The following is a 47,473-nucleotide window of genomic DNA, read 5'->3' on the forward strand; positions in this document are numbered from 1 at the left end:
GGCGAGCTGTACTGCGACACCTGCGGACTCGCCCCGGCCGAACCGGCACCGGGGTCCACCCGGTCCGCCGGCGTGCCCGCACCGGATGCGGGCGAGCAGCCCGCGGGTGAGCGGAAGTGCGGTCGGCCCGGTTGCGAGGGGTCGTACGAGGACATGGGCGGCGGCGAGCTGTACTGCGACACCTGCGGACTCGCCCCGGCCGAACCGGCACCGGGATCCACCCGGTCCGCCGGCGTGCCCGCACCGGATGCGGGCGAGGCGGGTACGGCGTCGGCCGGCTCCTCCGCGCGCGGCACGGCCGGCTCCGACAGCAGCAGCGTGCGCGGTGGTTCCCCCGCCAGCTCGCGTACGTCGTCGCGCTCCTCGCAGTCGCGGCGCTCGGTCTCGGGCCGGCTGTCGCGGTCGCTGTCGGGCAGGTCGACGGGCCGTTCGGTGTCGGTGCGCAGCTCCGGTTCGACGGCGTCCTCCTCGGGGCGGGGCCGGCTCGGCGCCGGGCTCGTCGAGGTCCCGGAGGTGCCGCGGCCCGACCCGCGCGCGATGGTCCTGGAGAACCCGGAGGTGCCCGAGCGCAAACGGTTCTGTTCGCGCTCCGACTGCGGTGCCCCGGTGGGGCGTTCGCGCGGCGAGAGGCCCGGCCGCACCGAGGGGTTCTGCACGAAGTGCGGCCACCCGTACTCGTTCGTGCCCAAGCTGCACACCGGTGACGTCGTGCACGGCCAGTACGAGGTGATGGGCTGTCTGGCGCACGGCGGGCTCGGCTGGGTGTACCTCGCCGTCGACCGCGCGGTGTCCGACCGCTGGGTGGTCCTCAAGGGCCTGCTCGACACGGGCGACCAGGACGCGATGGCGGCGGCGATCTCCGAGCGGCGCTTCCTCGCGGAGATCGAGCACGCCAACATCGTGCGGATCTACAACTTCGTCGAGCACCTGGACCAGCGGACGGGTTCGCTGGACGGGTACATCGTCATGGAGTACGTGGGCGGCAAGTCGCTGAAGGAGCTCGCGAACGGGCGCCGCACGGCGGACGGCAAGCGCGACCCGCTGCCGGTGGAGCAGGCCTGCGCGTACGGCATCGAGGCCCTGGAGGCACTCGGCCATCTGCACAGCCGCAACCTGCTGTACTGCGACTTCAAGGTCGACAACGCCATCCAGACCGAGGACCAGCTCAAGCTGATCGACATGGGCGCGGTGCGCAGGATGGACGACGACGAGTCGGCCATCTACGGCACGGTGGGCTACCAGGCCCCCGAGGTGGCCGAGGTGGGCCCCTCGGTCGCCTCCGACCTCTACACCGTCGCCCGTACGCTCGCCGTCCTCTCCTTCGACTTCCAGGGCTACACGAACGTCTTCGTGGACTCCCTGCCCGACCCGGACAACATCGAGGTCTTCCGCCAGTACGAGTCGTTCTACCGGCTTCTCGTGCGGGCCACCGACCCCGACCCGGCCCGCCGGTTCGCCTCGGCGCAGGAGATGTCCGAACAGCTGACGGGCGTGCTGCGCGAGGTGGTCTCGCTCCAGACGGGGCGGGCGCGGCCGGCGCTGTCGACCCTGTTCGGACCCGAGACCAAGGTCACCGACACCGAGCTGTTCGGGAAGACGGCCGGGGACGTGTCGAAGCTGGGGGCCCGCGTGGTCCCCGTACGGGCGAGGAAGGGCGCGCCCGCGCTGCCCTCGGGGACGAACGGGGCCGGGCCGCTGCCGCCCGCTCCGCCGGCCTCCGCCACCCTGGTCAGGCCCGTCGCGGCGGCGGCCACCGCGCTCGCCCTGCCCGTGCCGCGGGTGGACCCGGGCGACCCGAACGCCGGCTTCCTCGCGGGGCTCATCGCGTCCGCGCCCGCGGAGCTGATCGCCGCGCTGCGGGTGGCACCGGCCCCTTCGCCGGAGCTGCGGCTGCGGGAGCTGCGGGCCCTTCTGGAGATGGGCGAGCCGGGCGGCGCCGGCACGGCCGTCGAGGCGCTGGAGGCGGATCACCCGGACGACTGGCGGGTGGTCTGGTACCGCGGTGTCACGGCGCTGGCGACCGGCGAGAACGAGATCGCGGCGCTGTCCTTCGACGCCGTCTACGACGCCTTCCCCGGCGAGCCCGCGCCCAAGCTGGCCCTCGGCGTGTGCGCGGAGGTGCTCGGCCAGCTGGACAACGCCGCCGAGTACTACCGCCTCGTGTGGACGACCGACCCCAGCTATGTGAGCGCGGCGTTCGGACTGGCCCGGGTGCAGCTCGCGGCGGGGGACCGCCAGGGCGCCGTACGCACCCTGGAGTCCGTGCCGGAGTCGTCGATCCACTACACGGCGGCCCGGGTCGCGGCCGTGCGGGCGCGGCTGCGGCAGCGGCCGGTCACGGAGACGGCGGCACCGTTCCTGGACGAACTGGCGGCGGCGGCCGGGCAGGTCGAGGCGCTCGACGGATTCGGACTGGACGCGGTGCGGCGCGAGCAGTTGTCGACGGAGGTCCTCGGCTGCGCGCTGGACTGGGTACTCTCCGGTAGCCAGGGTTCCGCTCCGGCTACCGGGGGCGGAACCGCGCTGCTCGGCAGCGAGTTGGACGAGCGTGGCCTCCGTTTCGGCCTCGAACGTTCGTACCGGACGCTGGCCCGGCTCGCGCGGGGCGGCGAGGAGAGGATCGACCTGGTGGAACGCGCAAACCGTTACCGCCCCCGGACGTGGGTGTGATTGATGTCCCAGATGCCCCAGCCGACGGCCCTTTCGCGGTGCCCCAGTTGCGAGGAGCCGCTGGACGCGGCCGACCGTTTCTGCGGTGCGTGCGGCTATGACCTGTCGACGGTGTCCGCACCGCCGCAGGACCATCCCACGATCGCCATGAACGGCGCCTCGGCCGGCCTCCCGCCGGCCGGCCCGTCCATGGACCGGCCCCTGACGCAGGACGTCGGCAGCACCGACACGCCCGCGCCGGTGCACCGCGCCGCCGACATCCGGGGCACCGATTCGGGTGGTTCCGAACTGCCGCACCCGGAACGTCCCGAGCACCCCGAGCACGCGCAGGGCGATCCGGCGGGCATCCTGCCGCCCGCCGCCAGGCGGCCCGCCGGCAAGCCCTCGGGCGTGCGTTTCGACAGGCCGTCGGAGCCCGACGAGTACCCGCTCGCTCCCCCGGCCGGCGGCCCGGACCGCGAGGTCCCCGCCGATCCCCGGACCGCCGACCTGCCGGCACCCGCCGCGGGCGCCAAGCTGTGCGTGGCCTGCCGTGCGGGCCAGGTGGACACCGACGGCTACTGCGAGAACTGCGGGCACGCGCAGCCACGGGAACGGGACCACATGGAGCAGGAGTTGGGCGCGGTCGCCGCGGTCAGCGACCGGGGGCTGCGCCACCACCGCAACGAGGACGCGTTCGCCGTCTCCTCGACCGCGCTGCCCGACGGCTCCCCCGTGGTCGTCGCGATCGTCTGCGACGGAGTCTCCTCCGCGACCCGCCCCGACGAGGCGTCGCTCGCCGCCTCCCACGCGGCGAACGAGGCGCTCCTCGCGGCGCTTCCGCTGGGCACGCATCCGCAGGCGGCCATGCACGAGGCGATCGTCGCGGCCTCGGAGGCCGTCAACGCGCTGGCCGGACCGGACACCGCGCAGGGTGAGCACGCGCCGCACGTGAACGCGCCCGCCTGCACCATCGTCGGCGCCCTCGTGACGTCCACGCTGCTGATCGTCGGCTGGGTCGGCGACAGCCGTGTCTACTGGGTCCCCGCCGACCGCACCTCGCTGCCGGCCCGGCTCACCGAGGACGACTCGTGGGCCGCGCAGATGGTCGCCGCGGGCCTGATGAACGAGGCGGAGGCGTACGCGGACGAGCGTGCCCACGCGATCACGGGCTGGCTCGGCGCCGACGCCTACGAACTGGAGCCGCACACCGTCTCGTTCAAGCCGGACCGGCCGGGTGTGGTCGTGGTGTGCACCGACGGACTGTGGAACTACGCGGAGACCGCGGAGGAGATGGCCGAGATCGTCCCCCTCGACGCCGCCGAGAGGCCGCTGCACACGGCCCGGGTTCTGGTCGGCCACGCCCTGGACGGCGGGGGCCACGACAACGTAACAGTGGCCGTCATGCCGTTCCCCGCACCCCAGCAGGGGGCAGTATCGGCCTGAGGCCGCGGACGAACGGGGGCGGCCGCGGACCGGAGGGGACCGGTCCGCATCCAGTCAGCACCTCCGCCGGGGGGCGGAGGCCCGAGGGGGACACAGAGGCATGGCCAATTTCTCGAAGTCGAACGTGCCGCAGTTCTCGGTCGACGTGTACCAGAACGAGTACCTGCCCGAGGGCGGCCGCGAGGTCAACGCGATCGTCACGGTGAGCGCGACCGGCGGCGGCACCGTCGGAAGCGCGGTCGCCGCGCCGCACCTGTACACCGCGGGCCAGGCGCCGGACGCCGCCGTGGCGATCATGGTCGACTGCTCGGGCTCGATGGACTACCCGCCGGCCAAGATGCGCAACGCCCGCGACGCCACGGCCGCCGCGATCGACACCGTGCGCGACGGGGTCCACTTCGCGGTGATCGGCGGCACGCACGTCGCCAAGGAGGTCTATCCGGGCAACGGACGGCTCGCCGTGGCGGACGCGACCACCCGCGACCAGGCCAAGCAGGCGCTGCGCAGGCTGAGCGCGGGCGGCGGTACGGCGATCGGCACCTGGCTGCGGCTCGCCGACCGGCTGCTGGCCTCGGCGGACGTGTCGATCCGGCACGGCATCGTGCTCACCGACGGCCGCAACGAGCACGAGTCGCCCGAGGACCTGAGGGCCGCGCTGGACTCCTGCGCCGGACGTTTCACCTGTGACGCGCGTGGCGTGGGCACCGACTGGGAGGTCAAGGAGGTCACCGGGATCGCCTCGGCGCTGCTCGGCACCGCGGACATCGTCGCCGACCCCGCCGCCCTCTCCGCCGACTTCACGCACATGATGGAGACGGCCATGGGCAAGGAGGTCGCCGACGTGGCCCTGCGGGTGTGGACGCCGGTCGGCACCGAGATCAAGTTCGTCAAGCAAGTGGCGCCCACCGTCGGGGAACTGACGGACCGCCGCACCGAGGCCGGACCCCGCGCGGGCGACTATCCGACGGGTTCCTGGGGGGACGAGTCCCGCGACTACCACGTGTGCGTCCGGGTCCCGACGGCCGGGGTCGGCCAGGAGATGCTCGCGGCCCGGGTCTCGCTGGTGATCCCGCAGAGCGACGGCTCCGTGCAGAACCTCGGCGCACAGGGGCTCGTACGGGCGGTGTGGACCGACGACATGGCCGCCTCGACGTCCATCAATCCGCAGGTCGCGCACTACACGGGCCAGGCCGAACTGGCGCAAGTCATCCAACAAGGTCTCGATCTTCGCAAAGCGGGAGATGTCGACGGAGCAACGGCCAAGCTGGGACGGGCCGTCCAACTCGCCGGAGCCTCCGGAAACGCCGATACTGCGAAACTGCTCGCGAAGGTGGTGGACGTGGTCGACGTCGCGGCAGGTACTGTGCGATTGAAAGCACGTGTCGCGGAGGCCGACGAGATGACCCTCGAGACACGGTCCACAAAGACTGTTCGTGTAAAGAAGTAGCGGGAAGTAGCGAGCCCGGTTCCCGCTGGGATCCGGAGAAACCCGGTCATGACGACCGGAAAAGGAAAGGGGGAAGGACCGACATGCCGACATGCCCGAACGGACACCAGTCGGGTTCCGACGATTGGTGCGAGGTCTGCGGTCACCGCATGGCCGGTGTCCCCCCGCTCCCACCGCCGCCGCCCGGCGGCGGGTACAGCTACCCGGCGCCCGGTTCGCCCCCGCCCGCCTCCGGCGGCCGGTCCGGCGTGCCGGACCCGGGCGCCGAGCTCTGCCCGCAGTGCCGCACGCCCCGCGAGGGCGCTGCGCCTTTCTGCGAGGAGTGCCGGTGGAACTTCCTGACCAACACCGCGACGTCGTACACACCGGCGGCGCCGCGCCCGCCGGCCGGCGGTCCGGGCGGTCCCGGCGGTCCCGGCGCGCAGTCGCCGTACGGCGGTCCTGGCGGTCCCGGCGGTCCCGGCGGTCCCGGCGGCCAGAATCCCCCGCAGCGGTTCCCGCAGTCCGGGCCCGGCGGTCCGGGAGCCGGTGGCCCCGGCCACGACCCGTTCGAGTACCAGAGCTCGCGGCCCTCGCAGATGAACCGTCCCGCCGAACCGATTCCGCCGGGCCCGGGGGCCCAGCCGTACGGCGGCCCCCAGGGTTTCGGCGACCCCCAGGGCTTCGGCGACCCCCAGGGCTTCGGTGGCGATCCCCAGGGTTTCGGTGGCGACCCCCAGGGTTTCGGTGGCGACCCCTCGCGCCGGGCGGCGCCCGGCGGCCCGGGTGCCCCGCAGCAGGCCTACACCCAGCAGCCCTCCCCGCCGCCCTTCACCCAGGGCGGACCGCCGCAACAGGGCGGCCCGCAGCAGGGCGGCCCGGCCTTCGGCGGCGGTGACGACGACTGGGTGATCCCCCCGCCGTCGTCCGGCGCGCCCGGCGGCCAGAGCGGCCCCGGTCGACCCGGTGGCCAGGGCGGTCCCGGCGGTCCCGGCCAGGCGGGCGGCTACGGCTACCCGGAGCCCGGGGTCACCCAGGCTCCGCCCGGTCCCGGCTACCAGCAGCAGCCGCCCCAGCAGCAGTCCCTGTCCTGGAACGCGACCATCGCCCCGGACCGTGAGTACTTCATGGCGATGATGCAGCGCTCCGGCCCCGAGGCCGCGGGCCTGAACCTGCCCGCGTACTCGCCGGAGCTGCAGCGCCCGCTCCTCGGCAACCAGATCACGATCGGCCGCCGCCGGCACTCCACCGGCGAATCCCCGGACATCGACCTGTCGGTGCCGCCGGAGGACCCGGGCGTCTCGCACCAGCACGCGGTCCTGGTCCAGCAGCCGGACAACACCTGGGCGGTCGTCGACCAGAACTCGACGAACGGGACCACGGTCAACGGCGGCGAGGAGCCCATCCAGCCGTTCGTTCCGGTGCCGCTGCAGGACGGCGACCGGGTGCACGTGGGCGCCTGGACGACGATCACGATCCGGCGGGGCTGAGCACGTTCCTGCCGGGCCCGGCACAGTGGCCCGGCAGGGGTTGGCAACTGCTCGCCGAGGAGGGTGCATAAGGTCGGTTTCGCTCGTTCGGGTGATGGTCGGCTTCCTGGCTTGCGATGCCCTGGTCCATCCGGGTTAGCGTTGCTGCGCGATCTGGGACGTCGGGTGTGGCGCCAGTGTGCGGGGCCCCTGCTCCACCGGAGTGATGGTTCAGGGCCTCCCCGTCACCTTGGCCGTGCCCGTATGGCCAGGTCGCACAGGGAACTGGCCTCCCGGGCCCGGACCACGCACAGGATGCGTGTCGCCGCCCCGGGGCTGAGTACGCCGGGGACCAGTGCGCTCAAGACCGTTCGGGGCGTGCGGCTGAATGGGCTCGCTCCTGCTCAGTCCTGAGGAACGGTTCCGTGCAGAGGTGTGTCCCGTGCCGCGCCGGAGCGGGACGTCCGCGGCGGCTCCTGTCGGCCCTCCGGCCGCAGGGGCCGTTCCCCGGCGGTTCCTGACCGTCTCCGGCCGCGCTCCCTGCCGTCTCCGGCCGCTCCGACCGTCTCCGGCCGCTCCGACCGGCTCCGGCTCGCGCAGAGCCCCTGGCTCGCGCAGAGCCCCTGCCTCCGCCTGCCCCGCCATGACGCGGCTCAGGGCAGCCGCCAGGTGTACGGCCCCTCGGGGTCGTCCAGCCAGGCCCAGACGTTCTCCTCGCCGACCGTGATCCCGTACCGCTCGCGCTGCGGCTGCCCCTCGCGCTCCCACAGCGCGTAGGCGTCCTGGGGATCGAGGCGGCCCGCCGTCAGCGCGAGCAGGAAACGGAACAGATCGTTGCCGCGGGCCCGGCGCGGCACCCCGCCGGTCCGGGCCGGCTCCGGCTCCGGCCCGGACCGGGTGGAACCCCGCAGCGGCACGAAGAAGGCCGACGTGTGCAGGAAGCGTCCCTCCGCATGCCCGGCGTCCTCGACGTCCAGCGTGATCAGTCCGGTGGCCAGCGGCGCCAGGACGCGGGCCCCGGGCGCGCACTGCGCCAGCCAGGCGCGCGGGATCGTGGTCAGCGTGCAGGTGGCGATGATCCGGTCGAAGGGAGCGCGTTCGGGGACCCCGCGGGCTCCGTCACCGGTGACGACGGTCGGGTGGTACCCGGCGACGGCCAGATGCGCTCGCGCGGCGTCGGTGATCTCCACATCGAGGTCGACGGTGGTCACCAGTTCGTCGCCCAGACGGTACGCGAGCAGGGCCGCGTTGTAGCCGGTCCCGGCGCCGATCTCCAGGACGGCGTCCCCGTCGCGCACCTCCAGGGCCACCAGCATCATCGCCATCAGCGACGGCTGGCTGCTGGAGGAGACCAGTTCCCCGTCACGGACCCGGGTCGCCAGCGGGGAGTCCGCGTACGCCCCGCGCAGCCAGCGGTCCCGGACCCGCGGGTCCGGGTCCTCGCCCCACAGCCGCTCGTAGCCGCCGGTGGCGCCGATGTAGTAGTACGGCACGAAGAGGTGGCGCGGGACGGCCTCGAAGGCCTCCCGCCAGACGGGATCGCCCGCCCAGGCCCCGCTCCGGTCGATCTGGCGCACCAGGGACGCCCGCGCCAGATCGGCGGGGTCCCCGGGCCCGGGGCCGGTTTCGAGAGCGTGCGCGCCCATACCTCCACTGTGCTGCCGAACGGGCCGCGAGGCGAGCGTCGCACCGGCCGGTCCGGAGCCGCCGCGTCCACTGCCGCGGTCGGACCTCGGGCGGGCCTCGCCCGTGCCACGCGTGTGCCTCGGGTGAGCTCGCGCGTGCCTCGGCTGCGTGGACCCAAGCCTTGAGTCCTCGGCCGCCCCGTCTGAGAACATGGGGGCGTGAAAGAGATTCGGCGCGGCACGCTTCAGGAGCAGACCTTCTACGAGCAGGTCGGCGGCGAGGAGACCTTCCGGCGCCTCGTGCACCGCTTCTACGAGGGTGTCGCCGGGGATCCGCTGCTGAAGCCCATGTATCCCGAGGAGGACCTCGGCCCGGCCGAGGAGCGCCTCGCACTGTTCCTGATCCAGTACTGGGGCGGCCCGACGACGTACAGCGAGAACCGCGGCCACCCCCGGCTGCGGATGCGGCACGCCCCGTTCAAGGTCGACCAGGCGGCGCACGACGCCTGGCTGAAGCACATGCGGGTCGCCGTCGACGAACTCGGTCTCTCCGAGGAGCACGAGCACACGCTGTGGAACTACCTGACGTACGCGGCCGCCTCGATGGTGAACACGGCGGGCTGACCGCCGGTTTCGGCGACGGACGCGGCGCCCCGCGCACCGGCCACCGGCGCGCGGACATCGGTGAACGGCGCGCCGGGATCGGCGAACCGCGCGGTGATCAGCGAACGCGGGGAGATCGGTGAACCGCGCGGGGATCAGCGAACGCGGGGGTCAGTGGACGCTGACGCCGAGCGAGCCGAGTCCTGCCCGGCGGACGGCGACCGATCCGAAGGGCGTCCGCAGCCGCAGCCAGGCCCCCGACGAGTACAGCGCCAGCGGACCGCCGGACGGGCGCCCGCCCGAGGGGACCTGTCCCTCGGCGGAGGAGGCCACGGGCGGCACGGGCCGCAGGAATCCCAGGGACTGCGCGGCGTGCGCGGCCCGCACGGGAAGTCCGGTGTCGCCGATGGGGCGGGACCATATCTCCCGCCCGACCCGGTCGAGTTCGGCACGGGTCCGCAGCTCGGGGGCCAACTCCTCGGTGCGCAACCGGAATTCGGCCACCGCCTCCGCGACCTTCGCCCGTACGGCGTCCGGGGCGGGCAGCCCCGGCTCCTGCCGCCAGCCGCCCTGGGGCGGCAGCACACCGGCCCACGGGGGCCCGGTGACGGCGGCCGGGACGGCGAGGGTCGCCGCCGACTCCTCGACGGACTCCAGGAGTTCACCCGCGGAGACGGTCGCGTCGAGGGTGACGTCGAGACCGTGCTCGTACGGCTTGGCGAGCCGTGCCGTACGGATCGCCAGAACCTCGAACGACGGCGGCCGGCCGAAGACCGCGAGCGTGGTGCCGTGCGCCTTGAGGCGCACGGCGGCCGCGCGGTCGTAGTGGACGAGCCGGGAGAGGAAGGCGGCCAGATCGGCCGCCTCCCCCGTGTCGGCGAGGTGCAGGACGGTCATGCCGCGACGGCCTCGTCCTCGTCGTCGCGGTACGACTCCAGGAAGTCGCGTTCCTCGGCCGTGATCCGGCGAGGGCGCTGCTGCTCGAAGTCGAACGGCACGATCACCGTCGAGGCGGTGACGTAGACCTGGTCGGGGTCCTTGACCTCGTAGGTGATCGTGAAGGACGCCGCCCGGATCTGCGTCACCCACATCTCGATGTCCACCGGCGCGTGCCGGTGGACCAACTGCCGCTTGTAGTCGATCTCGTGGCGCGCCACCACGGACCCCTGCTTGAAGTCCTTGTCCGGACGGAACAGGAAGTCGATACGGGCTTCCTCCAGGTAGCGGAGGAACACCACGTTGTTGACGTGGCCGTACGCGTCCATGTCCGCCCAGCGCAGTGGGCAGCGGTAGATGTGCCGCAAGATCGATCAGCCCCGGGTCAGCTTCTTGTAGGTGGCACGGTGCGGGCGTGCCGCCTCGGCGCCGAGGCGCTCGATCTTGTTCTTCTCGTACGACTCGAAGTTGCCCTCGAACCAGAACCACTTGGACTCGCCCTCGTAGGCGAGGATGTGGGTCGCGACCCGGTCCAGGAACCAGCGGTCGTGGGAGACGACCACGGCCGCACCCGGGAACTCCAGCAGCGCGTTCTCGAGCGAGGACAGCGTCTCGACGTCGAGGTCGTTGGTGGGCTCGTCGAGGAGCAGCAGGTTGCCGCCCTGCTTGAGGGTCAGCGCGAGGTTGAGGCGGTTGCGCTCACCACCGGAGAGGACACCGGCCGGCTTCTGCTGGTCGGGGCCCTTGAAGCCGAACGCGGAGACGTAGGCGCGGGAGGGCATCTCGACCTGGCCGACGTTGATGTAGTCGAGCTCGTCCGAGACGACGGCCCACAGCGTCTTCTTCGGGTCGATGTTCTCGCGGCTCTGGTCGACGTACGAGATCTTGACGGTCTCGCCGACCTTGATGGTGCCGGAGTCCGGGGTCTCCAGACCCTGGATCATCTTGAAGAGCGTGGTCTTGCCGGCGCCGTTCGGGCCGATGACGCCGACGATGCCGTTGCGCGGCAGGGTGAAGCTGAGGTCGTCGATGAGGACCTTGTCGCCGAAGGCCTTGGAGAGGTTGTTGACCTCGACGACGATGGAGCCCAGCCGCGGGCCCGGCGGGATCTGGATCTCCTCGAAGTCCAGCTTCCGCATCTTGTCGGCCTCGGCCGCCATCTCCTCGTAGCGGGACAGACGGGCCTTGGACTTGGCCTGACGCCCCTTGGCGTTGGACCGCACCCACTCCAGCTCTTCCTTGAGCCGCTTGGCGCGCTTGGCGTCCTTCTGGCCCTCGACCTTCAGGCGGGAGGCCTTGTTGTCGAGGTACGTGGAGTAGTTGCCCTCGTACGGAATGGCGCGGCCGCGGTCCAGCTCCAGGATCCACTGGGCGACGTTGTCGAGGAAGTACCGGTCGTGGGTGACGGCGACGACGGTGCCGGGGTACTTCGCGAGGTGCTGCTCCAGCCACTGCACGGACTCGGCGTCCAGGTGGTTGGTGGGCTCGTCGAGCAGCAGCAGGTCCGGGGCTTCGAGCAGCAGCTTGCACAGCGCGACGCGACGGCGCTCACCACCGGAGAGGTTGGTGACGGGCCAGTCGCCGGGCGGGCAGCCCAGGGCGTCCATGGCCTGCTCCAGCTGGGTGTCCAGGTCCCACGCGTTGGCGTGGTCCAGGTCGTCCTGGAGCTTGCCCATCTCCTCCATGAGCGCGTCCGAGTAGTCGGTCGCCATCAGCTCGGCGACCTCGTTGAACCGGTTCAGCTTGCCCATGATCTCGGCGGCGCCGTCCTGGACGTTCTGCAGGACGGTCTTGGACTCGTCGAGCGGCGGCTCCTGGAGCAGCATGCCGACGCTGTAGCCGGGCGACAGGAACGCGTCGCCGTTCGACGGCTGCTCGAGGCCCGCCATGATCTTGAGAACGGTGGACTTACCGGCACCGTTGGGGCCGACCACACCGATCTTGGCGCCAGGCAGGAAGCTCAAGGTGACGTCGTCGAGGATCACCTTGTCGCCGTGCGCCTTGCGCGTCTTGCGCATGGTGTAAATGAACTCAGCCAAGAGAAACCGTCCGGACGCTTGAAATCGGCAGTGGGCAGATACACCCCATCTTGCCTGACGGCTACCCCTCGGGGGAAACCCGTTCGGCCGGGGGGCCGTGACCTGGCGGTTCACCGCCCTCGCTCGTGGCTGATCCGTCACCGGCCGTCGCCGTGGGTCACCACCGAGCGCCCTCGCACGGCCCGGGGACGGCCCGGGGACGGCCCGGCGATCGGGCGTCGGCCCGCATCGGCGAGCAGCCGACCGACTCCATGCCTCCAGGGCATGGCCTGCACCGCTCCGCCTCGAGGGACTGAGCCGGTGACTGACGACGGGGTTGCCGAGGCGTTGCGGACCGTGGCCCGGGCGGGGACCTTGCCGCCGCATGCAGCACTGTTCGTGGGGTTCCCGGTGCACACGTCAGACGCGCCGGAGCGTGCGGGTCGAGGACGAGGGCGGTGAAAGCCGGTGGGCGGTCTGCGAGGAGCACCGTGCTTCGTCGACGGCTTCGAACACAGCCCTCGGTGACCGACGGTCCGCACAGCCACAACCGACGGGCCGGATCTCCGACCTGCGGCCGTGTAATCGGTCAACGCTGCGACCTGCGACTCAGCCGTCGACGGCCGTCAGCGTCGGTCGTCGTCGAGTGCCCTCGCACGGCCCGCCGACGGCCCGCCGATCGAGCCGGCCGTCACACGCGGCTGGTTCGGAAGTTCCGGGACCCGCCGCTGCACGTCGTAGGGGGCCTCTCGACGCCAGACCCGTCTCCACTCCCGGGCAAGAAGTGCGCCGGCCACGAGAAACAGGACCGATCCGGGCCAAATGATGTGGGGTACCTCTACGAGCGTGGAGACCGGGGCGGCCACCCAACCGCAGGACGCCAAGGCAAGCACGACAATGCGCCCTGCTCGCCCGGGAAACCTGGCCACATCCGCCATGCCGTCGTCCTCCGTGTCTGCTCCTCGCACTGCGAGCGGCAGTGTACGCACGGCCGGCGGAACGGCTCGGAGGTCTGACCTCATCCTTGTCAGGTCGATCAAGGGGAGCCGTCGACGCCCCCCGTCTGCGCCACCCGTCGGCGTCACCCTCGGCACGGTCTGTCGGCACCACCCGTCGGCGCGGCCCCACCACAAGGCGTGACCCGTCACGCCCTCGCCTCGTGCCCGGCCTGCCCGAGGAGGACACTCTTTCTAGGGGCTGGGGTCCGCCCGGTCCCTTCAGGGCTTCACCGGGGGGCAGCGGCTTCGGAGGTGATCGCGATGACACAGATGACAGCGACGCAGGCACGGACCACGGTCGGCTGGCACGTCGAGATGGAATTCCAGGAGGACGACCACCGCACCCGCGCGGCCGCCCTGCTGCGTCTCCCCGACGGAAACGAGGTACGCGCCCACGGATACGCCAGCCGCCACCCCTCCGACTCGAACCAGCCCAGGGTCGGCGAGGAGGTCGCGGGCGCGAGGGCGCTGAACGAACTCGCCATGCAACTGCTCACCAAGGCTCACGACGAGATCGACGCGGCATCGGGCAGGACCTCGCACGCGCTGAGGTGACCCGGGCACCATGTCGCGCCTCGCGTCATCGGTCGCCATCGGGTCACAGCCCCGAAGGGGAGCAGCCCCGAACGGAAGCAGCCCCGGGCGAGCGCTGTTCCCACGGTCCCGAAGCTGAGCCGCCCCGGGCGAGCGCCATTCGCCGAAGGCCCGCCCACCGCTCCGCCGGAGCTGTCGGGCGAGCACGAAGCAACACGAGCTGATTCACCGGAGACCCCTGGACCGGACAACGTCCGGGGGTCTGCGTCATGCCCCGGACCGGCCGAGGCGGGCACCCTAAACGCCCTTCCACGCATCCCGCACAGATTCCGCATAACCCCTAAAGAAATACTTTGTGGGCACTACAGTCCCCCGCGCACCGATCACCGCACACCCCCGAGCGTCGGGCAGCCGGGTGGAGGTGTCGGTACACCCGAGTCGCAGCGTTCTGGGGGGCTTCATGCGCGAAATGGTCAAAGGGTCGAACGTATCGCTCGCGGCTTTGAGCGAGAACACCGATTCGGTGATCGTCAGTCTGGGCTGGGCGAGCCCGACCGGCGAAGGGGACGCCGACGTGTCCGTCCTCCTGCTGGACACGAACGGCAAGGTCCGCAGTGACGGCGACTTCTACTTCTACAACAACCCGGTCGCCGCGGACGGGAGCGTGCAGCTGCTGGGCAAGACGCCGACGGCGGACGGCAACGAGGACCGGATCGGCTTCGACCTGAGCGCGATGCCCTCCGAGGTCGACCGCATCGTCCTGGCCGCCAGCCGCTACGAGGGCGCCCGCTTCGGGGAACTGGAGCGCGTGAGGCTGGCGTTGGCAGACGGAGGAGGCGAGGAACTCCTCCGCTTCGCCATCGACGACGCCGACGCGATGAGCGCGATCATCTTCGGCGAGTTGTACAGGCGTGCGGAGGATTGGAAGTTCCGCGCCGTCGGCCAGGGCTACGAGGCGGGCCTCGCGGGTCTGGCCACGGACTTCGGGGTCGACATCGACGACGACGCGGCGGCCGAGGAGGCACGGGACGAGGCCGCAGGCGACGGCCGGACGGACACGACGACAGCGGCGTCGGCCTACGACCCCGATCCGCGAGAAGGCCTGCCGGCGGTCCCCTCTCCTCGCCCCGCCCTTCATCCTGCCTCTCCCTCCCTTCGTTCCTCCCCTCCTCGGCCGGAAGGGGAGGACCGGCCGAGGAAGCCGGCCGCGCGGCCTCGTACGGCCAAGAAGAAAATCACCCTGCCCAGGGCGGCCAGAAAGACGCTGGCGGAGAACGAGTCGTGGAGGGACGCGCGCCTCTTCCCGGCGTCGGCGCTCAAGAGCGACCGCGAGCGCGAGACGCGCGCGACCTCGGTACTGCTGTCCGTGATGGCCCAGGTGCCCGAGTTCGGCCGGAGACTCACCGCCGCGTTCGGTGCCCCTGCCGGTCGCACGGAGACCTTCACCGAGGTCACCCTGCCGCACGGCGACACCCCGCGCCGCCCCGACGGGGTGATCCGGATCGAACGGGCCGGCAAGCTGTGGACGGCACTCGTCGAGACGAAGACCAACGGCAGCGCGCTCAGGGCCGAGCAGGTACAGGCGTACATGGACATCGCCGCGCGCCGCGGCTACGAGGCCGTGATCACCCTGTCGAACGACGTGGCGCTGGAGGGCAGCCCGCTCGTCGAGGTCAAGATCGACAGAAGACGCAAGCACAAGGTGGCCCTGTGGCACCTGTCCTGGGCGGAAGTCGCCCATCAGGCGCAGCTGTTGATCAGACACGAGGGCGTCGGCAATGCGGCGCACGCCTGGCTCCTCCAGGAACTGCTGCAGTACCTGCGCCACGAGAACTCCGGCTGCCACGGCTTCCAGAACATGGGACCGGCGTGGGTACCGGTGCGCAACGGAATCGACGACGAGACCCTGTGCCAGGGCGACCCGCGCGCGCTGGAGGTCGTGGAGAGCTGGGAGCGCCTCATCCGCCAGGTCTGTCTGCGGCTGGGCGGCGAACTGGGGCAGAAGGTACTGCCGGTCCACCGCGCCAGACGCGGAGCCGATCCGAAGGCGCTCCGCGGCCGCCTCGCGGATCAGCTCTGTCTCGACGGGCGGCTTCAGTCGGAGCTGCGCATCGAGGGGACGCCCGGCGTCCTGGCGATCGGCGCGGACCTGCGTACGGGCAGGCTCCGCACCTCCGTCGAGATCCCGGCGCCCGAGCAGGGCCAGCCCCTGTCATGGGCGAAGCGCCTGGTCCGGCGCCTGGCCGAGGCCCCGGCGGATCTCCACGTCGAAACCCTCGTCGAAGGGGAGACGGCCGGCCCCCGCGGAACGCTCGAACGCCTCCGCCCCGAGCCGGCCGACATGCTGCCCAAGGACTCCGCCGCCCGGATCTCCGGCTTCCGCCTGTCCCTCCTCAAGGGCATGGGAAGCACCCGCGGAAACGCGGAATCGGGCTTCATCCGAAGCGTCGACGACGCGGCCCACCGCTTCTACACCAACGTGGTGGTCCACCTGGACGACACGACACCACGCCGGCCGCCCGCCAAGGACGGGGCGAGCACGGGCCGGTGAACTCCTTGCCCCGACCGGCTCCAACGGGCAGGAACCGCGCCTCACGGGACCACAGGCGTCACAGGACCACAGGCGTCACAGGACCACAGGCGTCACAGGACCAGGGGTGTCACGGGGCCAGGGGTGTCACGGAACCGGGGACGCTAGGGAGACGAACACGGGCCGAACGACCGCTGCTTCCCGAAGGGTGCGCCGCCAGTCGCTCGCCGACCCGCGAGGCACTGTCGTACGGCCCGGCTGCGAGGACGAGGAAGTACATCCCGACTCCGCGGTGAAGACGACGGAGGACGTCGGCCGGGTGCTGCTGCGACTGCCCTCGGACCAACGCGCACGGCTCTTGCAGGTGATCGCGGACTCGGCCGGGGCGGAGCAAGACCCCGCGCGGCGTGGCGCCCTGAAATCGTTCCCCTTCTCCATCGGCCCGGCCGAGGAGCAGGAGGGTCGAGGACGTGGCCGACTGGGGGAACACCGGACCGGAAGCGCCCACCGGGTCCAGGGCCGGCGACGGTTGCCGCAGTGACCACGGCGTCTTCCGCCGGACGGCCACCACCCGATGCGCGTGGTCCGGTCCTCGAGCAGTGCCCAGCCGACCGTTCGCGGTCGTTGCACCTGATCTGATCGACCGGCGTACGGTTGGCGAGCGAGGGGCGCGCATGTCGGCAATCGGGTCGACGCACCGACCTGCCCCAGCCGATGGAGGGGGAACGGGTGGAGAACCAGCGGCGTCGCCCTGATCCGGCGGACCTCGTGGTGGCCGGATGCGGATTGCTCTTGATCGTGACCGTCGTCGCCCTTCCCGGTCTCGCTCTGAACGACGGGCCGCTGACGGCGTACCTGGTGACCGTGGGTGGCGTGATCGGGTTCCTCTGGGCCCGTAGGAAATTGCGGCACTGAGCCGTCCACCACGGGCAACACCCTGAACAGCCACGCTTCGCTTTCGCTCATCGCTGTGTCCAAGGACGTCGGCGTCGGCGTGTCCATGGGCGTCGCCGTGTCCGTGGGCGAGCCGGTTGCATCCGGCGGTCGCCTGCGGTCACGGAGGCCGCGCCCTTCGCCACTGTGCCGCGACGGTTCCGGAGCGCCCGTACGCCCCGGAGATCCCCGTACGCCCCGGACGTTCACGATGGCCGGTCGCCGTAAAGAGGCATGTCCAGGCCACCGACGCCGAGCACCGGAAACAGTCGTACCGGCTGAAGAGGGTCACCGCCCGCGCCGCCCGTCGCGGGCTGAGGTTCCCGCCGAAAACTTCGACACGTATCCGACAGGGCCACCCGCGAAACCCGGTGACAGCCGTACGGCCCCGGACCCATCCCTTGATCATCGGGAAGGTGTTCGGGGTCTCGCCGTATCGAGTGAGACATGGCCTGACCAGCAAAAAGCCCTCCCATAGGGGAGGGCGGAGACTGGCGCCCCCGGCAGGACTCGAACCTGCGGCCAAGCGCTTAGAAGGCGCCTGCCGCGTCGCGCGGAGCACCCCCTCTGACCTGCACCACTCCCCCACCCCGATGCTCCATCAGTCAGCCCTCGACACACATTCGACAGGGCCCGGGGTTCGCTACGGCCGATGGTAGGCCTCGGGGTCGACTCCCTCCCAGGGTTCCCTGGAGAAGCTCACATAGACGGGGGACTCAGGATCGCCCACCTGCATGTTGGCGAACAGATCCACATCGTGGTTGGCGAACCGGTGCAGATACTGGAGGAACAACTCCAACTCCGCTTTGGACAGTGCCTCGTCGTGCCGCTCATTGCGCATGCGGGCACGATACGAGCCGAGGTCGCACGGCCCGTGCGGAGCCGTCCCGCTAACGGTTGACTGGGATCTCGTAGACGATCTCGCAGTGCGCCGCAGGTACCACGATGTCCGCGGTCTCCACGGGCCGCCCTTGGTCGCTGTAATACGTCCGCCGAATGTGCGTGACGAGCGCGGCCTTCTGGATGCCCAGCAGCGACGCCTCCTCGGCGGTCGCCTGCCTCGGCTCCGGCTGCTCGACGGCATGGCTGACGGTGACACCGATGGCGGCCATCCGGTTCACGACGCCCGCCCCGGCGTGCGGCCCTCCTTCGGGGAGGACGACGAGGGAGCCTGCGGTGAGGTCGTAAGGCTCCCAACTCGTCGAGAGCTGAACCGGCTTGCCGTCGGCCAGAAACTCGTACGCCGTCCGGACACACAGTTCGCCCTCGGAGATCCCGAGCCGCGCCGCAATGTCGACAGGCGCTGGCACCTTGGCATCCGTCCGGCTTTCCCAGTCACCTTGCTTGCCCACGGCCCTCATATCCGTCCGGAAGGGCGACTCGCTGGGGTGCTCCCGAGCCGACGACCGTACGACCCGCACCCGCTGTCGAGGCTCGGCGACGTACGTACCCGACCCGGCGCGCCCCTCCAGCACTCCGTGGGAGATCAGCAGCTCCTGTGCCCGGCGGACCACGTTCTCGCCCACTCCGCACTCCTGACCGATCTGGGCGCGGGAGGGCAGGCGATCGCCCGGCTCCCACACGTGCTCCGCGATCCGGCGCCGGAGTTCGTCGGCGATGCGGAGATAGGGCGGCTGCTCAGGCATATGGAAAATCTAGTCCACTAGCTCTAATCTAGTTAACTAGCTTCACTGAAAGTGATCGCTGGTGACGGAGGCTGTCCTGTGCCCGCTTCGGGAGTTAGCGCGGCGGCCATCGCCGCCCGGCTGTCCACCCTCGGGCTTCCCACGCGAGTGGAGGAACACCGCCGTCACACGTCGGTCGAAGCGGAGGTGCCGGATGCACTCTCCGCCGAGTCATGGCGGGAGGTCCTGGACGTGGTGGCTGAAGCCGACCGGTTCGGGCTCCTCGCCACCAGCTTGAACGGCCGCACCCTCTGGGCGGTCGTACGCAGAACGGTCCCCACGACGGGCGATGTCGGGGGACCGGGCCATCAGCGATAGGAGCTGACCAGCGTGCTCAACCGTATCCGCCGCGCCGCATCCCTCACCAGGGCGCGTCACTCCGCAAAAGGCAGGCACCGCCACCCTTTAACGGCCGTCCACGTACCGACCGTTCCCGCTGTCCCCACGTCCGCTGACGCGTTGACGGCCGGCCTGAGGCGGACCTCTACCAACGGGGACCGCCGCCACTCGCTCGCGGCTGAAGACGTCGCACTCGTCCGCCCGTACGTCCTGGCCTGGGAGAAGCGAGCCCGCACGCGCCCGGTGGTCGTCGCTCCTCATCTGCCGATCCATGCATGGCCAGCTCTCACGGGGGTCCGCTGATGCCCTCGATGTCCTCAAGGCCGTCTCGCCGACATCTCCGCATCGCGGACGCCACGACCATCCCCTACCGCTCGACCGCCTGTCGCATTGGCACGCACCCCGCCTGCGCGGAGTTCTCCCCGGCCTCGGCCCCAGCTGGCCTTCCTGTGATCTACGAAGCGTGCGACTGCCCATGCCACCCGACAGCCGACCGAACCCCTCCCCCGGCGGTGGAGCGATGAGCACATGGGCTCCCGGCGGCGCGCTGGTCGGCAACGTCGAGGTCACCGCGGCCACCGTGCAGCGCGGCGATGTCATCCAACTCGGTGGTCGGGCCTGCCGGGTGAGAGACCTCTTCCAGCTCCCCCAGGGGGCCAAGCAATTGCTCTTCGAGTCGGGCGAGCTGCTGACCATCCACGCACGCACCCGGCTCCTCGCCGTGCGGTCGCTGAGAAGGCGGTGACCGAGTCCGTGCCCTCTCGCCATCACGACATCGCCGACGACCTCCGACAACAGATCACGACCGGCCGTATCCAGCCTGGTGAACGCCTTCCATCCGAAGCTGACTTGGCCGACCAGTACAAGGTCAGCACGCTGACTCTGCGGAGCGCCCTTGCCGCACTTCAAGGAGAAGGCCTCGTCGAGAAGATCCACGGCAAGGGCAACTTCGTCCGCCGCCCCCTTCGCAAGATCATGTACGTCGGCGGCTGGGGAACCCTGGACCCGTGGACCGCTGCCGAAGCGGCCCTGCGCGTCACCGTTCGCACCACCACGGTCCAGGCGCACGGACATCTCACGACCTTGCTCAACGTGCCCATGGGCAGTCCCGCCGTCGAGTTCTCGTGCCTCAGCTTCGAAGAAGCGTCACCGCACGGACTGGCCCGGATCTACATCCCGCGCGACCTAGTGCCGGCCGGAATGCTCGACGACGATTCCGCGCACGGGGAAGAGATCAAGAGATTCCCCGTTCTCGGTCCTGCGCCGACCGCTGTCCGGGAGACGGTGTGCGCCCGTCCACCGACGCCGGACGAAGCATCGGCCCTTCGGATCGGCTCCACGGTGCCCGTCCTCGCCATCACGCGCACCGCGACCGACTCCGCTGGACGTGTTGTCGAGGCCGCGCTGCTGGCCTTCCCGGGTGACCGCATCGACGCGGTCTTCACCACCCACCACGTGATCGACGAGAGGCAGACGCAAGGATGACGGCACAAGACGAACTGCGACTCCTCCCGTGGTCGGGCCCCGGCGGAAACCCCTGCTACCTGAGCACCGACGACCGAGACGGCTTCATGTCCCGCTTGGCGGACAACATCGAATCGGTCCAACTCGGCACGGCCGCCGAGCTGCTGGAGCGAGCCTCCGAAACGCTCGACGACCAGGACGCGGACCCGGAGGAAAAGCAACGGCTGGCGAAGGAATTAACCGGGGCCCTACGAGACGTCCTCCGCGTCGCGATCAGCCGCGGTCATCTGCTGGCGATGAACGAACCGCACGGCATCTGAAGACGCTTCCACACAACGGCGCTTGCCGATGACGCTCCTCCCTTCTGCACGGGGAGGGGAGCCCGAAGATCAACCCGGGCTCCCCTCCCCGTCGCGCTGTGCCGACCCGGTGCAGACGCATCGCACACCGAAGCAGAGACGAACCCTTCTGCACCCGCCTGAACCTCAACAACCGAAAATCAGCCACGACGGCGGGCGCGCCGACCGACCACGCACGCGTATGCCTCGCTCGGCCCCCACGGATCTTAGCCACGCCGTCGGTGCCGTCGACTAGAGCAAGCCGTGACAGCCGGCCCGCGACGACAGCGCCTGAGCCATCAACTTGGGAAGCCGCGATCGGCGTCACCGATCTGCCTCTGTGGGGGCGAGGTAAACCCACGCCTTCTCATGCCGCTCCCGCTCAGTACTTACGCCTCACAGATCTCACGCAAATGGCTGCTGGGTTCTCGCGTTCCTCTTGCCGGTACATGCTCAATGAGTCAGTAGATCCTGCCTGACAGCGCGCAGGTTCCATGATTCATACTTCTGATGATCATCAGACTTTATTCCACCCTGACATGCGGCTTTGTTGGGACAGTCCCCCGCGGGGAAGCTGCTCCACGCGTTTGGGATTTTCGACCCCACGGCAGTAACTCTGCGCCTCGCGCTGTCGTTGTCGATGCGGACGCGTGAAGTAAGAGGAGGGCGAGGGGGTGGAGCCCCTCGCCCTCCGATGGAGGCATTTGCTGCCTCACCAGCGAGCGCGACCCCCTCGCGATCGATGACTGTTTGCAAACGATCGGTCGCGAGGGCCCTACGTCGGCCCACACCCATGGGAGTGATCTTGCCCAATCGTGACCACACCGCCGGAGAGTCTTCAGTTGTACCTTCGCCGGGGATTTCCGCACTGTCTTCAAGTAGCGAACGACTGGCGGTCCTTGAGGAGAAGGGCAAAATCCTTCAGAGGGCATTGTCCCTACTGGCCGGAGGTGGCGTAGACCTCGCCCTCATGATCACCCAGCATGAAACTTGGGTACAAGGTGCTTGGCATGCCGCCGTTACCGTTGGGGTACTGAACACGGTGGTAATCGTCTCCGAGAAGGTTCGTGTCGTCGTGTCATAAATCTCCACGACTTGCACCTCTCCCTCTCGAGCTTCTGCGCCTGGCCTAATGAGCTAGGCGCAGAAGCTTCACTGCGCCCCGAAATGCCGACGTGGTGCTAACGACGTGCCCGGACCAGGGTTACTTATCTGGCCCTAGACTGCACGGTTACAGAGTCACGTCACCCAATCGGGTGATTCATTCATGGAAACATATTGACCGATTTGCCACTCTTGCGTATTTTGTCGAGTAATCTGTCGTGATGCCTTAACCAAGACTTGATGAAATGGCCTTTCATAGGGCGTCGGGACCGAAGTCTCGTTGGACACATACCCCTCCGTCATCCTCATCTCCTTTGACTGATCCAATAAAGGCGTTCATGATTTTGGAGCTGAGCACTCTTGAAGAGTTGCAAATAAACGCAAGTGGCGAACCTTACGATCCCTGGATGGCCGCACTCAAGCTTGGGCGCGGGTGCCGTTGCCGGTTGCTGACTGTCGCGGCTGCCCGTGGCCGTCGACTCCGGCTTTAAATGTCGCGGACCGCCTGCGGCCTGGACAGGCCTTCCGTACCCCGTTCTGCAGGTCGGCGCCATCAGCTTGGGAAGCTGAGGTGATCCGGGACTTGCCAGGGGACTGACCTGGGACGGAAGGGCGTCGACGCCTGGTGGCGTGTTCCTCGGTTCCCCGGTGTTCCCCGCGGCTCCCCGTACGATCTGGCACGCGTCTGGCACGACCTCTTCATCCCGAACTCTCGGCGGGTAGGTTCATCGACGGTTATTGGGCTGCTCAATCAGCTGTAGACGGCTCTTGAGATGCAACCTCGGTCATTGAGGTTGCTGTACTTCCGTGCTGTACAGCTTCGGATCTCTGGCGGGCGTTGGCGAGGTTGTTGCGGCTGGTCAGGGTGTGGGGGTGGGTGTCGCCCAGGACTTGTTCGCACTGGGCGAGGGTGGTCTCGTGCAGGGGGATGGCGCGTGCCAGATCCCCCGCCGCCTGGTAGGCGAGGGCGAGGTTGTTGCGGCTTCGCAGGGTGTCGGGGTGGGTGTCGCCCAGGACTTGTTCGCACTGGGCGAGGGTGGTCTCGTGCAGGGGGATGGCGCGTGCCAGATCCCCCGCCGCCCGGTAGGTGTAGGCGAGGTTGTTGCGGCTGTTCAGGGTGTCGGGGTGGGTGTCGCCCAGAACTTGTTCGCACTGGGCGAGGGTGGTCTCGTGCAGGGGGATGGCGCGTGCCAGATCCCCCGCCGCCCGGTAGGCGCCAGCAAGGTTGTTGCGGCTTCGCAGGGTGTCGGGGTGGGTGTCGCCCAGGACTTGTTCGCACTGGGCGAGGGTGGTCTCGTACAGGGGGATGGCGCGTGCCAGATCCCCCGCCGCCCGGTAGGCGTAGGCGAGGTTGTTGCGGCTGGTCAGGGTGGAGCGGTGGATGTCGCCCAGGACCTGTTCGCACTGGGCGAGGGTGGTCTCGTGCAGGGGGATGGCGCGTGCCAGATCGCCTACCGCTTGGTAGGCGATGGCGAGGTTGGAGCGGCTGGTCAGGGTGGAGCGGTGGATGTCGCCCAGGACCTGTTCGCACTGGGCGAGGGTGGTCTCGTACAGGGGGATGGCGCGTGCCAGATCCCCCGCCGCCTGGTAGGCGAGGGCGAGGTCGTTGCGGCTGATCAGGGTGTCGGGGTGGGTGTCGCCCAGGACCCGTTCGCACTGGGCGAGGGTGGTCTCATGCAGGGGGATGGCGCGTGCCAGATCCCCCGCCGCCCGGTAGGCGTTGGCGAGGTTGTTGCGGCTGATCAGGGTGTCGGGGTGGGTGTCGCCCAGGACCCGTTCGCACTGGGCGAGGGTGGTCTCGTGCAGGGGGATGGCGCGTGCCAGATCGCCTACCGCTTGGTAGGCGTTGGCGAGGTTGGAGCGGCTGATCAGGGTGTCGGGGTGGGTGTCGCCCAGGGTCTGTTCGCACTGGGCGAGGACAGCTGTACGCAGCCCAACGGTGTGGGCGTCGCGTCCCTGCCGGAACAGGTACTGCGCCGCGTCTCTGAACGCGTCAGCAGCCTGGGTAGATGCCGGGTGGTGCGGGGTGTTCGTGGTGGCGAGAGCGAACAGGTGGGGCAGGAGACGCTCCCACTGCGCGGTGTCACTGTCCTGCGTGGGCATGGCCTGACGGGCGAGATGCTCGGCTTCCTGTCGGCCTGGAGGGTGGGCGTCGGGGCCGGTGGTGGGGCTGTGGCGCAGGACGGTTTGCACCAGGCGGTGGACGCTGACGCCTTGGCGGTCTTCGGTGAAGGCGATCATGTTGTAGGAATGCAGTTCCCCCAGGGCGTTGCCTAGTGCGAGCAGGTCCGGGGCGAGGGGGGCGAGGAAGGTGCGGGGGATGTCGTCGGGGGCCAGCCAGGCCATGGTTTGCAGGAGAGTGACGGCGAGCGGGTCGCGGGCGGTGATGGCGGTGAGGGTCTGGTCCCAGATCCGTGCAATGGTGCGGTCGGGATCGTTGACGTCACGGTCCTCGTCCAGGACTAGGCCCAGCGACTGCCGGTAGGCGTCGAGGTCGATGCCAGTCCGGTAGAGGTATGCGCCAGCCTGTTCTAGGGCCAGCGGCAGATACCCAAGATCCTTGGCGAGCCGACGGGCTGCCTCCCGCTGGTCACGGGTGAAGGCAAGGCCGGGGAAGGCGATGACGCACAGCAGGTCGGTGGCTTCGTCCACGGGAAGCAGGCCCAAGGGTATGGCGGGGGCTATCGCGTGCCATCCGGTGGCCTTTCGGCTGGTTGCCAGGTGTTGCCCGCCGTCCAACGTACCCAGGTAGGGGCGCAGGTGTGCCGGGTCCTCGACGTTGTCGAAGATCAGCAGCCAGCCGGGGTGAGCCTGCAGCCAAGCGATCGCCCACGCTGCCCGCTCGTCCGTACCGGCCGCCTGCGCCCACTCTGGACACAGCCTCGTGGTGATTGCGGCGAGGCTGGTCACGATCGACTCGGGAGACTCGGCGGCGATCCACCACACCAGCGTGTACTCACCGCGGTAGCGGGCCGCGTAATGCAGCGCCAAAGTGCTCTTGCCCACTCCGCCCAGCCCGTGGATCGCCCTTGCCCGTGATGGGGAGTGTTGCGGCTGAACCACGGCGGCCGAGCCTCCGCCCGCGAGCATCTCTCGCAGCTCGGTCAGCTCGCGCCCGCGGCCGACAAAGACCCCTGACACCGACTCCGGCAGGTACCCGGCCTTCGCTGGCGCTTGAACGGTGTGTGCCCAGTGCACGGCCTGCGCCGGCAGCACCACGACCCGCGCGTTGTCCCCGCTGATCGCCACCGCGATCGACTCGGCCCCGATGGACCTCTCACCGGACGCCTCCACCCGCACCGGCTCCCCCGGAACCCACGTGCTCACTGCTGGGGCGGGTGGATGGTGGTGTTGTCGCCGGAAGCCGCGATACCGAGGTACTGCGCGCCGATCGCCCGCGTCCCGGACACGTTCACCGTCACCCCGCTCGACGCGGGCAGCAACGCCACCAGCTCGCGCACCAGTTCCGCATCCTCCCGCAACGCCCGCTTGAGCTGATGCCGCAACGCCCCCGCCGCATCCGCGTCGTCTGGTTCCTCGGCGGCAATCTGCACCGCCGACTCCAAGGCCGTCCGGCCTTCCTCATCCCGTCGTCGCCACACCAGATGGAGAATCCGCCGGCCCAGACCCGCCGTCCCCTCCACCGCGGCACCCACCGCCGCATGCTCGGCCCTCTCGAGCACTGCCGCCCCATATGCGGTCAAAGCAGTCGACAGATACGGCGTGGCCTGCTCCACCAGCGCGGCAATCTCCGTACTCACAAGCACTCCTGACCGTGTCTCATCCAGATCACAGGTGCCTTAGCGTAGGAATCGAAGACACTCTGTGAGCGCAAAACGGCTAAACCGCCTGCTGCCGGTCCAGGGGCGAAGCTTCACGGCTGAGAGCCGGGCGCGGCCGGACTACTGCTTCTTGTCCTGGGTCTTGCCGGGGATCTTGGTGACCTGCGTTTTCGCCGCTCAGGGGCGATGGGCTCGTACGCTTGGCCGTCGTCGTTGGTCGTCATTGGCCGCTGTTGAGCAACGTCGGACGGCCCAGAGACGGCCCAGTTTCAGCCCGCTCGACCGACAGCCGGCACCTCCGACACGCCCTGTCTGAACCTCAGCCGACGACAGTCAGCCACGACGGCGGGTGCGCCAACCGACCACGCACGCTTATGCCTCGCTTGACCGTTTGTCATCGGACTTTGACGGACGCGAGTCTGTGTCATCGGAGTTTGATCACCGCAGGTCAGCGACTCGGCGCACCGAAGGTGCGCCGAGTCGCTGACCTGCACTTATGTGCAGCGCCTCGTAAACGTGCAGGTCAGGGCGTTGCGATCGTCGTGCAGGCTGCTCGATGTGTGGGGACGGTGGGGTCAGGAAGGCTTGACCGTCGAGACCGGGGTGACGGTCACCTTGTTGTCGCACTCGGCCCACCACCCGTCGTTCAGGGCGACCTGGTGCTTCCCGGAGTGCGGCAGCCCGATGACCATCGTCGGATACGCCGCCGGGGTCTTGCCCGACACGCAGTAGCCGTCGGCCTCCCCCTGGACCTGGACGAAGGTCAGCTTCACCCACGCCTTGCCGTGCGGCCGGACCGTCACGGTGGCCGCCCTGCCGGTGGGGGTGACCTTGAGCGGGGTGTTGTGGGCGGGGGAGCCGTTGCCGGCGCCCGCGACCGTCGGATGGCCCTTCAGGACGCACGTCTTCCGGGAGACGTTGGTGAACTGCACGACCGCCGCCCCGGTCCCGGTCCCGACGGGCCGGTGGACGGCCTGCCGGGCGCTGACCTGGAGGGCGGAGGCCGGGCAGGCGGGCGGCGGGGTGGAGGCGGTGGTGCTCGCCGCCATGGCGGTGCCGGGCAGGATGCCGGTCACCGCCGCCGCGACGGCCGTGACCGCCGTCGTCGCCAGAACCGCCCTGCGAATGCCGTTGCTGTGCCGCATGCTGTCGTCCCCCTGAGTCGTCTCGTCCGCGGGTTTCGGTCGTCGGTTGTTGCCCCGCGGTACGCGTGGTCGTGGTGCGCGAGTGCAGATAGGGCGGGAGATCGGCAAGGTTCCGTGCGGCGACTACTTGTGACGGAACGGTGACGACAGGCTGCACCCGTGCAGATGGCCGTTGCTGACACACCGAAGGCAACACGCCTTGGAAACAAGGGCGATGCGGCCACTCGATGTGCACCCGTCACGCTCTCAGCTTGGGAAGCTGAGGGCGTCTGGGGCCTGCTTCGAGGCTGACCTGCGGCTGAGTGCTGTCGGGACCTGAAGCGAGATCGTCTGATTCCCCGGTGTTCCCCGTGGTTCCCCGCAGGATCTGGCACGACCTCTGCGCCCTCAACTACTGACCCAAGGGGTGGCCCTTCAAAACTGCGTACGCTCGCTCAACCTCGTCCAGGTACTACTCCAGGCGAAAACGAACCTCCGCGCTGGGCCTGCCATTGAGGCCCGGGTACATCAGGTCAGATGTGCGCGTGAGCCCGGTCGGCACATCGATCGTCCGGCTTGTGTGTAACTCTCCGCACTACATCGCGCCGGAACACTAAGCTCTCCAAGAGTCGGCTAGGTCCTCGGGGGTTGCGCATGTACTGCTTTCGTCTCCCCTTCACGATGCCGCGCATGACACGGCTCGGGTTGGCCGCAGCGGAGCTCTTGATCCATGAGGAAGGAGAGCAACGTATCTGGCTCAAGTCTTCCGAGAAGAAGGGCCAACCCCTGCGCGACGCTGCCAACTTCGTGGTCAGGGGCGAGGGCTACTCCACTCATGATGAAGCTGCCCTAGAGGGTGAACGATGGAGGGACGTCATCAGTCGTTCCTTCGCCCGGATGCATCTCGCCGCCGATTTCGGTGATCAGGACCCTTTGAGCAGCTCGACAACGACCGCAGAGCCGGTGTTCTCCGAGCACTTGGGACGTCACGTAATGGAGGGCGTGGCGGGTGTCACAGTCTTCCAGGATCAGCCGGACCTCCTCCTTATCGCCGCGGGTGATCTCTTTGGTTGTGTGCGTCCTTCAGAAGAGAAATGCCGTTCTGTATTCCTTCATGCCGCGCAGCTCCACGAACCCCTGAAGGTAGCCGAGAGGCTGGCCTTCGATCTGTACAGCGGTTCCTTCTTCCAGGCATCGGCGGCCGCAAGACTCTTGATGTTGACGATGGCGGTTGAGACCCTGCTTAACCTCCAGCCTCGCTCGATCGCCACTCAGGCGCACGTGACTGCCATGATCGAGGCTACGGAAGTCAACACAGACCTCACTCACACCGAGCGCAACTCACTACTGGGGACGTTGAAATGGCTACATAACGAGTCGATTGGTCAAGCCGGGCGGCGGCTGGCTCGGACGTTGGAGCCGCGGAAGTATGGCGGCAGAAAACCAGCAGCCTTCTTTACTCGTTGCTACGAGGTGCGCAGTGCGCTTACGCACGGACACGTACCGCGTCCTGACCATCGTGAAGTCAATTCACTCGTAGGAAGTCTTGAGTTGTTCGTTGCAGACCTTTTGGCCGGCCGACTTCTGGCTGAGATTCCTGACTGACCATTCTGAACTGATACCCGCAGCACCTTCCGCAGTTTCCGCCTCGATTGTTTCGCCGAGCACCCCTACACGGTACGAATCCCACCAGCGAGGGCAACGCCCTGGCGCTTTGGGGGCAAAGACGGGCTTTCTGGTGCATGCCGACGGTGACGTGCCGGGACTGCCGTACGCAGAGAGCACGGCGGACCTCGAACACACGGCCGACATGACGCGGCGGCTCTACCCGGGGGAGATCAAGGGATCGAATCTCTGGAGCGGCGTGTATCACCCAGAGGGGAAGACGTATGCGGCGAGCCGTCCCGATGTGGAGGACATCGGTGACCAGAGGGTGACAGTTGACGCCCCCTCCGAGCTCCCAGAGTGCTTGGTGAAGGCGAGCGCCGGCCGACGGATCGAGCTACACGCCAGGCCCATGCACAGCGTCGTGGACTGACTCGCGTTCGCCGTATGGGAGGACAGCCGACTCGTCCACTCCCTGCCACCGCTTTAAGGCTCACCCTGCTTGTCCATGCGTCCCCTGGACTGCGAAGATGTAACACAAAGTAGCAGTGTGAGCACCTAGGAGACGCAAATGAGCCTCCGCGATATTCCTGGCCTGGCCAAAGCGCTCATTGCTGAGCCTGCGGAGGACTCAGGAAGTGACACAGCTTCTAGATATAACTTCCAGCACCAATGCGCAGCTCGCCATTGCTTCGCAATGCTGACCGATTCGGCTTTGATAGGAGTAGTTTGCGAGTGGCACGTTGACTATGTACTTATGTATAGAGACGGGATCAATGAACTGGTATCCGTAAAGCATCGAGAGCCCCAATCCGGCCCATGGCCTTTTTCGGAGCTCTGGACAAAGGGCGGTTTGGTGACGCTCTATGAACGTTGGAAGTCCACACCTGACGCGAAATGCCGTCTTGTGACCAACGGCGCCATGAAGGCCACACGGGACAAGGCTCTGGAATTTGCAAAAGGCCTAACGAGCCGGAATTACCAAGATTATGCGGCCGATGTCGCACAAAAGCTGGACTGCGAACCCGACGAAGCCCAAAATTTTCTAGATTCCCTCCGCATCGAATACGGCATTCCGGACAGGGTTACCCTCCGCTCGTATTCAATTCTACATTCAGTAGAGGGTGCTCTAGCGGAGTCAGGTATCGGCAATAGAAGTGCGACCGAAGCCTGGGACACAATTGTAAGCCTCGTTGCATCGAAATCGAGAGATCTGGATAACCGCGACTTTTCGTCAATCGATTTGGCCAGCCCGACAGCACTCGACTCTGACGTTCTGACATCAGCTAAAGCCATAAGGCGTACGATCACACGTACTCACGTCGTGGATGCCCTTTCTTCAGCACGCAAGGATCTGGTGGCCAATCCACAAGCCTCGAACTTGTGGGTCCGGGAACCGGTATCAAAATTCTTTGGCAGGGCAGACATCATTCGGGGGATAAATGAAGCCCTGACGGATGGGGTATCGAATAAGCCTGCGCTTGCACTGGTCGGGATGAGTGGCGTAGGTAAGAGCGAATTGCTAGCTCAATACGCATGGGAGCATGCAGATCAGTATCCCTTCGTTTGGTGGGTTCGCGCAGATTCCTGGACCTCCATGGCAGCCGACCTATCGTCACTGGCCGCAGAGATTGGCCTGCCATCACCTGACTCAGATGACGGCATCCGAAATATGAAGCAGTACTTCCATAAGAACCACGGCCTAATTCTTGTGGACGGGGCGCCGGCAGAATCTGAAATTGTCGAATTTATCCCGAAGGTATCTGCTACTCGCTTCTTGATCTCAAGTCTTGACCAGAGATGGGCTTCGCATCTACCGATTGTCCACGTACCGCCGCTTAGCGAGCCAGATGCCATCGCTCTCATGGCATCGACTCTTCCTGACGCACCCCAAGAGGATCTTACGGCCCTCAATGAGGCCATGAAAGGATTGCCTCTTGCGCTGCGGCAAGCTTCTGGGTATATCGCCGCATCAGGTATGCCGTTGGCTACCTATTCAGCAATGGTGCGCGACCGCGCGAGTGAACTTTTGAGCCGATCGGCACCGCCGGAACACGTCGGACTGACGGCTGCGCTGTCAATTACAACTGACAGCTTGAGGGATAATCATCCTAATGCTCTGAAAGTTTTGCACATCCTATCCTTCCTCGCCCCACACGGCTTTCCCACTCAACTTTTTGGGGTTGAGGGCCCGTCAGAGCAAACCGATGAAGATGGGTCTCCGAATCGACCGGCTTCCGTAGAAGTGGAACAGCTTGCAGCAGCCGAAATCGCTACTATTTCGCAAGAGGTGACATCTCTCCTTGAGAGGCTAAAAGACCACCTCTCACTATTCGATGCAGTAGCGGATCTGCAACGGTTTTCCTTGATCGAAGCACAGCAGAATGGCGTAAGCTGTCATTCTCTAACCCAAGCCGTGGTTCGACAGTCGCTCACGCAAGAACAGGGGGGCGCGGCCTTGGATGCCGCGACGGCACTGCTAAACAGGGTTGCTAATCTAAGCCCCTTCGACTCGAGGTATTGGCCGCACTACAGGCACATGATGCCTCACTTTGAGGCACTCCTTGACTATCTAGAGGGCCGCAATCGACTTCCAGACAATATTCTTTTGTTCTATGCTGCGATCACTTTGAACCTCGGAATTCAAGGATTCAAAGAGGCCAGCCTTTCCTATGCAGAAAAGGCAATGGTGCAGGCGGGCAGTCGAGAGGATATCTCCCCCACTACCATGGTGTTTGTGCGAACTCTTCTTGTAGAGGCATTGACTGGAGTGGACCGATGGGAAGAAGCGCTTCGCGTAGTGGACGAAACTCTGGTACTAGCCTCAGAGGGACTAGTGGATAACGTCTCCGTGGCTGCTCTGCACACGAAGAAGGCATCCGTTCTTCACTTGCAGGGAAAACTAGAAGAGTCATTGTCGGAGTTCGACAAGGCTCACAGTTACGCCGAATCCTTTGATCTTCGGGATGACGTGTCGGCACTCAAGCGCTCCATTAGGGCAAATAAGGCCACGTTGAGGCGAGAAATCGGCGACGCCCGCGGGGCTATTCAAGAGTTTCAGGTTCTGATCTCCGAGTATCCAGACACTGCAACGCGCAACGGCCTTGCCACTCTCTACAGCAATCTAGCGCTCTCCTATTTGGCTGCAACGGAATTTCAAGATGCATTTGCGGCGTCGAGTAAGGCGCTTGAAATCGACTACGCCAACTCGGACGGGTTTCATCTTGATGCGGCACGCGATTGGAATAACCTAGGCCTTTCTCTCCTGGAGTTGAACAAGGCTGGTGCTGCTGCTGAAGCTTTCGAGGAATCTCTGCGCATTCATGAACATCTGGGCAACACGGGATCAACGCTCGATCTGATTTCCCGAATGAATCTTGGTCGGGCCCAGCTGGCCGAAATGGATTTCGTTACAGCGCGAAAGACTTTTGAAGAGACGTTGAAGCGGCAGGAAGAGGTGCTCGGGTCTCAGCATCGAGAGGTAGCCGCGACATTGGCTAATCTTTCGGTTGTCTACACAGGACTAGGGCTTTTGGGTAACGCTGCCAAGGCGGCCCTTCGGGCCATTAAAATCGATACAGCCGTGTATGGGGAAGGGCATCCTGAACTTATCCCAGATTACAACAACATGGCTGGCCCGTTGATGATGTCTGGGAACTATAGGGCCGCCTTGAAATGGCTGCATAAGGCTAACGAAATGGCCAAAGAAGTGTTTGGCCCCGAAAACGCGAGGGTTGGATACTGTCTGGAGAAGATTGGCGTTTGCGTATACAGCACCGGCAACATTGCCGAAGGAATGGCTGCAATGCGGGAAGCTGCTGCAATCTTCGAATCTAAACTCGGTTCAGATCATCCGGAGGCTCTGTCCTGTCGCTCTCTCTTGAGGCAGATGCAGGAACGTAAATTTCCACTGGACTGGGCGAAGACCTGAGCGTGATCAGCCGAGGTCGGCGGAGCGGCTTTGGGGTGGCGCTGCTTTGGCGCGAGTGATCATGGCCCCGTAGGCTTCCGGCGCGTCGGGCAGTCTGTGGACCTGCCCGGTAAAGCACGACGTTGGGGCCATGATCTTCGAGGCTCGCGCCAAAGTGACTCCGTAAAGCCGCGGAGCCGACCGCCCCAGCCGCGACGTACCCCTTCTCTGGCATCAGGCGGCTGATTGCCACGCACGCGGCACGGGCACCGGGCGGGCTGGAGCGGGGCGGAGACAGGAGCGCAGGCCCGGCCGGGGGCCGGGCCGCGCGCGGTGAGCGGAGCGAGCCGCCTTGATGAAGGAGAGAAGATTTTATCCCGCTGAGATAAGGCGCTGTCCGTCATGGCTCCGCACGTGGGGGCCGTTGCCGTCCAAGGCGTCCAGGAGTCTCACGGCGAAAGCCTCGGACATGCGCTCGCTGACCTCGTCCGGTGTGAGCCATGAGACCGCCAAGGACTCGCTTGAGGTGCGTTCAGTGCCGCCGGAGGGCTTGCAGCGGAAGACCAGGGCGACGACTCCGCGGGTCATGTTCTTGTAGACGCCGGTGAGTTCGTCCACCTCGACGTGGATGCCGGTCTCCTCCAGGACCTCGCGGGCAACGCCGGCTTCCGGGGTCTCGTCGAGCTCGAGGATGCCGCCCGGGAGCTCCCAGGTGCCGTTGTCGGCTCGGCGGATCGCCAGGAGGCGGCCGTCCTCGCGCACCACTACTCCGGCTACGGACACGGAGTGCAGGGGGGAGGGTGCTACTTCCTGTGATTGACTCATGTAAAGGAGCATAGGAGGCAGGGAAGGACTATGGGAACTGCGGCGGGAGGGGTCGGTTCCGGGCCTCGGTACGTACAGATCGCGGACGAGATCGTGCGGCAGATCCGGGCGGGTGTTCTCAAGCCCGGTGACATGGTGCCGAGTGAATCGGAGCTGGTGGAGCGCTATGGCGTCTCCGGCGGGACGATTCGTAAGGCCATGGTCGAGGTGCGGGCGAGTGGGCTGGTCGAGACCCGGCACGGCAAGGGTTCGATCGTGAAGGACCGGCCTCCGGTGCGCCACCGTTCCTCCGACCGCTTCCGGCGCTCGCTGCGGCGTGGAGGGCAGGCGGCCTACCTCGCGGAGTCCGCACAGTCCGGTGCCACTGCCAAGGTCAGCGTCCTCTACATCGGTCCCCTGGAGGCGCCGGAGGATGCCGCCGGACGTCTGGGTGTCCCCGTCGGCACGCAGGTGCTGGCCCGTCGGCGTCTCTACTTCCGCAACGGCACGCCGGTCGAGACCGCCACGTCCTACCTGCCCTGGGACGTCGTGAAGGACATCCCCGAGCTGTTCGCCGAGAATCCCGGCGGCGGCGGCATCTATGCCCGACTCGAAGACCACGGGCACGAGTTCGCTGAGTTCGTCGAGACGGTGCAGGCGCGGCCGGCCTCCAAGGCGGAAGCTACGGAACTCGCACTGAGCCCAGGTGCGCCGGTAGTCCACCTGATTCGTGAGGCCCGTACGACGGCGGGTCTCGTGGTCGAGGTGTGCGACACCCTCATGGCCGCCGACCAGTTCGTTTTCGAGTACCGGATCCCCGCCGAGGACTGACGCCCGCTCAGCATCCCGCAGCCCGCCACGAGTTCTTCTTCGTGGCGGGTTGACTCATGTATAGGAGTGAGGCACTCTTCTTCATGTCACTCCTATACATGAGTGACGGAGTTCGGCATCTATAGAGGAGTGAGTTCTGTGCGTCAGATTCCCGTCGACACCTCCGGTGCGGTCGTGATGGTCGCCAAGTCCCCGCAGGTCAAGGTGCGTGACCGCCGTACCGGTGAGATCGCAACCGACACGGAGACCGGGGCGAGGCTGATGACCGTGGACGTGATGTTCGCGGCGAACGAGGAGGTGGAGATCCTGTCCATCACCGTGCCGGAGCCGGGCATCTCCGGTGAGCTGGCCATGGGCACGCCGGTCGCACTCACGGGCCTGGTCGCCCGCCCCTGGGAGAACGACTTCAACGGCCAGAGGCGGCACGGGATCGCGTTCCGCGCGGTCGCGGTCACCTCGCTCGTCGGTGCTGCCGCAGGGTCCAAGGCCGCCTGATCGTGGCCGACTTCATGGTCGTTCTGGTGCTGGTCGTCGCTGCCGTGGGTCTCCTGCGGTGGCGGCGCCCCGCCTGGTACTGGTTGACCTTCGGGGTCACGCTGGCCGTCTTACGGGTCCTGGTCCGCTACGGCTCGGTCATGGACGCGTGCGGGCTGACCGTGCCGCCCTCACGATGGCGGCTCGCCCTGGCCCGTGCCGCCAACCGGCCGATGCCGGATCCGCGTCCGCCGCGCATCCTCCGGCTGCGGCCGACCCGTACCGGCCTGATCCTGAGACTCAAGCTCCGCCCCGGGCAGGACGCCTTCGACGTCGCCGCCGCCTCGGACCGGCTCCGGCACTCGTTCTCGATGTACGGCGTCACCTCGCGTGAGCTGCGCTCCGGCGTCGTAGAGGTGCGAATGACCGGCTACGACGTGCTCAAGCGGGTACAGATGCCGACCGACACCGGTCACCGACCGATGCGGGTACCGGTCGCCCTGCGGGAGGACGGCTCGGTGCACTACCGCGACTACCGGGCCGTGCCCCACGCCCTCACCCTCGGCGCCACGGAGTCCGGCAAGTCCGTGTACCAACGCAACCTGGTCGCGGGACTCGCTCCGATGGACGTCGCCCTCGTCGGCATCGACTGCAAGCAGGGGGTAGAGCTGTTCCCGCTGGCCCGCCGGTTCTCCGCGCTGGCCGACGATCCCGACACCGCCGCGGAAGTGCTCGAAGCGCTCGTGGTCCGGATGGGGCACGTCTATCAGCTCATCCGGTCCCAGCAGCGGATCACCGCCGACGTGCCGGACGCGGAGATCGCCGCCGACATCTGGGACCTGCCCGACGACATGCGCCCGGTCCCGGTCGTGGTCCTGGTCGACGAGGTCGCCGAACTCGCCCTGTACGCGAGCAAGGAGGAGGAGAAGCGCCGGGACCGCATCATCACCGCCCTGGTCCGCCTCGCCCAGCTCGGCCGTGCGGCCGGCATCTACCTGGAGATCTGCGGGCAACGCTTCGGCTCCGAACTCGGCAAGGGCATCACCATGCTCCGAGCTCAGCTCACTGGCCGTACCGCCCATCGCGTCAACGACGAGACCTCGGCCAACATGGCCTTCGGCGACATCTCCCCGGACGCCGTCCTCGCCGCGATCCAGATCCCGGCCGAGACACGGGGGATCGCCATCGCGGGCGACTCCTCCGGCGGGTGGCACCGCATCCGCGCCCCGCACACCTCGCTCCGCCAGGCCGTGAACATCTGCAACCGGCACGCCGACCGGACCCCGGACCTGCCCGAGCTGGCTCTGTTCCGGCCCGCTCTCCCCAGCGCTGCCGCCGAGCCTGTGCCGCTGGTCAAGGCGTCCTCAGTCACCGTCTGATCCCCGCCCCACCCCCACGGTTGGCGCGACCGCCTTCGCGTCAAGTCCCTACCCCGCCATGCCCAAAGAAGGGAGATCCGCCATGTGCCCGAACTGCGAGGACTTCGCCCGGACCGTGCTCCTGCTCGGCCAACTCGCCCTCTACGCCGACGCGGCCGGCGCCGACCTCGACTTCGTGGACGCCGTCAGCCCGTCCCTCGCCGCCTCGCTGCCCGAACCGCCGCCCGGCGTGTTCCTGGACGGCTACGACCCCGACGACGGCCCCGCCTATCCGGGCGACGTCTGATGGGCGCCCGTCACGGCCTCCGGGTCGACGCGGTCCTGATTCAGGCAGTGATCGCCGGTGCCCTGTCCTTCGCCCATCTGCACGACCTGGCCGCCGCTGCCGGGCAGAACGGCTGGAAGGCCTGGGCCTACCCGGTCAGTGTCGACCTGCTCCTCGTCGCCGCTTGGCGGAGGCTGCGGAGCGAGGGACCGTCCCGGCTGGCCTGGTGCTGGTTCGTCGTCGCGCTGTTCGCCTCGCTCGGGGCCAACATCGCCACCGCCGGATTCCTCGACCTGGCCGACCCGCCCGCCCCGCTCCGCCTCGGCATCGCCGGATGGCCCGCCGTCGCTTTCCTCGGCGGGACCCTTCTCGCCCACTCGTCCGCTGTCGAACCGGAGTCGGAGGCGGAGACGGTTCCGCCGGCCTCCGCCGTGGAAGCACCGGACGCCGAACAGTTCATGCCGGAAGCCGCGCCCGCGCCTACTGCACTTCCCGCTCTAGAAGTCATGGCTGCCGCTGCGCCCCCGGTCCCCGCCGTCCTCGTCGACCACGCCCGCAAGGTCGCCGACGAGTACCGCGCCCGCACCGGCTCCCCGATCGATCCCGACACCCTCCGCTCCCGCCTCGGCGTCCCGTCCCACCTTGCCGACGCCATCGCAGCCCACCTCACGTGATCAGGAATGAGGCACCCACGATGCCTGCAAGCGACAACTTCCACTCCCTGATGCGGATCGGCCCCGTGGAGATCGGCACCCACCGCGACCGCAACGGCCGCACCACGCACGCCGCCGTCTGCACCGCCGACCGCTGCGGCTGGTCCGCCGACTACTCCAGCCAGACCGCCGCCCAACTCGCCGCCCGCACCCACCGCTGCACCGTCCGCTGAGGAGACACCCCGTGCAGGTCCCGCTCTGGCTCGCCTTGATCGCCGTCGGCTACCTCGGCATCAAGCTCATCCGCCCGCCCTGGTGGCTCATCGCCGTACTCCTCCTCGGCGGCTACCTCCTCGCCGACAGCGTCCTCGCCCCCGCCATCGACACCGCCGTCAAGTAGCGCACCGCGAAGGAGAACTGCCCATGCTCCGGCCCAAGTTCCCGACCATGCCCCAGCCCACCGGCCTGATCACCCCGCCCGCCGTCATCCAACCGACCACCATCACCCCGGGCGCCCCGGTCCCGCAGTCGGTCTCCGTCACCCCTGCGCCGTCCCGCCCGGCCGTCCAGCTCACCCCCGGCACCGCGCTCGCGCTCGTGGGCGGTGGAACGGCCGTGGTCCTGGTCGTCGGCACCGTCCTGGTCTCGCTGCTCCTGGCGGTCGCCATCACCGGCGCCTCGGTCGCCGTCTGCGCGGTCGTCCTGCGCTCCCTGCTCGCCTCCGAAGCCAAGCGTCGCTGACCGGCCCCCGGGCGGCCTCGATACCGCCAAGCATCCGCCGCCCGGGAGCCGTCCCCGCCGATCGATCTCGCAACCGGAAGGAACCCCCAGCATGGCCCACCGGGCCTCACCTCCGACACAGAAGGCGCCCACGTCCGCCCCACCGCTCGACCCGATCACCCTCGGAGACATCCTCCGGGTGGCCTCGGCCTCCGACTACACCCGCTGGGAGGACCAGATCCGCCGCACCGGCGGCTGCTCCGACCCGATCCACCTCACCGGCTGGACTCTCGCCAAGGACAAGACCACCGGCGAGACCCTGCATCACTACTCCACCGAGAACGAACCCGGCGGACGCCTGCGCCTCGCCTGCGGCAACCGCCGCGCCTCCCGCTGCCCCTCCTGTGCCTGGACGTACGCGGGCGACACCTACAACCTGATCCGCGCCGGCCTTGCCGGGGACGACCGCCGAGACATCCCAGCCACCGTCCGCGATCACCCGCGGGTCTTCGCCACCCTCACGGCCCCGTCGTTCGGCCCGGTTCACAACCGGCCCGACCACGGTGGCGCCTGCCGCTGCGGCGCCCGGCACACGTCCGACGCCCCGGAGCTGGGCACCGCCCTCGATCCGGAGGCCTACGACTACGCGGGCGCCGTCCTGTTCAACAACCACGCCGGCCAGCTCTGGCAGCGCTTCACCACCCGCCTGCGCCGCGAACTCGCCGCTCGCGCCGGACTGCCCCGCCGTGAACTCGCCGATCACCTGCGTGTCTCGTACGGCAAGGTCGCCGAGTTCCAGAAGCGCGGTGCCCTCCACTTCCACGCCGTCGTACGCCTCGACGGTCCCGAGGGGCCCGGGACACCGCCACCCGCGTGGGCCACGGTCGACCTGCTCACGGACGCGGTACGCGCCACCGTCGCGCACTCGTACACGTCCGTCTCGGTTCCGGCCGCCGGTGACCAGCCTGCCCGGACGTTCCGATGGGGAAGACAGCTCGATGTCCGACCGGTCAAGGCCTTCGGGGACGGCTCCGACATCACCGAACAGGCGGTCGCCTCGTACGTGGCCAAGTACGCGACCAAGGCCGCGGAGAACACCGGAACCCTGGACCGCCGCATCGGTGAACTCGCCGAACTCGACCGCCACCACGTCCCCGACCACACCCGCCGACTCATCACTGCCTGCCGTGACCTGGACACCCTGTACCCGGACCGGCGCCTCTGGGTCTGGGCGCACATGCTCGGCTTCCGCGGGCACTTCTCGTCCAAGTCGCGCACCTACTCCACCACCCTTGGCGCCATCCGCCAGGAACGTGCCGACTACCGCGCCGCACAGGAGGCATCCGTCCTCGGCCTCGACGACCGCGAGCCGGACACCGTCCTCGTCCTGACCGACTGGCAGTACGCCGGCCACGGCCACACCCCCGGCGAGGCAGCCCTCGCCGCGACCATTGCGCGCGATCTCCAGGCCAACCGCGAGACGGCCCGTGAAGCCCTGCTCGGCGAAGAGAGCACGACATGACCACGGCCACCCGGTCACGCAACATGCTCACGCTCGCCGAGGTCTGCGACGAGCTGAGCGTGTCGCGCTCGACCTTCTACGACTGGCGGGCGAAGCGGCGCGCGCCCCGTTGCATCAAGCTCCCGAACGGCGACCTCAGGATCCGGCGGAGCGATCTCGACCACTGGCTCGACGACCGTGAGGACGCCGCCTGATGGAGACCACCTACGACGTCAAGATCTACAAGATCCTCACGTACAAGGGGGCCAGGAAGACCTCGCACACCGTGCGCTGGGTGGTGGCGGGCAAGTCCTGGCGTGAGCCGTTCGGCACTGTCGCGCTCGCCGAGGGCTTCCGCTCCGACCTCATCCGGGCGACGGGCAAGGGCGAGGCCTTCGTCATCGCCACCGGGCTGCCGGTGTCCCACCGGTCCAAGTCGGCCGCCACGAGCTGGTACGCGTTCGCCGTCGAGTACGTGGATGCCCGCTGGCCGGAGCTCGGCGGCAACAGCCGTAAGAACACCGCCAAGACCCTGACGGCGGTCACCATCGCGTTGCTGCGCGCCCAGCCAACCCAGTTCGCTCCGGTGGACGTGCGGACCGCGTTACGCGAGTGGGCGTTCAACGCGACACGCCGTGCGGACGCTCCGCGGGACGTGCTGGCCATCCTCAGGTGGGTGGAGCGCAACTCTCTGCCGGTCTCGGTCTGGGAGGAGGCGGAGAGGGTCGACGCAGTCCTGCGCGCCGTCGACACGCGGCTCGACGGCAAGCAGGCTGCGGCCTGGTCCAGGAAGCGGCACCGCCGGATCCTCAACGTCGTCATGAAGCACGCGGTCCGGCGGCGCGTCCTGCGGACCAACCCACTTCCCAAGGGAAAGGACTCGACGGCCGTCACCAGGACCAGCAACGCCGTGGACAAGCGGTCCCTGCTGAACGCGGACCAGGCGGCGGCGCTCCTCGACTGGATCCGGCGCCGGCCCCGTGGTGGGAAGCGGCTGCACGCGTTCTTCGCGACGCTGTACTACTGCGGTCTGCGGCCGGAGGAGGCGGTGGCCATGCGCGTACAGGACGTCACGCTCCCGGACGCCGATGCCGCCGACCAGTGGTGCGAGCTGTTGATCCACACGGCGACCCCGGAGATCGGCAAGCAGTGGACCGACACTGGTGCGATCCATGAGGAGCGCGATCTGAAGGGGCGCGCCGAGGGCGAGACCCGCACCGCGCCGGGGCATCCCGCCCTCACGCGCGTTCTTCGGCAGCACATCGAGGACGAGCGGCTGAAGCCCGGGGATCTTCTGTTCCAGGGAGAGACGGGCGGCATCCTCGCCGGTTCCGTCATCCGGCGGGCCTGGCGCAGCGCGCGGAAGGCCGTCCTGCCCCCGCACGTCTTCGAGTCGCCCACGGGAAGGCGGGTCTACGACAACCGGCACACGCGCCTGACGAAGTGGCTCAATGACGGGATCCCGCCTGCCCAGGTGGCGGACTGGGCCGGAAACAGCGTTCCGGTGCTCCTGGCGACCTACGCGCGATGCGTCGAGGGACAGCTCCCTGACTTGAAACGGCGCCTCGAAGCCGCGGGAGACCTTCCCGAGCCGCCCGCCGCGGGCTGAGGTCGCTCGCCGAAAACTTCGACACGTATTCGACAGGGCCACCCGTGAAAACCCGGTTACAGCCGGACAGCCCCGGACCTTCCCCTTGATCATCGGGGAAGCGTTCGGGGCTTCGCTGCATCGAGTGAGACATGGCCTGACCAGCAAAAAGCCCTCCCGAACGGGAGGGCGGAGACTGGCGCCCCCGGCAGGACTCGAACCTGCGGCCAAGCGCTTAGAAGGCGCCTGCTCTATCCACTGAGCTACGGGGGCCGGGTGTGTCGGCCTGTGTCGTGGTGCCCGGGTGTGGGCGGATCCGTGACCTTGCCGGGGACAAGGATAGGGCTCCCGCATCCCTGCCCCTCCTACTTCGCCTCCGTGGCTCGATGTGGAGGTTCAGTGAAGCGGTCCTGATAATCGCAGGCGGGTACGAATCGTGCACCGCTTTTGGCGTCTCGCGCGTCGGGTGTTGTGCACTCGTTATGCCTGCGCCCCAGTCATCCCTTCCGCCCCGTGTGTCCTGTCGGCGCGCAGACATACTCATATGCTTCAGAAAGACTCCAAAGTTGGGCATTCTTCGCATGTGGTGACCTTGGACGTACGGCCTCAGCTGCTCGACGCACTTTCCGCCCTGCGCGACCGTGTCGCCGCCGCACGCTTTCCGCTGCCCCTGGCCGGGGCTCCACGCGCGCGTGCCAACCGCGACGAACTGCTCGCACAGCTCGACGACTATTTGGTGCCCCGGTTGAGAGAACCTGAAGCACCCCTTCTCGCCGTCATCGGTGGATCCACCGGTGCCGGCAAGTCGACCCTCGTCAACTCGCTTGTGGGGCGCAAGGTCAGCGAGGCGGGCGTGCTGCGCCCGACCACCCGTACTCCGGTGCTGGTGTGCCATCCGGAGGACCATCACTGGTTCAGCGGCATGCGCGTACTACCCCAGCTCACGCGCGTGTGGGCGCCCCACCAGGAGTCCGGCGACGATCTTCCGGCCCTCACCAAACGCGGTGAGCGGGTGCTGCGCATCGAGACCGCCGACACGCTCCCCCGCGGCCTCGCCCTCCTCGACGCACCCGACGTCGACTCCCTGGTGGCCGACAACCGGGTGCTGGCCGCCGAACTGATCTGCGCGGCCGACATCTGGGTGATGGTCACGACGGCGGCACGATACGCCGACGCCGTGCCGTGGCATCTGCTGCGTACCGCCAAGGAGCAGAAGGCGACCCTGGTGACGGTCCTGGACCGGGTGCCGCACCAGGTGGTGTCCGAGGTCTCGCGGCAGTACGGCGCGCTGCTGGCCAAGGCGGGACTCGGCGAGGCGCCCCGCTTCACCGTGCCCGAGCTGCCCGAGTCCGCGTGGGGCGGCGGCCTGCTGCCCGCCACGGCCGTCGCACCGCTGCGTACGTGGCTCACGCACCAGGCCCAGGACCCGGGAGCCCGCCACGGAGCCATGGCCCGTACGGCCCACGGTGCACTCGACTCCCTCAAGACGCGGATGCCGGAGCTGGCCAGTGCCACCGCCGCGCAGTACGCCGCCGCGACACGGCTCACCGCGGCCGTCGACGGGGCGTACGACAGCGAGCACACGCGCGCGAAGGGGCGCCTGCAGGCCGGGGCCGTGCTCTCCGGGGACGCCCTCAAGCGCTGGCGCGCCTACCCCCTCGACTGCGCCGCCGAGGAGCTGCTGGACGCACTCGTGGAAAGCCTGTCCGCCCTGCTGCTGTGCTCCGTCGCGGCCGCCGACGAGCGCGTGGACGACGCCTGGCGCCGCGAACCGGCCTCGGGCGCTCCGGGGCTGACGGACCGTGATCCGGCGCTGGAGAGCGCCGAGCACCGTATCGGCCTGGCCGTACGACGCTGGCGGCGCGTCCTGGAGGAGTACGCCGAGGACGAGGTGCGCGACCTCGACAAGAGTGTCGCTCCCGACCCCTCGGTGGTGGCCGCGCTGGTCGCCACCGCACTCCTGGGCGGCCGCAGGGCGCGCAACGCGGGCGAGAGGCTGGCCGAGCGGATCGGGGCGCACGGCGCGCTGCGGTTGCGCGACAAGGCCGGCCGGCTGCTCACGGACCTCGTCGACAGGACACTGCAGACCGAACGCGAGCGTCGTCTCGCACCCCTCGAAGCGCTCGACGTCCATCCGGAACCCCAGGCCGAGCTGATCGCCGCGCTGTCCGTACTGCAGAAGGAGAGGTGACCGCGGTGACTGCCGTCACTGACCACACGGATCAAGCCGACCGTCCTGGAGACGGGCGACGTCCCAAAGACGGACGTTCCGACGACGGACGCCCGGGAGACGGGCGTTCCGAAGGCACACATCCCGAAGGCGCACATCCCGAAGACAGGTCTGCCGGAGACAGGCCTGCCGGAGACGGCCATTCCGAAGCCGCCGAAGTCGGACATTCCGAAGTCGGTCGTCCCGCGGAGGAGCACTCCGAAGACGGCGCCCGCGAGAACGCCCCTTCCGGGGTGGACGCCTCGGGCAGCGGGGGCGACGGCGCAACCATGGCCGACGGGGCCACCAGGAGCACCCGGGACAACCGCCCGGAGAACGGTCCACCCGATACCGCGCGGTCCGGAACCCGGCCCCTGGAGGACGCGGGACAAGCCGGAAGGGGCGCCGAGAAAGGCGGCACCGGCAAGACCGCGCGGAGCGACGGAACGACCTGGCAGGGCACCTCGCGGGACGTGTCCGGAGCGGAGCCCCAAGGGCATGGGGAGGGCGACGGCTCCGCATGCGCGGAGGACGGCCCCGTCTGGGACGACGGCCTCATCGCGCGCCGCGTGACCGAGGCGGCCGCCGCCCGCTACCAGACACCGTCGGTGGAGGCCAAGACCGCTGTCTCGGCGTTGCCTGCCCCCCTCTCGTACGACGCGCCGCTGCGCTCACGCCTGGACGCGCTCCGCGAACTGGTGGGCCTCTCCCGGGCCCGCCTCGACAGCGGGACCCTCGCCGAGGCGGGCCGGGTCCTGGACGAGGCGGCGGCCCGGCGCAGGCTCTCCGGGGAGCACACCGTCGTCGCCATCGCCGGAGCCACGGGCAGCGGCAAGTCGCAGCTCTTCAACGCGCTCGCGGGCGTGGCGATCTCGGAGACCGGTGTACGCAGGCCGACCACGTCGGCGCCCATCGCCTGCACCTGGAGCGACGGCGCGGCCACCCTCATCGACCGGCTCGGCATCCCCGGGCGGCTGCGCAGACGCCCGTTGCAGAGCGCGGAGGCGGAGGCGCAGCTGCGCGGCCTGGTCCTGGTCGACCTGCCCGACCACGACTCGGCGGCCGTCCAGCACCGCGCGCAGGTGGACCGTGTCCTCGGGCTGGTCGACGCGGTCATCTGGGTGGTGGATCCGGAGAAGTACGCGGACGCCGTCCTCCATGAGCGCTATCTGCGGCCGCTGGCCGGGCACGCGGAGGTCACCTTCGTGGTCCTCAACCAGGTGGACCGTCTTCCCGGGGAAGCCGCCGACCAGGTCCTCGACGATCTGCGGCGGCTGCTCGACGAGGACGGCATGGCGCTCGGCGAGTACGGCGAGCCGGGCGCGACCGTCCTCTCTCTGTCCGCGCTCACCGGGGCCGGTGTCCCCGAACTGCGGGAGTGCCTGAGCCAGTTCGTGGCGGAACGCGGCGCCGCCGCGCGGCGGGTCTCGGCCGATCTCGACGCGGCCGCCGCACGGCTGCGGCCCGTCTACGCGACGGGGCGGCGGGTCGGGCTCAGCGAGGAGGCGCGGGACGAGTTCGCGGACCGGCTCGCGGACGCGGTCGGTGCCGTGGCGACCGGCGAGGCCGCCGAGCGGTCCTGGCGCCGCAACGCCAACCGCGCCTGCGGCACGCCCTGGCTGCGGCTGTGGCGCTGGTACCTGGAGCGGCGCGAGCCCCCGACCGGGCGCCTGCCCGTGCGCGCTCCCGCGGACGAGGAGGCCACCGCGCGTCAGCGCGTGGAGCAGGCGGTGCGGACGGTCGCCGACCGGGCCACGTACGGGCTTCCCGCGCCCTGGGCGCAGGCGGTGCGCGAGGCGGCCGTGCGGGGCGCGCAGGGGCTGCCGGAGGCGCTGGACGACATGGCGGCGCGCGCGACCGCGCCGGCGGGACGGCCGCCGAGGCCGGGCTGGTGGCCCGTCGCGGTGCTGGCGCAGGCCGCGATGACGATCGTCCAGGTGATCGGCGGGCTCTGGCTGGTGGGCCAGATCATCGGGGTCATGTCCCCGAACCTCGGGGTTCCGGTGCTGCTGATGCTGTCGGGCATCGTCGGCGGCCCGGCCGTCGAGTGGGCCTGCAAAATGGCGGCCCGGGGGCCGGCCCGGCGCTACGGCCTGGAGGCGGAGAGACGATTGCGCGATGCGGCCGCCGCGTGCGGGAGGGCCCGGGTGCTGGATCCCGTGGCCGCGGAGCTGCTGCGCTACCGCGAGGTGCGGGAGCAGTACGGGCGGGTCACGGGGACGGCGACGGCGGGTACCTCGATCAGGTGACGCGGATTTCCACAACCGCCCGGCGGCCCACAGTGCCGAGCGGGTCCGGCCCGGCGGAGGCAGTCTGATCCCGCGGCGATCGCAGCGCATGCGATCGCCGCGGCAGACGCATCCGCACGGGAGGGATTCACGATGAACGAGACGATGGTGTGCGCGGTGGGCAACGTGGCGACACGGCCCGTGTACCGGGACCTGGCGAACGGCGCGTCGGCGCGGTTCCGGCTGGCGGTGACCTCGCGGTACTGGGACCGCGAGAAGAACGGGTGGACGGACGGGCACACCAACTTCTTCACGGTGTGGGCCAATCGCGCGCTCGCCACGAACGTGGGAGCCTCGGTGTCGGTGGGCGATCCCGTCATCGTGCAGGGCAGGCTGAAGGTGCGCACCGAGACCCGCGACGGGCAGAGCTGGACGTCGGCGGACATCGACGCGGTGGCGATCGGTCACGACCTCTCCCGCGGTACCTCGGCCTTCCGGCGTCCGTCCAAGGAGGGCGAGTCGACTCCGGCTCAGCGTCCCGAGCCCAGTTGGGAATCCGTCCCGGACACGACGCCCGAGGGCGTGCCCCAACCACGCCCCGAACCGGTCGGAGTGACGTGATGTCAGAGAGAGCCACGATCTGACCGAACTGCGGCTTATCGACAAATACACGACGAACAGCCCCCATAGATTTGTCGATAGGCGCAGCTCACGGTCGTGATCGCGATAACGATTCCGAGTCAGATCGGTTATCGGATGACATGACTGGGGGGAGCGATGCGGGGCTTCTTTAGGATGCCGAACACAGCTTTCGGGGCTTCTGATTCTGCTGGCGGGACCGTCCCCCATGTCAAAGGGTCCTGCGTGAAGGGGAATTCTGTGTCTTCTGCGTTCTCTGTGTTGTCCGCGCGAGGGCGAGGAGCAGCCCGTCTCGCCGCCGCGGCCTTGGTGTGGGGGCTCGCCGCCGCGGGGACGCTCGCCGCGGCCGGCACGGCCACCGCCGACCAGATACCGCAGAACCAGGGCGGAGCGACCGCGACCATAGGAGACCTGAAGACGTACGGGTCGGCGGTCATTCACGAGAACGGCGAGGACTCCTGGGTCTCGGCCGGTCTGTTCGAGATGTCCGTCGAGAACGGCGGCATGCTGCAGACCTACTGCATCGATCTCCACAACCCGACGCAGCGGGACGCCCGATATCAGGAGACCTCCTGGAGCGGCACATCGCTGAGTGGCAACAAGGACGCGGGCAAGATCCGCTGGATCCTCGAGAACTCCTATCCGCAGGTGAACGACCTGGCGGCGCTGGCCGGCAAGGCCGGTGTCTCCGGCCTCACCGAGCAGGACGCGGCGGCCGGCACCCAGGTGGCGATCTGGCGGTACTCGGACGGCGCCGACGTGGACGCCGCGGACCCGCAGGCGGAGAAGCTCGCGGACTATCTGCAGAAGAGCGCGCGGAACCTGCCGGAGCCCGAGGCCTCGCTGACGCTCTCCCCGGCCGCGGTGTCCGGCCACCCCGGTGAGCGGCTGGGCCCGGTCACGGTGCACACCAACGCGGGCAGTGTCACGGTGACTCCGCCCACGGACATCGCCGCGGGCGGAGTGAAGGTCGTCGACCAGCGCGGCAGGCCGGTCACCTCCGCGACGAACGGCAGCCGGCTCTTCTTCGACGTGCCGAAGGACGGCGCGGACGGTTCCACCTCGCTCACCGTGCAGGCCTCCACCACCGTGCCGGTCGGCCGCGCCTTCACCTCGGAGACCCGCAGCCAGACGCAGATCCTCGCCGGCTCCAGCGAGTCCACCGTCTCCGCCACGGCGAGCGCGAACTGGGCGGCGAAGGGTGCGATACCCGCCCTGTCCGCGCAGAAGGACTGCGCCAGGGGCGGCGTGGACATCACGGCCGCGAACAAGGGCGACCAGGCGTTCACGTTCGAGCTGATGGGCGTCGAACACACCGTCACGGCGGGCATATCCGAGACGCTCACCATCCCGCTGCAGGAGGACCAGGCCTACGACTTCACGATCGGTGGCCCGGACGGCGGCGGGAAGCGGTTCAAGGGGGTGCTCGACTGCAAGACCCAGGGCAGTGCGAGCGACATCTCGGCCCAGACGTTCAGCGAGCCGAGTCCGGCGTCGGTGGGAGGCTCCAGCGGGGGCACCGACCTCGCCGAGACCGGCGGCTCCGGGCTGACGCCGGTCATCGCGGGCGCGGCCATCGCCCTCGTCGTGATCGGTGGGGCCGTGGTGGTCTTCTTCGGCAGGAAGCAGACACCGCCGCAGGTCTGACAGCACGGACCCGGGTC

Annotated in this window: 39 protein-coding genes and 1 tRNA gene; 29 read left to right on the forward strand and 11 right to left on the reverse strand. The window is 68.7% G+C overall.

The annotated features are described in order from the left end of the window. The first annotated feature begins 153 nt into the window (after nt 1-153). From ACH4S8_RS12380 to ACH4S8_RS12395, 4 genes are all read left to right on the forward strand, one after another. The gene (locus tag ACH4S8_RS12380; protein ID WP_398393168.1) at nt 154-2,670 is read left to right on the forward strand and encodes a tetratricopeptide repeat protein; all 2,517 of its coding nucleotides are present in this window, start codon (nt 154-156) and stop codon (nt 2,668-2,670) included. After that, complete coding sequence (locus ACH4S8_RS12385) at nt 2,671-4,095, forward strand: protein phosphatase 2C domain-containing protein (RefSeq protein WP_398392786.1); 1,425 nt, start codon at nt 2,671-2,673, stop codon at nt 4,093-4,095. 100 nt (nt 4,096-4,195) lie between these two features. After that, nucleotides 4,196-5,542 (forward strand): VWA domain-containing protein, encoded by a 1,347-nt coding sequence (locus ACH4S8_RS12390; RefSeq protein WP_398392789.1) that lies wholly within the window; start codon nt 4,196-4,198, stop codon nt 5,540-5,542. Nucleotides 5,543-5,625: 83 nt separating this feature from the next. After that, on the forward strand, nt 5,626-7,011 hold the full coding sequence (locus ACH4S8_RS12395; RefSeq protein WP_398392791.1) for an FHA domain-containing protein: 1,386 nt from the start codon (nt 5,626-5,628) through the stop codon (nt 7,009-7,011). Nucleotides 7,012-7,643: 632 nt separating this feature from the next. Here the strand turns inward: ACH4S8_RS12395 and ACH4S8_RS12400 are convergent. Continuing rightward, nucleotides 7,644-8,636 (reverse strand): methyltransferase domain-containing protein, encoded by a 993-nt coding sequence (locus ACH4S8_RS12400; RefSeq protein WP_398392793.1) that lies wholly within the window; start codon nt 8,634-8,636, stop codon nt 7,644-7,646. Between the two features lie 198 nt (nt 8,637-8,834). On the opposite strand from ACH4S8_RS12400, the gene ACH4S8_RS12405 reads away from it, so the two are divergent. Continuing rightward, nucleotides 8,835-9,239: a globin gene (locus ACH4S8_RS12405; RefSeq protein WP_398392795.1), complete on the forward strand. Its 405-nt coding sequence runs from the start codon at nt 8,835-8,837 to the stop codon at nt 9,237-9,239. A gap of 150 nt (nt 9,240-9,389) precedes the next feature. On the opposite strand, the gene ACH4S8_RS12410 is transcribed toward ACH4S8_RS12405, so the two are convergent. Genes ACH4S8_RS12410 through ettA form a run of 3 tightly spaced genes read right to left on the reverse strand, consistent with a single transcriptional unit; the run spans nt 9,390 to nt 12,193 of the window. Further along, nucleotides 9,390-10,115 carry a hypothetical protein gene (locus tag ACH4S8_RS12410; protein ID WP_398392797.1) on the reverse strand — a complete coding sequence of 242 codons (726 nt, stop codon included), beginning with the start codon at nt 10,113-10,115 and terminating at the stop codon, nt 9,390-9,392. After that, nucleotides 10,112-10,522, reverse strand: coding sequence for an acyl-CoA thioesterase (locus tag ACH4S8_RS12415; protein WP_387300490.1), 411 nt, complete (start codon nt 10,520-10,522; stop codon nt 10,112-10,114). Before ACH4S8_RS12415 ends, ACH4S8_RS12410 begins: the two co-directional genes overlap by 4 nt. Nucleotides 10,523-10,528: 6 nt before the next feature. Continuing rightward, complete coding sequence (gene ettA, locus ACH4S8_RS12420) at nt 10,529-12,193, reverse strand: energy-dependent translational throttle protein EttA (RefSeq protein ID WP_398392799.1); 1,665 nt, start codon at nt 12,191-12,193, stop codon at nt 10,529-10,531. A 1,238-nt stretch (nt 12,194-13,431) separates the two neighbouring features. Between ettA and ACH4S8_RS12425 the strand changes: the two genes are divergently transcribed. Both ACH4S8_RS12425 and ACH4S8_RS12430 read left to right on the forward strand, forming a co-directional pair. Then, complete coding sequence (locus ACH4S8_RS12425; protein ID WP_398392801.1) at nt 13,432-13,725, forward strand: DUF1876 domain-containing protein; 294 nt, start codon at nt 13,432-13,434, stop codon at nt 13,723-13,725. Nucleotides 13,726-14,164: 439 nt separating this feature from the next. After that, nucleotides 14,165-16,255 (forward strand): TerD family protein, encoded by a 2,091-nt coding sequence (locus tag ACH4S8_RS12430; RefSeq protein WP_398392803.1) that lies wholly within the window; start codon nt 14,165-14,167, stop codon nt 16,253-16,255. Between the two features lie 1,555 nt (nt 16,256-17,810). Here ACH4S8_RS12430 and ACH4S8_RS12435 read toward each other — a convergent pair. Continuing rightward, entirely contained in the window at nt 17,811-18,008 is a 198-nt protein-coding gene (locus ACH4S8_RS12435) for a hypothetical protein (protein WP_151470155.1), read from the reverse strand. A 49-nt stretch (nt 18,009-18,057) separates the two neighbouring features. After that, nucleotides 18,058-18,813 (reverse strand): GntR family transcriptional regulator, encoded by a 756-nt coding sequence (locus tag ACH4S8_RS12440; RefSeq protein ID WP_398392806.1) that lies wholly within the window; start codon nt 18,811-18,813, stop codon nt 18,058-18,060. A 78-nt stretch (nt 18,814-18,891) separates the two neighbouring features. Here ACH4S8_RS12440 and ACH4S8_RS12445 point away from each other — a divergent pair, with 78 nt between their 5' ends. The 4 genes from ACH4S8_RS12445 to ACH4S8_RS12460 all read left to right on the forward strand — a co-directional run bounded on the left by ACH4S8_RS12445 (nt 18,892) and on the right by ACH4S8_RS12460 (nt 20,975). After that, nucleotides 18,892-19,170 carry a hypothetical protein gene (locus tag ACH4S8_RS12445; RefSeq protein WP_398393170.1) on the forward strand — a complete coding sequence of 93 codons (279 nt, stop codon included), beginning with the start codon at nt 18,892-18,894 and terminating at the stop codon, nt 19,168-19,170. A gap of 541 nt (nt 19,171-19,711) precedes the next feature. After that, on the forward strand, nt 19,712-19,936 hold the full coding sequence (locus ACH4S8_RS12450) for a hypothetical protein (RefSeq protein WP_398392808.1): 225 nt from the start codon (nt 19,712-19,714) through the stop codon (nt 19,934-19,936). Next, a complete protein-coding gene (locus ACH4S8_RS12455; protein WP_398392810.1) occupies nt 19,933-20,676 on the forward strand; it encodes a GntR family transcriptional regulator in 744 nt (247 codons plus the stop codon). Before ACH4S8_RS12450 ends, ACH4S8_RS12455 begins: the two co-directional genes overlap by 4 nt. Continuing rightward, entirely contained in the window at nt 20,673-20,975 is a 303-nt protein-coding gene (locus tag ACH4S8_RS12460) for a hypothetical protein (protein WP_398392812.1), read from the forward strand. Before ACH4S8_RS12455 ends, ACH4S8_RS12460 begins: the two co-directional genes overlap by 4 nt. Before the next feature lie 1,869 nt (nt 20,976-22,844). Here the strand turns inward: ACH4S8_RS12460 and ACH4S8_RS12465 are convergent. From ACH4S8_RS12465 to ACH4S8_RS12475, 3 genes are all read right to left on the reverse strand, one after another. Then, nucleotides 22,845-25,424: a tetratricopeptide repeat protein gene (locus ACH4S8_RS12465; protein ID WP_398392814.1), complete on the reverse strand. Its 2,580-nt coding sequence runs from the start codon at nt 25,422-25,424 to the stop codon at nt 22,845-22,847. Then, nucleotides 25,421-25,858, reverse strand: coding sequence for a hypothetical protein (locus ACH4S8_RS12470; protein WP_398392816.1), 438 nt, complete (start codon nt 25,856-25,858; stop codon nt 25,421-25,423). Before ACH4S8_RS12470 ends, ACH4S8_RS12465 begins: the two co-directional genes overlap by 4 nt. Nucleotides 25,859-26,454: 596 nt before the next feature. Further along, nucleotides 26,455-27,024 carry a DUF4232 domain-containing protein gene (locus ACH4S8_RS12475; RefSeq protein WP_398392818.1) on the reverse strand — a complete coding sequence of 190 codons (570 nt, stop codon included), beginning with the start codon at nt 27,022-27,024 and terminating at the stop codon, nt 26,455-26,457. 669 nt (nt 27,025-27,693) lie between these two features. On the opposite strand from ACH4S8_RS12475, the gene ACH4S8_RS12480 reads away from it, so the two are divergent. The 3 genes from ACH4S8_RS12480 to ACH4S8_RS12490 all read left to right on the forward strand — a co-directional run bounded on the left by ACH4S8_RS12480 (nt 27,694) and on the right by ACH4S8_RS12490 (nt 32,539). Beyond that, the gene (locus ACH4S8_RS12480; RefSeq protein WP_398392820.1) at nt 27,694-28,608 is read left to right on the forward strand and encodes a hypothetical protein; all 915 of its coding nucleotides are present in this window, start codon (nt 27,694-27,696) and stop codon (nt 28,606-28,608) included. Between the two features lie 133 nt (nt 28,609-28,741). After that, the gene (locus ACH4S8_RS12485; protein ID WP_398392822.1) at nt 28,742-29,041 is read left to right on the forward strand and encodes a DUF6928 family protein; all 300 of its coding nucleotides are present in this window, start codon (nt 28,742-28,744) and stop codon (nt 29,039-29,041) included. A 138-nt stretch (nt 29,042-29,179) separates the two neighbouring features. Beyond that, nucleotides 29,180-32,539 carry a dsDNA nuclease domain-containing protein gene (locus tag ACH4S8_RS12490; RefSeq protein WP_398392824.1) on the forward strand — a complete coding sequence of 1,120 codons (3,360 nt, stop codon included), beginning with the start codon at nt 29,180-29,182 and terminating at the stop codon, nt 32,537-32,539. Between the two features lie 351 nt (nt 32,540-32,890). Here the strand turns inward: ACH4S8_RS12490 and ACH4S8_RS12495 are convergent, their stop codons facing one another. After that, nucleotides 32,891-33,355, reverse strand: coding sequence for an NUDIX hydrolase (locus tag ACH4S8_RS12495; RefSeq protein ID WP_398392826.1), 465 nt, complete (start codon nt 33,353-33,355; stop codon nt 32,891-32,893). Nucleotides 33,356-33,373: 18 nt separating this feature from the next. On the opposite strand from ACH4S8_RS12495, the gene ACH4S8_RS12500 reads away from it, so the two are divergent. From ACH4S8_RS12500 to ACH4S8_RS12550, 11 genes are all read left to right on the forward strand, one after another. After that, nucleotides 33,374-34,153, forward strand: a complete 780-nt coding sequence (locus tag ACH4S8_RS12500; RefSeq protein ID WP_398392828.1) for a GntR family transcriptional regulator — start codon at nt 33,374-33,376, stop codon at nt 34,151-34,153. Between the two features lie 138 nt (nt 34,154-34,291). Continuing rightward, nucleotides 34,292-34,648 carry a hypothetical protein gene (locus tag ACH4S8_RS12505; RefSeq protein ID WP_398392830.1) on the forward strand — a complete coding sequence of 119 codons (357 nt, stop codon included), beginning with the start codon at nt 34,292-34,294 and terminating at the stop codon, nt 34,646-34,648. 14 nt (nt 34,649-34,662) lie between these two features. After that, on the forward strand, nt 34,663-36,006 hold the full coding sequence (locus tag ACH4S8_RS12510; protein WP_398393172.1) for an FtsK/SpoIIIE domain-containing protein: 1,344 nt from the start codon (nt 34,663-34,665) through the stop codon (nt 36,004-36,006). Between the two features lie 82 nt (nt 36,007-36,088). After that, nucleotides 36,089-36,292 carry a hypothetical protein gene (locus tag ACH4S8_RS12515; protein WP_385707801.1) on the forward strand — a complete coding sequence of 68 codons (204 nt, stop codon included), beginning with the start codon at nt 36,089-36,091 and terminating at the stop codon, nt 36,290-36,292. Further along, entirely contained in the window at nt 36,292-36,945 is a 654-nt protein-coding gene (locus ACH4S8_RS12520) for a DUF2637 domain-containing protein (RefSeq protein WP_398392833.1), read from the forward strand. Before ACH4S8_RS12515 ends, ACH4S8_RS12520 begins: the two co-directional genes overlap by 1 nt. Before the next feature lie 20 nt (nt 36,946-36,965). Continuing rightward, on the forward strand, nt 36,966-37,157 hold the full coding sequence (locus ACH4S8_RS12525) for a mobile element transfer protein (protein ID WP_398392835.1): 192 nt from the start codon (nt 36,966-36,968) through the stop codon (nt 37,155-37,157). Between the two features lie 11 nt (nt 37,158-37,168). Further along, nucleotides 37,169-37,324 carry a hypothetical protein gene (locus tag ACH4S8_RS12530; RefSeq protein ID WP_398392837.1) on the forward strand — a complete coding sequence of 52 codons (156 nt, stop codon included), beginning with the start codon at nt 37,169-37,171 and terminating at the stop codon, nt 37,322-37,324. Between the two features lie 23 nt (nt 37,325-37,347). Beyond that, nucleotides 37,348-37,665 (forward strand): SpdD-like protein, encoded by a 318-nt coding sequence (locus ACH4S8_RS12535; protein ID WP_398392839.1) that lies wholly within the window; start codon nt 37,348-37,350, stop codon nt 37,663-37,665. 91 nt (nt 37,666-37,756) lie between these two features. Beyond that, nucleotides 37,757-39,166, forward strand: a complete 1,410-nt coding sequence (repSA, locus tag ACH4S8_RS12540) for a replication initiator protein RepSA (protein WP_398392841.1) — start codon at nt 37,757-37,759, stop codon at nt 39,164-39,166. Further along, entirely contained in the window at nt 39,163-39,360 is a 198-nt protein-coding gene (locus ACH4S8_RS12545; protein ID WP_384788494.1) for a helix-turn-helix transcriptional regulator, read from the forward strand. The genes repSA and ACH4S8_RS12545 overlap by 4 nt, the downstream gene beginning before the upstream one ends. Beyond that, nucleotides 39,360-40,754: a tyrosine-type recombinase/integrase gene (locus tag ACH4S8_RS12550; protein WP_398392844.1), complete on the forward strand. Its 1,395-nt coding sequence runs from the start codon at nt 39,360-39,362 to the stop codon at nt 40,752-40,754. The genes ACH4S8_RS12545 and ACH4S8_RS12550 overlap by 1 nt, the downstream gene beginning before the upstream one ends. A 176-nt stretch (nt 40,755-40,930) precedes the next feature. On the opposite strand, the gene ACH4S8_RS12555 is transcribed toward ACH4S8_RS12550, so the two are convergent. Continuing rightward, nucleotides 40,931-41,006: transfer RNA gene (locus ACH4S8_RS12555), tRNA-Arg, on the reverse strand. A 310-nt stretch (nt 41,007-41,316) separates the two neighbouring features. On the opposite strand from ACH4S8_RS12555, the gene ACH4S8_RS12560 reads away from it, so the two are divergent. The 4 genes from ACH4S8_RS12560 to ACH4S8_RS12575 all read left to right on the forward strand — a co-directional run bounded on the left by ACH4S8_RS12560 (nt 41,317) and on the right by ACH4S8_RS12575 (nt 47,456). Then, nucleotides 41,317-42,924: a dynamin family protein gene (locus ACH4S8_RS12560; protein ID WP_398392846.1), complete on the forward strand. Its 1,608-nt coding sequence runs from the start codon at nt 41,317-41,319 to the stop codon at nt 42,922-42,924. Further along, nucleotides 42,921-45,191, forward strand: coding sequence for a GTPase (locus tag ACH4S8_RS12565; RefSeq protein WP_398392848.1), 2,271 nt, complete (start codon nt 42,921-42,923; stop codon nt 45,189-45,191). Before ACH4S8_RS12560 ends, ACH4S8_RS12565 begins: the two co-directional genes overlap by 4 nt. 132 nt (nt 45,192-45,323) lie before the next feature. After that, nucleotides 45,324-45,791, forward strand: a complete 468-nt coding sequence (locus ACH4S8_RS12570; RefSeq protein WP_398392850.1) for a single-stranded DNA-binding protein — start codon at nt 45,324-45,326, stop codon at nt 45,789-45,791. A 174-nt stretch (nt 45,792-45,965) separates the two neighbouring features. Further along, nucleotides 45,966-47,456 (forward strand): Cys-Gln thioester bond-forming surface protein, encoded by a 1,491-nt coding sequence (locus tag ACH4S8_RS12575; RefSeq protein WP_398392852.1) that lies wholly within the window; start codon nt 45,966-45,968, stop codon nt 47,454-47,456. The last annotated feature ends 17 nt before the right edge of the window (nt 47,457-47,473 follow it).

This window comes from Streptomyces sp. NPDC021080 (genome assembly GCF_044333225.1).
Taxonomy (GTDB): domain Bacteria; phylum Actinomycetota; class Actinomycetes; order Streptomycetales; family Streptomycetaceae; genus Streptomyces.

What these genes read in the sequence shown, in the direction of transcription:
- ACH4S8_RS12460 (WP_398392812.1), top strand. Translation starts at nt 20,673, where the DNA reads ATGACGGCACAAGACGAACTGCGACTCCTCCCGTGGTCGGGCCCCGGC.
- ACH4S8_RS12410 (WP_398392797.1), bottom strand. Translation starts at nt 10,115, where the DNA reads ATGACCGTCCTGCACCTCGCCGACACGGGGGAGGCGGCCGATCTGGCC.
- ACH4S8_RS12570 (WP_398392850.1), top strand. Translation starts at nt 45,324, where the DNA reads ATGAACGAGACGATGGTGTGCGCGGTGGGCAACGTGGCGACACGGCCC.
- ACH4S8_RS12435 (WP_151470155.1), bottom strand. Translation starts at nt 18,008, where the DNA reads ATGCGCAATGAGCGGCACGACGAGGCACTGTCCAAAGCGGAGTTGGAG.
- ACH4S8_RS12525 (WP_398392835.1), top strand. Translation starts at nt 36,966, where the DNA reads ATGCCTGCAAGCGACAACTTCCACTCCCTGATGCGGATCGGCCCCGTG.
- ACH4S8_RS12430 (WP_398392803.1), top strand. Translation starts at nt 14,165, where the DNA reads ATGCGCGAAATGGTCAAAGGGTCGAACGTATCGCTCGCGGCTTTGAGC.
- ACH4S8_RS12380 (WP_398393168.1), top strand. Translation starts at nt 154, where the DNA reads ATGGGCGGCGGCGAGCTGTACTGCGACACCTGCGGACTCGCCCCGGCC.
- ACH4S8_RS12535 (WP_398392839.1), top strand. Translation starts at nt 37,348, where the DNA reads ATGCTCCGGCCCAAGTTCCCGACCATGCCCCAGCCCACCGGCCTGATC.
- ACH4S8_RS12550 (WP_398392844.1), top strand. Translation starts at nt 39,360, where the DNA reads ATGGAGACCACCTACGACGTCAAGATCTACAAGATCCTCACGTACAAG.
- ACH4S8_RS12400 (WP_398392793.1), bottom strand. Translation starts at nt 8,636, where the DNA reads ATGGGCGCGCACGCTCTCGAAACCGGCCCCGGGCCCGGGGACCCCGCC.
- repSA (WP_398392841.1), top strand. Translation starts at nt 37,757, where the DNA reads ATGGCCCACCGGGCCTCACCTCCGACACAGAAGGCGCCCACGTCCGCC.
- ACH4S8_RS12495 (WP_398392826.1), bottom strand. Translation starts at nt 33,355, where the DNA reads ATGCTCCTTTACATGAGTCAATCACAGGAAGTAGCACCCTCCCCCCTG.
- ACH4S8_RS12390 (WP_398392789.1), top strand. Translation starts at nt 4,196, where the DNA reads ATGGCCAATTTCTCGAAGTCGAACGTGCCGCAGTTCTCGGTCGACGTG.
- ACH4S8_RS12510 (WP_398393172.1), top strand. Translation starts at nt 34,663, where the DNA reads ATGGTCGTTCTGGTGCTGGTCGTCGCTGCCGTGGGTCTCCTGCGGTGG.
- ACH4S8_RS12395 (WP_398392791.1), top strand. Translation starts at nt 5,626, where the DNA reads ATGCCGACATGCCCGAACGGACACCAGTCGGGTTCCGACGATTGGTGC.
- ACH4S8_RS12475 (WP_398392818.1), bottom strand. Translation starts at nt 27,024, where the DNA reads ATGCGGCACAGCAACGGCATTCGCAGGGCGGTTCTGGCGACGACGGCG.
- ACH4S8_RS12450 (WP_398392808.1), top strand. Translation starts at nt 19,712, where the DNA reads ATGAGCACATGGGCTCCCGGCGGCGCGCTGGTCGGCAACGTCGAGGTC.
- ACH4S8_RS12515 (WP_385707801.1), top strand. Translation starts at nt 36,089, where the DNA reads ATGTGCCCGAACTGCGAGGACTTCGCCCGGACCGTGCTCCTGCTCGGC.
- ACH4S8_RS12545 (WP_384788494.1), top strand. Translation starts at nt 39,163, where the DNA reads ATGACCACGGCCACCCGGTCACGCAACATGCTCACGCTCGCCGAGGTC.
- ACH4S8_RS12425 (WP_398392801.1), top strand. Translation starts at nt 13,432, where the DNA reads ATGACACAGATGACAGCGACGCAGGCACGGACCACGGTCGGCTGGCAC.
- ACH4S8_RS12490 (WP_398392824.1), top strand. Translation starts at nt 29,180, where the DNA reads ATGAGCCTCCGCGATATTCCTGGCCTGGCCAAAGCGCTCATTGCTGAG.
- ACH4S8_RS12520 (WP_398392833.1), top strand. Translation starts at nt 36,292, where the DNA reads ATGGGCGCCCGTCACGGCCTCCGGGTCGACGCGGTCCTGATTCAGGCA.
- ACH4S8_RS12500 (WP_398392828.1), top strand. Translation starts at nt 33,374, where the DNA reads ATGGGAACTGCGGCGGGAGGGGTCGGTTCCGGGCCTCGGTACGTACAG.
- ACH4S8_RS12575 (WP_398392852.1), top strand. Translation starts at nt 45,966, where the DNA reads ATGCCGAACACAGCTTTCGGGGCTTCTGATTCTGCTGGCGGGACCGTC.
- ACH4S8_RS12440 (WP_398392806.1), bottom strand. Translation starts at nt 18,813, where the DNA reads ATGCCTGAGCAGCCGCCCTATCTCCGCATCGCCGACGAACTCCGGCGC.
- ACH4S8_RS12480 (WP_398392820.1), top strand. Translation starts at nt 27,694, where the DNA reads ATGACACGGCTCGGGTTGGCCGCAGCGGAGCTCTTGATCCATGAGGAA.